At 60.6% G+C, this 49846-nt stretch carries 36 protein-coding genes and 2 tRNA genes; 19 read left to right on the forward strand and 19 right to left on the reverse strand.

The annotated features are described in order from the left end of the window. Positions 1-265 (forward strand): hypothetical protein (locus CUJ86_RS11900; RefSeq protein WP_207231418.1); only part of this gene is annotated, 265 nt, incomplete at its 5' end. A 49-nt stretch (positions 266-314) separates the two neighbouring features. Here the strand turns inward: CUJ86_RS11900 and CUJ86_RS11210 are convergent. Further along, a complete protein-coding gene (locus CUJ86_RS11210) occupies positions 315-1028 on the reverse strand; it encodes a TIGR00266 family protein (protein ID WP_130647672.1) in 714 nt (237 codons plus the stop codon). Positions 1029-1267: 239 nt separating this feature from the next. Between CUJ86_RS11210 and CUJ86_RS11215 the strand changes: the two genes are divergently transcribed. Together CUJ86_RS11215 and CUJ86_RS11220 are read left to right on the forward strand one after the other, a co-directional pair. Further along, entirely contained in the window at positions 1268-5815 is a 4548-nt protein-coding gene (locus tag CUJ86_RS11215) for a NosD domain-containing protein (protein ID WP_165394898.1), read from the forward strand. 255 nt (positions 5816-6070) lie between these two features. Beyond that, a complete protein-coding gene (locus CUJ86_RS11220) occupies positions 6071-7468 on the forward strand; it encodes a PKD domain-containing protein (RefSeq protein WP_235855673.1) in 1398 nt (465 codons plus the stop codon). Between the two features lie 12 nt (positions 7469-7480). Here the strand turns inward: CUJ86_RS11220 and CUJ86_RS11225 are convergent, their stop codons facing one another. The 5 genes from CUJ86_RS11225 to CUJ86_RS11250 all read right to left on the reverse strand — a co-directional run bounded on the left by CUJ86_RS11225 (position 7481) and on the right by CUJ86_RS11250 (position 11524). Further along, on the reverse strand, positions 7481-8890 hold the full coding sequence (locus CUJ86_RS11225; RefSeq protein ID WP_130647675.1) for an MFS transporter: 1410 nt from the start codon (positions 8888-8890) through the stop codon (positions 7481-7483). A gap of 157 nt (positions 8891-9047) precedes the next feature. Beyond that, positions 9048-9119: transfer RNA gene (locus CUJ86_RS11230), tRNA-Ala, on the reverse strand. Positions 9120-9259: 140 nt separating this feature from the next. Next, positions 9260-10270, reverse strand: coding sequence for a transcription initiation factor IIB (locus CUJ86_RS11235; protein WP_130647676.1), 1011 nt, complete (start codon positions 10268-10270; stop codon positions 9260-9262). A gap of 328 nt (positions 10271-10598) precedes the next feature. Next, positions 10599-11255, reverse strand: coding sequence for a histidinol phosphate phosphatase domain-containing protein (locus CUJ86_RS11245; protein ID WP_130647677.1), 657 nt, complete (start codon positions 11253-11255; stop codon positions 10599-10601). Then, positions 11252-11524 (reverse strand): signal recognition particle subunit SRP19/SEC65 family protein, encoded by a 273-nt coding sequence (locus CUJ86_RS11250; RefSeq protein WP_130647678.1) that lies wholly within the window; start codon positions 11522-11524, stop codon positions 11252-11254. Before CUJ86_RS11250 ends, CUJ86_RS11245 begins: the two co-directional genes overlap by 4 nt. A 53-nt stretch (positions 11525-11577) precedes the next feature. Between CUJ86_RS11250 and hypB the strand changes: the two genes are divergently transcribed. Together hypB and CUJ86_RS11260 are read left to right on the forward strand one after the other, a co-directional pair. Then, positions 11578-12225, forward strand: coding sequence for a hydrogenase nickel incorporation protein HypB (gene hypB / locus CUJ86_RS11255; protein ID WP_130647679.1), 648 nt, complete (start codon positions 11578-11580; stop codon positions 12223-12225). Positions 12226-12311: 86 nt separating this feature from the next. Then, complete coding sequence (locus tag CUJ86_RS11260; protein ID WP_130647680.1) at positions 12312-12689, forward strand: 30S ribosomal protein S8e; 378 nt, start codon at positions 12312-12314, stop codon at positions 12687-12689. A gap of 7 nt (positions 12690-12696) precedes the next feature. Here CUJ86_RS11260 and CUJ86_RS11265 read toward each other — a convergent pair whose 3' ends face one another. Beyond that, a complete protein-coding gene (locus CUJ86_RS11265) occupies positions 12697-13035 on the reverse strand; it encodes a DsrE family protein (protein ID WP_130647681.1) in 339 nt (112 codons plus the stop codon). 89 nt (positions 13036-13124) lie between these two features. Between CUJ86_RS11265 and CUJ86_RS11270 the strand changes: the two genes are divergently transcribed. Both CUJ86_RS11270 and CUJ86_RS11275 read left to right on the forward strand, forming a co-directional pair. Continuing rightward, complete coding sequence (locus CUJ86_RS11270; protein ID WP_130647682.1) at positions 13125-13550, forward strand: hypothetical protein; 426 nt, start codon at positions 13125-13127, stop codon at positions 13548-13550. Next, the gene (locus tag CUJ86_RS11275; protein ID WP_130647683.1) at positions 13547-14011 is read left to right on the forward strand and encodes a DUF2240 family protein; all 465 of its coding nucleotides are present in this window, start codon (positions 13547-13549) and stop codon (positions 14009-14011) included. The genes CUJ86_RS11270 and CUJ86_RS11275 overlap by 4 nt, the downstream gene beginning before the upstream one ends. A 134-nt stretch (positions 14012-14145) precedes the next feature. On the opposite strand, the gene CUJ86_RS11280 is transcribed toward CUJ86_RS11275, so the two are convergent. Next, entirely contained in the window at positions 14146-14550 is a 405-nt protein-coding gene (locus CUJ86_RS11280) for a 30S ribosomal protein S6e (protein WP_130647684.1), read from the reverse strand. Positions 14551-14620: 70 nt separating this feature from the next. Beyond that, the gene (gene infB / locus CUJ86_RS11285) at positions 14621-16429 is read right to left on the reverse strand and encodes a translation initiation factor IF-2 (RefSeq protein ID WP_130647685.1); all 1809 of its coding nucleotides are present in this window, start codon (positions 16427-16429) and stop codon (positions 14621-14623) included. A 201-nt stretch (positions 16430-16630) separates the two neighbouring features. Between infB and CUJ86_RS11290 the strand changes: the two genes are divergently transcribed. Further along, positions 16631-16703, forward strand: a tRNA-His gene (locus tag CUJ86_RS11290). A gap of 40 nt (positions 16704-16743) precedes the next feature. Here the strand turns inward: CUJ86_RS11290 and CUJ86_RS11295 are convergent. From CUJ86_RS11295 to CUJ86_RS11305, 3 genes are all read right to left on the reverse strand, one after another. After that, the gene (locus CUJ86_RS11295; RefSeq protein ID WP_130647686.1) at positions 16744-17943 is read right to left on the reverse strand and encodes an MFS transporter; all 1200 of its coding nucleotides are present in this window, start codon (positions 17941-17943) and stop codon (positions 16744-16746) included. A 69-nt stretch (positions 17944-18012) separates the two neighbouring features. Further along, positions 18013-20322, reverse strand: a complete 2310-nt coding sequence (locus CUJ86_RS11300; RefSeq protein WP_130647687.1) for an efflux RND transporter permease subunit — start codon at positions 20320-20322, stop codon at positions 18013-18015. A 103-nt stretch (positions 20323-20425) separates the two neighbouring features. Beyond that, entirely contained in the window at positions 20426-20797 is a 372-nt protein-coding gene (locus CUJ86_RS11305; protein WP_130647688.1) for a hypothetical protein, read from the reverse strand. Between the two features lie 318 nt (positions 20798-21115). On the opposite strand from CUJ86_RS11305, the gene CUJ86_RS11310 reads away from it, so the two are divergent. Further along, positions 21116-21982 carry a TrmB family transcriptional regulator gene (locus CUJ86_RS11310; RefSeq protein ID WP_235855672.1) on the forward strand — a complete coding sequence of 289 codons (867 nt, stop codon included), beginning with the start codon at positions 21116-21118 and terminating at the stop codon, positions 21980-21982. 68 nt (positions 21983-22050) lie between these two features. Next, positions 22051-22716 carry a nitrite/sulfite reductase domain-containing protein gene (locus CUJ86_RS11315; protein WP_130647689.1) on the forward strand — a complete coding sequence of 222 codons (666 nt, stop codon included), beginning with the start codon at positions 22051-22053 and terminating at the stop codon, positions 22714-22716. A gap of 16 nt (positions 22717-22732) precedes the next feature. On the opposite strand, the gene CUJ86_RS11320 is transcribed toward CUJ86_RS11315, so the two are convergent. Further along, positions 22733-24154 (reverse strand): PAS domain S-box protein, encoded by a 1422-nt coding sequence (locus CUJ86_RS11320; RefSeq protein ID WP_130647690.1) that lies wholly within the window; start codon positions 24152-24154, stop codon positions 22733-22735. A gap of 109 nt (positions 24155-24263) precedes the next feature. On the opposite strand from CUJ86_RS11320, the gene acs reads away from it, so the two are divergent. Together acs and CUJ86_RS11330 are read left to right on the forward strand one after the other, a co-directional pair. After that, entirely contained in the window at positions 24264-26156 is a 1893-nt protein-coding gene (gene acs / locus CUJ86_RS11325) for an acetate--CoA ligase (RefSeq protein WP_130647691.1), read from the forward strand. Between the two features lie 58 nt (positions 26157-26214). Continuing rightward, positions 26215-27639 carry an aldehyde dehydrogenase family protein gene (locus CUJ86_RS11330; RefSeq protein ID WP_130647692.1) on the forward strand — a complete coding sequence of 475 codons (1425 nt, stop codon included), beginning with the start codon at positions 26215-26217 and terminating at the stop codon, positions 27637-27639. 9 nt (positions 27640-27648) lie between these two features. Here the strand turns inward: CUJ86_RS11330 and CUJ86_RS11335 are convergent, their stop codons facing one another. Both CUJ86_RS11335 and CUJ86_RS11340 read right to left on the reverse strand, forming a co-directional pair. Beyond that, on the reverse strand, positions 27649-30621 hold the full coding sequence (locus CUJ86_RS11335) for a PAS domain S-box protein (protein ID WP_130647693.1): 2973 nt from the start codon (positions 30619-30621) through the stop codon (positions 27649-27651). Positions 30622-31099: 478 nt separating this feature from the next. Continuing rightward, positions 31100-31783, reverse strand: coding sequence for a hypothetical protein (locus CUJ86_RS11340; protein WP_130647694.1), 684 nt, complete (start codon positions 31781-31783; stop codon positions 31100-31102). A gap of 99 nt (positions 31784-31882) precedes the next feature. Here CUJ86_RS11340 and CUJ86_RS11345 point away from each other — a divergent pair, with 99 nt between their 5' ends. After that, positions 31883-32680, forward strand: a complete 798-nt coding sequence (locus tag CUJ86_RS11345) for an alpha/beta fold hydrolase (RefSeq protein ID WP_130647695.1) — start codon at positions 31883-31885, stop codon at positions 32678-32680. A gap of 105 nt (positions 32681-32785) precedes the next feature. Further along, positions 32786-34129 carry an MFS transporter gene (locus CUJ86_RS11350; protein WP_207231419.1) on the forward strand — a complete coding sequence of 448 codons (1344 nt, stop codon included), beginning with the start codon at positions 32786-32788 and terminating at the stop codon, positions 34127-34129. A gap of 15 nt (positions 34130-34144) precedes the next feature. On the opposite strand, the gene CUJ86_RS11905 is transcribed toward CUJ86_RS11350, so the two are convergent. After that, on the reverse strand, positions 34145-34381 hold the full coding sequence (locus tag CUJ86_RS11905; protein WP_165394900.1) for a DUF3795 domain-containing protein: 237 nt from the start codon (positions 34379-34381) through the stop codon (positions 34145-34147). A 193-nt stretch (positions 34382-34574) separates the two neighbouring features. Between CUJ86_RS11905 and CUJ86_RS11360 the strand changes: the two genes are divergently transcribed. Together CUJ86_RS11360 and CUJ86_RS11365 are read left to right on the forward strand one after the other, a co-directional pair. Beyond that, a complete protein-coding gene (locus tag CUJ86_RS11360) occupies positions 34575-35702 on the forward strand; it encodes an aldo/keto reductase (protein ID WP_130647697.1) in 1128 nt (375 codons plus the stop codon). Between the two features lie 50 nt (positions 35703-35752). After that, positions 35753-36328 carry a flavodoxin family protein gene (locus tag CUJ86_RS11365; protein WP_130647698.1) on the forward strand — a complete coding sequence of 192 codons (576 nt, stop codon included), beginning with the start codon at positions 35753-35755 and terminating at the stop codon, positions 36326-36328. Positions 36329-36420: 92 nt separating this feature from the next. Here the strand turns inward: CUJ86_RS11365 and CUJ86_RS11910 are convergent, their stop codons facing one another. Together CUJ86_RS11910 and CUJ86_RS11370 are read right to left on the reverse strand one after the other, a co-directional pair. After that, positions 36421-36597, reverse strand: a complete 177-nt coding sequence (locus CUJ86_RS11910; RefSeq protein WP_165394901.1) for a MerR family transcriptional regulator — start codon at positions 36595-36597, stop codon at positions 36421-36423. Between the two features lie 234 nt (positions 36598-36831). After that, on the reverse strand, positions 36832-37020 hold the full coding sequence (locus CUJ86_RS11370; RefSeq protein WP_130647699.1) for a hypothetical protein: 189 nt from the start codon (positions 37018-37020) through the stop codon (positions 36832-36834). A 70-nt stretch (positions 37021-37090) separates the two neighbouring features. Between CUJ86_RS11370 and nudC the strand changes: the two genes are divergently transcribed. From nudC to CUJ86_RS11385, 3 genes are all read left to right on the forward strand, one after another. Continuing rightward, entirely contained in the window at positions 37091-37930 is an 840-nt protein-coding gene (nudC, locus tag CUJ86_RS11375) for an NAD(+) diphosphatase (RefSeq protein ID WP_130647700.1), read from the forward strand. 72 nt (positions 37931-38002) lie between these two features. Next, positions 38003-40174: an adenosylcobalamin-dependent ribonucleoside-diphosphate reductase gene (locus tag CUJ86_RS11380; protein ID WP_130647701.1), complete on the forward strand. Its 2172-nt coding sequence runs from the start codon at positions 38003-38005 to the stop codon at positions 40172-40174. Positions 40175-40345: 171 nt separating this feature from the next. Continuing rightward, positions 40346-40618: a hypothetical protein gene (locus tag CUJ86_RS11385; RefSeq protein ID WP_130647702.1), complete on the forward strand. Its 273-nt coding sequence runs from the start codon at positions 40346-40348 to the stop codon at positions 40616-40618. A 232-nt stretch (positions 40619-40850) separates the two neighbouring features. Here the strand turns inward: CUJ86_RS11385 and CUJ86_RS11390 are convergent, their stop codons facing one another. Then, positions 40851-49793: a PEGA domain-containing protein gene (locus tag CUJ86_RS11390; RefSeq protein ID WP_328590980.1), complete on the reverse strand. Its 8943-nt coding sequence runs from the start codon at positions 49791-49793 to the stop codon at positions 40851-40853. Between the last annotated feature and the right edge of the window lie 53 nt (positions 49794-49846).

The following is a 49846-nucleotide window of genomic DNA, read 5'->3' on the forward strand; positions in this document are numbered from 1 at the left end:
GGAGCGCCTCAAAGTGGAAGTGACCGGCGAGAGCGGTGACGCCTTTACCTTCCGGGCCGAAACACCGGGCTTCTCGTATTTCGCCATCACCGCCCTGCCGGAGAAGGCCCCGGTCGTAGCAGAGAATATGACACCCTCAGCGACGCTGACGCCTGCAGAACCGGTGGAGACGGCAGAAACCCTGCCCCCGGCGACACAGAAGAGCCCGCTTGTCTTTGCTCCCGTTGCAGCGCTCGGGGCCCTGCTGCTGATCAGGCGGAGATAACTCCTTTTTTTTAGGTGTCAGGCTGCCCGTAAAAAGAGAAAAAAGGGATTCAGATCTTGATATTGATCCCGCCGGCCCCGCCTCCCGAGGTGTCGTGGGGGAGGAAGGGGATGAGGGACGATGCAAGTTTTGCGACGTCCATCGACTGGAGGATCACCTTTCCGGGACCGGTGAGGGTGGTCAGGAAGAGACCTTCGCCGCCGAAGAAGACGGTCTTCACGCCGCCTGCCAGCTGGATGGAGTAGTCCACCCCTGCCTCAAACCCGACCACAAGCCCGGTCTCCACCCGCACCACTTCGCCGGGCGCAAGGTCCATCTCGATGATGTCGCCGCAGCAGTGGAGGAAGGTGGTCCCTGAACCCGACAACCGCTGGAGAATGAAGCCTTCGCCGCCGAAAAAGCCCGAACGGATCTTCTTGGTGAAGGCAATGTCGAGATGCACGCCCTCCTCAGAACAGAGATAGGCATCCTTCTGGGCGATGAACTCGCCCTTTGTGACATCCACAGGAAAGATCCGGCCAGGGACGTTCCCGGCGAAGGAGACAAAGCCGCTGCCCCCCTGCGGGGTGAACTCGGTCAGGAACAGGCTTTCGCTGGTGAGCACCCGCTTCAGGCCGCCGAGAAGTCCGCCCTTCATATGGGAGTCCATCTGCATGTTCCCGCTCATGTTCACCATTGCGCCGGCCTCGGCATTGATCCGCTCCCCCTGGTCCAGGGAGAGTTTTACCATCTGCAGGTTGTCACCGATGATCTCGTGTTTCATCGTCAGTCCTCTGAGAGAGTCGCACCGGCGATTATATCACCCTTTTCCTTTTTTCACCCCTCTGAGAGCACGTCCTGATCGCCCTGATTGAATATTCCGGTCATTAGGGTGCCTTTTCCCTTTATTTCTGTATGGAATTCCAGGAAAAACAAAAATTTCGGTTTATGGGCGTGTACATATTCGATTGCCATATATGGAATGGCATACCATCACTCCACATCGTTCATGCGGTGATCGTGATGAAATCCCCCACACCCTTCCTGATATTCTGTGCTTTTACCCTCCTCCTCGCCGTGCAGGGGGCATCAGCCGTCCAGTTTGAATGTGCGCCCCTCAATCCGGCCTTTGTCTCCTATGGTGAGGGTGGCGGTGCGGTCGCTTCCGACGCTCTCTGCAGTCGCATGGCCGGTTCCCTGACGGAACAATCGCCCTATCCACTGACCGGTCTTGTTCCTGCTCCTGCTCTGCTGGTCTGGCCCGAACATTCGGTTGTCTCTGCGGAGCCCGAACCGCTCCCTGCCGCCTTCGACCTCAGGGATGAGGGGCGGGTCACCCCGGTGCGGGACCAGGGGCGGTGCGGGAGCTGCTGGGCCTTTGCAACCTATGCCTCCCTTGAATCGACCCTGCTCACCGACACCGGGATCGCATGGGACTTCTCAGAGAACAACATGAAGAACCTCTGCTCGAACCTCTATCCTGAGGGCTTCGATGTCGGCCCATGCGGCGGCGGTCAGGCGTTTGTGTCCACTGCCTACCTTGCCCGCTGGAGTGGTCCGGTGAATGAGTCCGACGACCCCTATCTCCTGCCGGTGCCCTCTCCTGACTCGCCCACCGACTGTGCGCCGGTGGTCCATGTCGGGGATGTCACCTTCCTCCCGCCGAGAGACGGCCCGCTCGGCAACGATCCGGTCAAGCGGGCTATCAGGGACGAAGGTGCTCTCTGGGTGGGATTTAACGTGAACTGGTCTTGTTTTACCGACAATTGCCTCACCTATTACCGTCCAGCCGACGGAAGGTATGAAAGCGATGGCGGACACGCCGTGGCCCTGGTGGGCTGGGACGACGCCTATCCTGCATCGAACTTCACGGTCTCCCCTCCCGGTGATGGAGCCTTCATTGCAAAGAACTCCTGGGGTGAGGGTGTCGGCGACCGGGGCTACTTCTACATCTCATACTATGAGCCCGAACTCGGGAATTTCTGGGATGAGAACTCCACGTTCGTTGGCGATGACCTGGATTTCACGTCGGTGCTCTTCACCGGCGAGCCCGTTGGTGCCCTGGATCATGTCTATGGGTATGACCCCCTCGGCTGGACGACGAGCATCGGCACCGGTGATGCAACGACGCTCTATGGTGCGAACCTCTTTACATCCGACGGCTACGAGGACCTGCGGTCGGTGGGCTTCTACACCCGCGAACCCGGCACCGACTATGTCGTCGCCGTCTTCCGTGACATCGACACCCCGCCGGGCAATGCCTCGGGCCCTGTGGCATGGACCCCGGGCACCGCCACCCTGCCCGGTTACCACACCGTCAACCTGCCCGCGGCGGTCCCCCTCTCGCCGGGCCAGACCTTCTCGGTGGTGCTGAAGATCGCCGCCCCCACCGATACCCGCTCCCTCGTGGTGGAGAAGCCGATCGAGGGGTATTCGAGCAATGCCACCGCTGCACCCGGTCAGAGTTATGTGAGCGTCGACGGCGACGATTGGGAGGATCTGACCGACATAATGCCTGACACCAACCTCTGCATCAAGGCGTTCACCACCGATGCCCTTCTGGTGCCGCAGGACTATCCGACCATCCAGGCGGCGGTCGATACCGCCGCGGCCGGTGAGACGGTCTGGGTGGAGAGCGGCACCTATGAAGAGAGCGTCGTCGTGAACACCACGATCACCCTGCTGGGGATCGACACCGGCGAGGGTCTGCCGGTGATCGATGCCGGCGGGAACGGCAGTGCTCTCTCGGTCCTTGCCGACGGCGTGAATGTCGAGGGCTTTGTGCTGAGCGGCGGGGGCGATGAATACGGGGATGCCGGACTGATGGTCCGGGCGAACGCTGCCGGGATCGTCGGGTGCATCGCCACAGAGAATGCCGGGATGGGTTTCTCTCTCTGGAAATCAGAGAACAGCACGCTCATCTGCTGTGAGGCGAACACCAACGCCGACGATGGCATGTATATCTCGGAATGTTCAGGGACCACTCTCAGGGATTGCGGTGCCGATGACAATGGGGGGAACGGGATCATGGTGTATTCCTGCAGCGGCACCGCCACCGCCATGAACAGTCGGGCCAGTATCTCCAGCGGGTATGACGGGACTCATGGTCATACGGCACACGACATTGCACCGCTGTTTGATGATTTCTGTGTCGGTGCACCTGCCGTGACTGCGCAGGAGGACCTCTGTGAGGTCCGCGCCTCAGATGGGGGCGATTCTGGCGGCTGCATCGGCCTCATCGGATGCGATGCCGGGAACAATACGGGTTCGGGCATCTATGTTTCCGGTTCTTCATCCGTCCTCCTTGACGGATGCACGGCAACCGAAAACGAGGACGGCATCAACATCCGGTATTCAGAGAACTGCACCCTCACGAACAACTCGATGGCGTCGAACTGCTACAACTTCGGCCTCTACGGGGGCAGTGATGCCGATTATGTCCATGAAATCGACCTGAGCAACACGGTCGACGGAAAACCCGTCTATTATCTCCGCGGCGCCACCGGTAACCCTGCAGGGGACTTTGCCGATGCCGGGACGATCTATGCGATCGATTCTGTGGGGCTGGAGATCCGTGGCCTCACCCTCTCGGACAACCGGTATGGCGTCTTCTTCTGGAACACCACCGCCTCCACCCTTGAGGGCGTGACGGCACGGGAGAACTGTTATGGCATCCGGATTGCCGGGTCGTCGGCGGTCGGGCTGGACGGATGTGAGGCCGCGGAAAATACGGATATGGGCATGTATATCCATGGTTGTTCTGCCGTGGAGGTCGCCGGATGCAGGGCGACGGAGAACGAGTATGATGGTATATTCATCTCCGGTTCAGAGGGGTGCAGGCTGAGCGGGAACGTGATGGACGGCAACCATTACAACTTCGGGCTCGACGGCTGGAATGACACCCACTTTATCCATGAGATCGATCTGAGCAACACGGTCGACGGAAAACCCGTCTATTATCTCCTCAACGCCACCGGCAATCCTGCAGGGGACTTTGCCGATGCCGGGACGATCTATGCGGTCAACTGCACCGGGCTGGAGATCCATGACCTGATACTCTCCAACAGTTATGCCGGTGTCTATCTCTGGAAGAGCACGGGCGTCACCATGGACAGCATCCTGGTAACCGATGATTATTATGGAATCACTCTCGGGGGGTGCTCTGCGATCGCCATCCAGAACTGCACCGCCGTGGGAACGGATACGGGGATAGATGTGTATCATTCAGCAGACTGCCAGATCTCGGAGTGCATTGCGACATCCAATAATTACTATGGGATCGCACTCTGGGACGCGGAGGGGTGCGATATCGACGGGTGTAGCGTGCAGGACAATGGCGAATTTGGCATGATTCTCGATGAGGTCGGCAACTGCAGCATCAACGGCTGTCTGGCGCAGGGCAACGACTACCTGGGCATGTTTCTTATGAATGCCGAACACTGCTCTCTCCAGGAGTGCAGTGTCTCCGGCGGTTTGTATGGGATTGCACTCTGGGGATTGGAGGATTGCCAGGTCGCTTCGTGCACGGTGCAGGAGAATGATCTCATGGGAATCCTGCTTGGTGAAGCCATAACCACTGTCATTACGGGCTGCACCATGTCCGATACCCTGTTTGGATGCGGGATCTCGGACTCTGTGGACTGTCAGGTCTATCTCAACTCGTTCTGCAACGCGAGTGCAGCTGAGTATGATTCCCTGGACATCCTCTGGGCCTCCCCCGGAACCCTCACCTACCATTATGGCGGGCGCACCTGGACCTCACCGATGGGCAACCACTGGGGAAAAGCCTACAACGGCACCGATCAGAACGGCGACGGCATCGGTGACGTGCCCTATGCCGGCGATGGTTTCACCGATGCGTATCCGCTCATGGAGACCCCTGACCGATATTTCTTCGGCGATGATGGGGGTGACGACGATTCCGGTGACATCGCCGCCGCCGGCAACCTGAACCCCGGTGACACGGCGACGATGCACTTTTCGGGTTCGGCGGTAACCGGGATCACCCTCAGGGCAGCAGAACGGATCGACGGTGTGATGATCGGAATCGATCCGGTGACGGACGGGCCCGATGGTCTGGACGGTCCGGTCTACCAGTATCTCGCCGCCGACCTCACCTACACAACCGACGCTGCGATCGCCGAGGCGGTCTTCACCTTCGATGTGCCGGCGGCATGGCTGGAGGAGCAGGGGCTGACACCGGAGGGCATCACCCTCTGGCGCTATCATGAGGGGGCATGGTTGGCGCTCCCGACGGTGTTGATTGGTGAGGAAGGGGGCCGTTATGTCTATCGTGCGACCTCGCCGGGCTTCTCCTACTTCGCCGTGGCGGCAGGAGAGGCGGCCGAAGTGGCGGCGAGCGTTCCGCCTGTGGAGGCTGAGATTCAGGTGATAACTCCGCCTGGTGCGGAGGCAGAGGCCAATATGCCGGCGACGGCGGTTCCCATCACCGCGACGGCGACCCCGCCCACCGCGAACCCGACCGACACCCCTGCGCACCAGACGCCCGTCTGGTGGGGGATCGCCCTCACCGCCATTGCGGCATTATCCCTCTTCAGGCGGGAAGCGTGATCGGCGGCGGTGCCGTCTCATCCCCTCTCTTTTTTGTCGTGATCCGGTTTCGGCACCCCCTCCCCCGTGCGAATGATAGGGATCTTGAAATATGCAGAAATATAACAGGAAAGTGTGCCGATACCTGAATAGTGGCACGATGCCTCTTATCTGGTCCTTCAAGATGTGGTGAATGCGATGAATCGAAAAATGCCCGGAATTCATGCTCCCAGAGATGCCGTACAGAGATTGGGCCGGCACGCCTGCTCTGTGGCGATGCTGTTTCTCCTGATCTGTCTCCTCGCCGCCCCTGCCGCTGCCGCCCTCACCACCACGGAGGTGACGATCACAAAACTCGCCTCCGACGATGAGACGGTCCTCTGCAGGGCGACGGTGGACTGGGTCTGGATGATGGAGAACCTGCCCGTTCTCGGAGACGGTCAGACGGTCTATTATACGCAGGGCCCGGTCTTTGAAGGGGCATGGGAGGATACACATCCAGGCGAGACCTACGACCCCTGGAATCCTGACGAGGACGTGAACATCCTCTATAAGGACCACGGCGAGTTCATGGGCACCGATGTGGCAGCGCTCCTCGACCTTGTCGGCGGGGCAGACCCGGCGGACCTGGTGGCGTTCAGGGCGGCGGACGGTCTGACGAAGCGCTGGCCCGCGGCGTACATCGACACTCCCGACCCCGGGCAGGGCCCCTTCGGGCTCATCTGGTATCACGGGGATGATCTCGGGTACGTGAACGAGAGTTTTGATCACGGCATGCGGCTGTATTTTTTCGGGGAGACGACGAATGCGGCCGGAATGCATGTCTGGGGGAACTGGGACATGCACGAGTCCTGGAATGAGACCTTCTGGTACTACTACAACGGCCACTACCCCTCGGCCAGCGGCACCTCCGTGATGTATGTCAGGAACATCACGATCCACAGTGCCATCTCGCCATATGCGCCGGTGGCAGGGTTCTCCGCCGATCCCCTCAGCGGCGATGCGCCGCTTTCGGTGCAGTTCACCGACACCTCGATGAATGCGCCGACCGCCTGGTGGTGGAAGTTCGGGGACGGCGCCACCTCTGACGAGCAGCACCCGGTCCACGTCTATCGGGCCGAAGGGAACTATACGGTGACGCTCGCCGTCTCGAATGCGTGGGGGAACGATTCCCTGACGCAGGAAGATTGTATCCGTGTGGACCGCCCGCCCATGACCGTCAACTTCAGCGCCGCACCCCTGGAGGGTTTCGTCCCCCTGAGTGTCCAATTCACCGGTCTGACGGAGGGTTCACCCTCGTCATGGAACTGGTCGTTCGGGGACGGCGCCACCTCCGGAGAACCAAATCCGGTGCATCCCTATACCGTCCCCGGCACCTATGACGTCTCCCTCTCGGTGGACGGCGGTGCCGGGTCCTGTGTGAAACCGGAGTATATCCGTGTCCTCCCCTGTCTCCCCGGCGATGCGAATGGCGACGGTGCGGTGAATCAGGCCGACACCCTCCGCGTGCTGAAGGAAGTCGTCGGTCTTGTGGCGAAACCGGAGGCCGGAACCGAACGCTTCCATGCCACCGACGTGCACCGGAACGGCGTCATCGAGACCGGCGACGCCCTCTATATTGCGCAGTGCAACGTGGGGCTGAGGGACCGCTGGTTTGAGGTGGTGGAGGGATGATCCTGCCGCCCTTCAGGGATCTCGCGTACTGAACGAGCAGAGGGTGGCAAGTCCTGCCACGACCGCACCCGCAAGGAAGGTCGTCTGAAACCCCCCGACGAGTGCCGCCGGATCGACCGACGCTGGTATGGCGCCGGTGACCACCGCGGCGGCAAAGAGCGCCTCGAAGACCGCCACGCCGACGACCGCCCCTCCGTCCCGGATCGCCATCATCACGCTTGAGGCCATGCCCTGCCGGTCGGCAGGGCTGCACCGCAGGATCAGGCTTGAACTCGGCGGGATGAAGAGTCCGGTGGCGGTCCCCATCAGGGCGAGGGAGAGCAGCATGAAGGGGACTGGTGTGGCCCCGTCAAGCCCCGAGAACAGCAGAAAGGAGATGCAGAGGATCGCCGTCGCAACCGTGCAGATCCCCCGTGAACCAAAACGGTCGGAGAGTCGTCCGGCGATCGGTCCGGCGATGAGCATCATCACCGACGGCACCATCAGGACCAGTCCGGAGATGTCCGGCGTATAGCCCCGGACCAGCTCCAGATAGAAGGGGAAGAGGAAGATCGCTCCTGTATACACAAGCATCAGGAGAAGGGCGGCGGCATTTGCAAAGGAGAAACTCCGATTCGAAAACAGGTGCAGGTCGATGACCGGTTCAGGGTGGCGTCGCTCCTGCACGAAAAATGCAATGGAAAGTATGAGCGCCGCCGCATATGCCGCACAGATGGGTGTGGAGGTCCAGCCGAGGTTCTGCCCCATGTTCAGGGCGAAGATGCCGCTCCCGAGTGCCCCGAAGATCAGTGCCGCCCCGCCAAGATCGAACGGCGTCTCGGGCCGCGACACCGGCAGGGAGGGGATCACCCGCACCGCCAGCAGCAGGGCGACAAGACCGACCGGGATATTGATAAAAAAGATCCAGCGCCAGGTGAGATAGGCGGTCAGAAACCCGCCGACCGCTGGACCAGCGGCGATGCCCAGGGAGGCAAAGGAGGTGGTGATCCCGAGTCCGGTTCCCCGCACGGCGGCGGGCAGCAGGGTCGAGACCATCGCCGGACCGATGGCAGTGAGCATCGCTGCTCCGATCGCCTGCAGCACGCGGAAGGCGATCAGGGGGAGTATGTCGGTTGCCAGTCCACACAGGAGCGATCCGGCCAGAAATATCGTGAACCCTGAGAGAAAAACGGGCCTGAACCCGATCCGGTCGCCGATCTTCCCGAATGCCGGCAGAAAACTGGAGAGGACGAGGAGGTAGGCGATCGAGACCCATGAGACCGGACCGGTTCCGATGCCGAAGGATGCGGCAATCGTCGGCAGGGAGATATTGACGATGCTCACGTCGAGCGATCCCATAAAGGCCGCGAGGGCGATGACAAAGATGATTGCGCGTTGTGTGCCCCTCTTCTCCTTTTCTGCCCCGGATGCGGCATTCATCATTTGAAGGTGCCATGTGCACCTTTTTGTTCTTTCCGTTTTTTCTCGGACGAATTATCGGCGCACAGCATGGGTGTCGCCTACAGGTGGAGACGGATCGATTGTCCGGGTTTGGTTTATGGGGCAGAAAATGGCGATGACAGAATAACAAAAAATGGTATGGACCCGGCGGGAATTGAACCCGCGGCCTCATCGTTGCGAACGATGCGATCTTCCCCTGATCTACGAGCCCGCATGCTGGATCACGCTCTGATCCTGCCTAATAGTATTGCCGCCGTCACCTTATATCTGTTCCTGATGGGCACATGCCGACGGCAGATGAAAGAGTGAACGATACGGCGGAGGCCGCGCAAGGTGCGTCCAAAAAAAAGATCAGAGGATGATCTCGATATCCAGTTTCTCTGCCAGTTCCTTGTAGCGGTTGCGGATTGTCACCTCGGTGACACCCGCCACCTCTGCCACCTCGCGCTGGGTCCTCCGTTCCCCGGAGAGGATCGAGGAGATGTAGATGGCGGCGGCGGCGACGCCGGTCGGTCCCCTGCCGCTCGTCAGTTCACGCTCGCCTGCCTGTCTGAGGATCTCGACGGCGCGGCTCTGCACCTCGCCCTTCAGGGTGAGGCCGGAGCAGAAGCGGGGCACATAGTCGATCGGGGAGGTCGGGAGGAGTTTTAAGCCCAGTTCGCGGGAGATGAACCGGTATGTGCGCCCGATCTCCTTGCGGGATACCCTGGACACCTCGGCGATCTCATCGAGCGTCCTCGGGACCGAGCACTGCCGGCATGCGGCATACAGGGCGGCGGCAGCGACGCCTTCAATCGATCTGCCCCTGATCAGGTTCTTGTCCACGGCGTCACGGTAGATCACGGCGGCGGTCTCCCGCACGTTCCTCGGCAGACCGAGGGCCGACGCCATCCGGTCGAGTTCGGAGAGGGCGAAGGCAAGGTTCCGCTCTGTGGCGTTCGAGACACGGATACGCCGCTGCCACTTCCGCAGGCGGTAGAGCTGCGCCCGGTTCTTCGACGAGATGGCGCGCCCATAGCTGTCCCGGTTGCGCCAGTCGATCATCGTCGAGAGACCCTTGTCGTGGATGGTGAAGGTCATCGGGGCACCGACACGGGAGCGCTTCACCCGCTGGTCATGGTCGAAGGCACGCCATTCCGGACCGCGGTCGATGAACTCCTCGTCGATCACGAGGCCACAGTTCTTGCAGACCAGTTCTGCACGTTCATAATCGTGGACGAGCTGACGGCTGCCGCACTCCGGGCAGACGTTCTCGGTTGCCTCCTCGCGCTTTCTCTCCTGCTCCTTGACGGTGGTGCGCACTCTCTTCTTGAGAGCCTCGCGCTCACTCTGGAGCATCTTCAATTTCTCGATTTCTGCCATTTCCCGTCACCTTTTGTATAGAGTTTCTCGCCTGTCCGTATCGTGCAGTTCTGTCGGCACCTGACTGCAGCGAAGGGCGAGGCCACATTTCCAAAGATATCCACAATTTTTCCTGCCGGCCTGAGGCGTCTATCGAACACCTCTCCATAGAGGCGGGGCAGTTGGGCGGCATCACACCTCAGGATAAGGGTGTGAGAACCGCAAATTTTAATAATCGGCCCCACTAGTTTCAATAGGATTACCTCGTCAAGACCCCTCCGAAGAAGGGATAGCATATATAAATGCATTCCAACAATATTTAAAAGTATCGATAAAGTATAAATATCGATTAAATGCCGAGTAAATCCGAAAGAATATTTAAGGATGCTGATCTGCCGCTTTCTTCCTCTGTTAGCCCTGCACCGCGTGCCACCGCCATTTTTTCCTCTGCCGTCAGGAGGTCGGAGGGCGCATGGGCATCAGAGTTCACCACGAGCATGCACCCCGCCTCCCGGGCGATCCCGGCCACATACCCGTTTGTGCGATTGTGCCCACCGCGTGAGGTGATCTCCAGGGCAACGCCGTTTCTGGACGCCAGTCGTGCATCCTCCGGTGTGATAAAACCCGGATGGGCGAGGACGTCCACATCTTTCGAGGCGCAGGCGGCGTGATTGGTGCCAGCTGCCACAGGTTCCACCGTCGTCTCACCGTGCACCACGACCACATCGGCCCCTTCGTCTCTGGCCCGTTCTGCAAGCCCGGCGATCTCCTCGGGCGGCACATGGGTGATCTCCACCCCTGCCAGCAGTCGCACGCCGTAGCGGGCCGCACTCGATTTCAGGCAGGTGGCGGCGTCGATCACCTGCGTGATATTCGTGCAGTCGACATGGTCGGCGATGGCGACGACCTCGTAGCCGAGGACAGCGAGGCGGCGGACGAGTTCGATGGGGAGCAGTTCGCCGTCGCTCATCAGGGTATGGGTGTGGAGGTCGTAGAGACCGCTCATCGCTTCACCTCAAGGGCGCCGGCGACCTTTCTGATCACCGAACCCTTTGGCTCCTCACTGGAAACCACGGCACGCCCCTCCCGGCGATGCCAGTGGGCGGGGTGGTGCTTCTCCTCTGTCCGATAGGTGTATCCGCATTTCTTGAGGGCGGCCTCGAGATCGGCGAGGCTCGGATTTTTTGCGGCAGCAGCCCTCGGGACCCGTCTCCCTTCGGCCCGCTTCAGTCCGGCATGAAAATAGCAGGGATAGAGGATGCACTCATGTTCCATTGCTTATGAGATTACTGATGAACCTATATAGGGGTCGCGTTCATAGATCTTGTATGCATCATATCGACGTCTCCATTGAGAAGGATGTCTATGCAGCGAATGACCGCCTCGCTGCTGCGAATGCCGCTCACCTGAAGGAGCACGGTGTTCGGGCATTCGATCTCCTCGGTGCGATCGGTTCGGGGAAGACGGCGCTGATCGAACGGATGGTGCCCCTCCTCCGTGAACGCAACCTCCGTGCAGGCGCTATTGCCGGGGACGTCTATGGCGACGACGACTTCAGACGCATCGTGGCCCTTGGCATTCCTGCCGTCAATGCCAACACCGGCACCGAGTGCCACCTCGATGCCCATATCGTGGAGCACGCCATCGCGGACCTTCCCCTGGATGCGATCGATCTCCTCTTCATCGAGAATGTCGGCAACATGGTCTGTCCGACCGATTTCGCCCTCGGTGCGGAGAAAAGAATTGTGGTGGTCTCGACGACCGAAGGGGACGACGTTGTGAACAAGCATCCGATGATGTTTCGCGGTTCCTCGATTGCGGTGATCAACAAGACCGATCTCGCCCCGTTTGTTGGGTGCGACATGGACCGGATGGAGGCGGACATGCGCCGGTACAACCCGGAAATGAAAATTTTCCGGACGAATATGAAGAGCGGAGAGGGCGTTATGGCCGTCGTTGATGCAATACTGGAGTGATCACCCTTAAATACGGTGAGCCTGAATATATATAGCACTCTGGTAGGGATTAATCGGTCTCACAGAACAACACCTGAGGTGATACTATACAGTGGCAAGGAAGATCCGTCCGGCGCCAGACCGGCGGCAGGAACCACCCGGCCTGCGGGAAGAGGCGGTTTGAAATCGGCCGTGCAGCGGCAGAGACCCATGTTGGGGAGAACAGGAGCCGGCTCATGCGGGTCAGGGGCGGAAATGTGAAGGTCAGGGCGCTCCGCGCCGATATGGCCTCGGTCTCGAACCCTGCAACCGGCGAGACAAAGAAGGTCGGCATCCAGACAGTGGAGGCAAACCCGGCAAACATCAACTATGTCCGCCGGAACCTCCTGACGAAAGGTGCGATCATCAGGACCGAGATCGGGCGGGCGCGTATCGTCAGCCGCCCGGGACAGGACGGCGTCGTTAACGCCGTTCTGATCGAATAACTTTTTTTCAGGGTTTGAGGTAGGCATACCCCTCGGCCTGCCGGCGTACGATCTCCCCGACACCGGAGGGGACGATCGTTACGCATCGCGGGAGGTCGTCCTTTGTAAACCCGTGGCTCCTGAGGCTGTTGGAACAGGCCGCGAAACTGACGTTCTTTCCGGAGAGTGCCTTCACTTCGTCTGCATGTTTTCCGGTGATCAGGAACGTTTTCACCCCCTCTCCATTGCCGACCACTTCGATTGCAACATCATCGTCGAGATCGTCAAGCAGGTTCCTGATATTTGCGAATACGCCCGGAGCGCTCCTGTTGTCGTTCAGATGGAAGAGTGCCCTGTATGTGGTCATGATGGATCCCTCCTCCCTCCCATGCAGGTTAAAGGTTCTCCTCTCTCTCAGGACAGCAGAGATTATCTGGTCCACATGCGCATAGGTGTATGATGCGCAGAATATACTACCGCTTTCCGGCCCGTTTCGACCTAAATTTTACCCTGTCTTCACCTTTCCGCGGGGTGCTCGGGGGTGTCGCCGCCCTTCACCGCAGCCATACGACCCGTCGGAAGGACGGTGATCTCTTTAAGCATGATGTCCTCATCGATGTTGCCGATGACAGGACGCATTTTCTGCCGCTCGACATGCTCTCTGGTTCGCTCGGCGATGTGACAGAATCGGTCGATTTCAGGATGGCGATCCACGAGACCCTGCTGCGGGCCGAAGGGCGCCGCCCGATCTCTGAGAACCGCTTTTTGTTCCGGGTTGTGGACCGGGGCGACCGGACTGAGGTTTTCGTGGTCAAGGAGGGGACCGGTGGGGCGATGGATGCGATGCATGTGAAAGAAATGCTGAAGGGTGCCTGCGAGTGAGCCTGAAGATCACGGTAGCGGCCCCGTTCAAGCAGATGCACCGCGCTGAAATGGACCGTAACCAGTTTGTTTTTTTTCTGGCTCTCGACCGGAAGTGGATGAATGTGGACCAGGCGAACGCCGTTCTCCGTCTCGCCGCATCGTCCGGACTGGTGGAGATCGAGAATGGGAAGGTTTTTCCGGCATTTGATGTGGCATCGGTATCGATTCCGCTCGGCTTCAGGCCGGGGCCGGAGATCTTCGAGGCGCCTGATCCCTGTCATGACCTTGTGCGTCGCATTGCCGACGCCACCGGGAGGGAGGAGAACGCGGTGATCGCCGAGATGAACGGTGTGATCGACGGTGAATTTGACGGGCATCTCAGGGCCGGCGCCGCCGCCGTGCTTCTGGCCCGCCGCTACAACGTGACGTGGTCGGATCTCCTTCCTGCGATCCGTGAGGGTGTGCTCGAGGAGAGGTGAGGCTCCGGGCGGACCGGCAGACCTGATACTATTATTTTACGCCACGGCTGCTCTGCTGAGGGTGTGGCAGGAAAAAACAGAGTGCCGCCTGATTTCAAGGCGGCGATCGGTGTTGGGCGGGTGCGCCGGGCACCTTATTCTGCGGCTTCTGCCTCTTCGGTCTTGCCGAGGAGTGTGTCCACTGACTTCTCGCCGTATTTTGCGATGACGGCGTTGATCTGGACGAAGTCCGTTGTGATCTCGTTGCCGCGGATCGACTTCCTGCGGCGTTCGCCTGCATGGGTGGGGTGGAAACCGAAACCCTCGGAGAGGAGGATCTTCCTGCGTCCCGCGCCCGGAAGGTCCCGCCGTGCGGCAATGCCGGTCCGGTCAGACCCGCCGGTGATCGTGATGGTGTATCCGGTAAGCCCGAGGGGTCCGCCTTCAATCTCGTCCCCGATCTTCTTTCCGACAAACCCTGATGCGGCCGCCCCGCTAGCCTCGATATTGTAGGCGCGGCCCGCCTTCGTGTCAGATACGACAACTTTGAAATCGACCATTATTATGACTCCTTCTCGACCTGATGGTATCAGACGTGTCTATCATGTTGGGTACGCAGGGTATTAAATACTACTTGCCCCAGAAGGGGTGCTCCTTCCTGCGCATGGATGTGTATTCCTCGAGAACCTCTTTCATTCCCTGTTTGAGGGTTGGAAGCATCTCTTTTTCGAGCACTTTCACGTGGTGTTCCGGGATCTCGGCATAAAGTTCGTCCGTCTCATTGATCTGCCGTCCGATGGTCGGACCGTCGATGGAGATGGCCACTTCGGCACCTGCGTCGGCTTCTGAGACGTTTTCGCCCCGGATCTGGATCGTCTTCAACTGGCCGATCCGTTTGCCGTCCCGCCTGACGAGGTTGACGCCGTTGCGGAGTTTGCCGCCGAGGATCCGCACCCCCACCACCGCCGGGTTGCTCTGCCGGAAGGTACAGCCCTCCAGGATGGTGATCTTTGCGGGAAGGATGATGTGCTCGAAGCGTGCGGCCTCGATCCGCCGCTGCTGCTCCTCGACCCATTCGGTGTAGTCGTCGATGAGCTTGTAGATGATGTCGCCGGTGAAGACGGTGGCCCGGCATGTCGGGTCCTTCAGCATCTCCAGGGCGTCCGGGAGGATGGGGGTGTTGAAGGCGAGGAGGACGGCATTGAGTTTGTCCTTGATCGTCCCGACCTCGATGAGGTCGTGGCGGGAGACCGGACCGACCTCTGCCCGCATGATCCCGATCTCATGGTCCTGCAGCTCCTTTGCCAGTGCCTCCAGTGCGCCGATGGTGTCCGCCTTGATGAAGATCCCCTCTTCGGCGAGGTTGACATGGATCTCCTCGACCTCGCGCCGCACCTCCTCGTTGATCTCATCGCGGTCGGCCGGCGTGCGGACGACGCGGAGCGGCGATCCGGCGATGACCCCCTCCAGGTGCGGGGCGGAGACCTTGATCCCGGCGGCGGCGGTGACCGTCTTCACCCGTTCAAACCGTTCCTCGACGAGGATCTCCGACATCGGACGGGGTTTGAGGAGGGACCTGACCTTCTGGTTGATGACGCCGTCGGCGGTGGCGACGGCAATCTCCTCGCCGACCGAGATGGTGCCGTCGTAGAGGATGACGTCCAGGGTCATGCCGAGACCGCGCTCCTCCTTCACCTCGAGCACCGTGCCGGCGCCCGGACCGTCCACCGAGACGGCGAGGGCCTCGGTCATATAGCGCTGGGCAAGACCGATGAGCATCATCAGCAGGTCGGGCACCCCCTCGCCGGTGACCCCGGAGACCGGGACGATGGCGACGTTCCGGGCGAAGTCGCTCACGCGGTCGAAGCGCTCGCAGGCGAAATCCATCTCAGAGAGTTTTCCGATCAGCTCGTAGGTCTTGTTCTCGAAGATCTGTTTGGCGCGGTCACCCTGCGTCTCGAAGGTCTTCTTGAAGGGGGCGTTTTTGTTCACCCGCCACCCATGGATCCGGTCGATCTTTGTGGCGGCGACGACGAAGGGGGTGCGGTAGGTGCGGAGGATCTCAAGCGCCTCAATCGTCTGGGGCTGGAACCCCTCATTGATATCGACGACCAGGATCGCCATGTCGGCAAGCGCCCCGCCCCGTGCGCGGAGTGTGGTGAAGGCATGGTGGCCCGGTGTGTCGATGAAGAGGAGGCCGGGAACGTTGATCTGGAGGTTCTGGAGCGCACCGCTCATCCGTCCGATGGCGTCGAACGGGACGAGGGTCGCCCCGATATGCTGGGTGATCGCCCCTGCCTCGCCGGAAACCACGGACGATCCCCGGATCCAGTCGAGGAGAGATGTTTTGCCGTGATCGACGTGTCCAAGGACACAGACGATGGGTGTCCTGATATTTGAGCCCTCGCTCTCCTTTCCTGCCTTCTTCTTCTTTGCCATCTCCCGCGCCCCCACATTTCCGGCCCCTTTTCGGGGAAATCCGGATTATTGCTATGTATTAGGGCATCTCCCCCTATTAATTCTCTCCCGTGCCGGCGCTTTGAGGTTCGGGGGGAGTGTACAGGGTCAGAATCGGCCTTCCCGGCGCCCGGCCTGCCGATAGGTTAATCAATGGTATCATCTAACATTGTAGAGTATTTTGCCGGGGTGGGGTAGTTGGTCATCCTAGGGGACTGTGGATCCCCCGACCCGGGTTCGAGTCTCGGCCCCGGCCCTCTTTCATTTAGTGAGTTGCATTTTCGTATTCTGAGCATTCAGGTTCCTGAAGCTCGTCCCGTCTCCATCCTCCGTTTTGCATGGAAGAATACGGGCAGCGCCAGCATCTGCATCCCGGCGGCGAAGCCGATGGCCAGGGGTATCGAGATCCCGTAGACCCATCCGATTACGGCGCTGCCCGCAAACCATCCTGCCCCATATATGGTGTTGAAGATGCCGTAGGCCCGTCCGCGCTTTGAGAGGTGGGTGTAATCAGCGACTGCGGCGCGCAATACGGTCTCCTGAATGCCCATCGCCGCTCCCCAGAGGGCCGCGGCTGCAAGCGCCATGGACGGGGATGACGTGAAGGCGAGGAAGGGTACGGCGATGCCGATGATGGGTGCGGCAGCGAGCACCGAAAGGCCGATGCGGTCGTAGAGGCGCCCTGCGATGAGGGCGACCGCGGCGTCGACGCCCATGGCGACGGCATAATACAGGGGGATCTCCGCCTCTGAGAGTGTGGCGGTGGCGGTGAGGTGATAGGCGATGAGTGGAAAGGCGACGAAACCGGCCATGGTGAGGGCGGTGAAGATGGCGTAGGGGACAAGGGTGCTGGTGGGCGGTGCCTGCTGCGCCGGTCCGCCCGCCCTCTCGAGTGCCGCCGGCGCCGGGGCCCGACTCCGGGTGACGACGAGTGAGAGCATCATCAGGGCGAAGGGGATGAGCAGCAGGGCAAATCCGGCCCGGTAATTGCCGTGCAGGAGGAATGCGGCGGAAAAGATGATCGGCCCGATGATCGCACCGATCTGGTCGAGCGCCTCATGGATCCCGAACCCCCATCCCCGTCCGACGCTTGAAGTCACATTCGAGAGGATGGCGTCCTTGGCCGGTGCCCGGATCCCCTTCCCCATCCGTTCAACGATGAAGAGCAGGGCGGCCATCTCCCATGACCCGGCGAGGGCGAGCAGGGGGACGGCGATCAGCATGCCGTAGCCAAGGAAGGTGAGCGTCCAGTAACGGTGCGTGGCGTCGGCGAGGTGCCCGGAGAGGAGGCGAAGGGCATAGCCGAGGAACTCTCCCAGTCCTGCCACGACCCCGACGACGAGGGCCGAACCCCCGAGGGCAAACAGATAGGGTCCGGTGACGCTCCTCGCCCCCTCATAGATGACGTCACCAAAGAGGCTGACGATGCCGAAGAGCAGGATGATCAGATATGCTGCCCTCCGATCAAGGGGTGTGGACGGAGCGGGGTCGGGCATGGTGATTGTGACTCCGACGCTCCGGCGTATAGGTCTGCCGATGAACGAGGCGCCGCTGGAAAAAAAGGGTTATACCGAAGGCTGCGCCGCCGGTTGTGCGCCGTTACGGTTGGAATAGCGGTACATCAGTGAGAGCACCGCCGGCATCGCCAGGATGCCGCCGATAAGCGAGAAACCGACGGTGATCACGGTCACAAGGCCGAAGTTCGAGATGATGTTGAACTCCGAGAGGATGAGGGCGGAGAACCCGAAGACTGTTGTCATGCCGGAGACGGTGATCGCCATCCCGATCTTCTGGACGGCGGTCTGGATGGCCGTGTAGATGTCGAGGCCGCGTGCGAGTTCCTCCTCGCAACGCTCCATGATCAGGATGGTGTACTCCGAGGCCACGCCGATGGTCATCGACCCCAGGGTGGCGGTCATCGGGCTGTAGTCCAGCCCGAAGAGGTACATGATCGCCCCGTTCCACCCCACGATCATCACGATCGGGATGAGGGGGGTGATGGCGCTGGAGCGCCGGTAGACCAGCAGCAGAAATCCAAAGATGAGCACAAAACCGGCGATGACCATCGTCGTCTTTGACCTGGCGATATCGTCCATCAGGTTGGTGAACATGTCCAGCGTCCCGGTCACCATCACCGTGGTGCCCGGGGGCGCCTGATAAAAGGCGGCCTCCTTCTCCAGGTTCTTGATCATCGACCGGGCGATGTCCATTTCCATGTCTACGGTGGAGAACTCGATGACGGCCTCCATGTTGCCGTTGAGATAGCGTTTTCTGGTGTCCTCGGGGATCGTCCCGACGACGTCTCTGACCTGACTCTCATATACCGGCAGCACGCCGTTGTTGTATTGCCGGATCAGGGTGACGATGCTCGTGGCGCCGATGATCTTGTCGTTTCGCTCCAGTTCATACGTGGTGAACCCGTCGATCCACTGGAGGGTTTCGATGGAGAGGACGTCCTCGCCGGTCACGACCACCGGTACGGTGGAGGTGGAGCCCATCGTCCTGGTCACCTTCTCCATGTCCAGAAGCGCCGGCATGTCCGAGGGCACGAAGGTGTCCTGGTCGGCGTTGATCGGCACCTCCTCGTCCATCTGGTAACCGACGACGGCGACCAGGGCGAAGATCAGCAGGATGGGGACCGGGTTCTTTGCGATCGTGTAGGCGACCTTGCCGAGCAGGTGGTTGTAGTGCTCGGTGAAGGACCCCCGTGTGCCCTGTTCATGGGTCGGTTCCGTCTCGCAGCCCTTCCAGTCGAGTTCGCAGGCCTCCACGTCATCGAGTCTTCCCTGCCGCACCTTCGGACGATATTTCGAGATGATGCCGAAGACGGGGACGATGATCAGGGCGGAGAGATAGCAGGAGACTACCCCGATGGTGCAGGTCACCCCGAAATCGGCGACCATCGGGACCGGGGAGATGAACATGGCGATGAAGCCGAGTGATGTCGCCACCATGGCGATGAGGACGGCGGGACCGGAGTTGCCGACGGTCGCCCTCACTGCCTGCGGGATGGTGCCCCGCTGCATCTCCTCGTCAAAGCGCGTATGGAACTGGATCGCATAGTCGATCCCGATCCCGATGAGCACCGGGAATGCGCCGATGACGGTCATCGAGATGGGGATGCCGAAGAGTCCCATCATCCCGAAGGTCAGGATCACGCCGGTCGCCACGATGAAGACCGGCAGCAGGCGGTAGCGGACGTGGGAGAAGAGGAAGGTCACGGCCAGAACCATCAGGAGCATCGCCGCGAGGATGAGGGTCCCCATCGATGACCCCATCTCCTGCTGCATCTCCTGTTCGAAGGCCGGATTGCCCGAGACCGTGACCGTCAGGCCGGGAGGGGGATCGGAGATGGCGATGACCGTGCGGATGCTGTTGAGCACCTGCTGCTGAACGGATTCAGATACGCCAGGATCGAGGGTGATGCCGGTGATGGTCATCATCACGGACGGGAGATAGCGCTCCAGTGTCTCCGGGGGGATGCCCTGCATGATGGCGCTCACCTCGCCGCTGGAGGTCGGCACCCTGCCGCCGTTCACCTGTTTCATCATATCTACGATGCCTGAGACCGAGTCCACATACTGCTCGTTTCTGATGTCGGCCTCGAGGTTGTCGATGTACTGCAGAATAGTTGGATCGGTGACGTCATCGCACTCGAAAATGAGCATGATGGCGTCTGATCCATAGGTGTCAGAGTAATGGGCGAGCATTGCCCCGGTGGGTGTGTTCTTATCGATGTAGGTGTCGTCCCCCGTCTCCATCGTCACCATCGTAAGACCGCCGATGGCAAGCAGAAAGATGGCAGCGGCGACACCGAGCACGATATAGGTGTGTGCATTGATGACGTCTGCAAGACGTTCATAGGGTGTATTCATGAAGTGGTCTCCGGATAGAGTAGGGATCGCCGTCGGTCACGATCGTATATAGGTGCGCAGGTTCGGAATATAGTGTTTGACGCCATCCCCGGGAAAACCGGGGTCATGGCGGGATCGCCCGCCGGTAGTCGGCAACGATCTCACGTGTGATCTCCATCGCCGCTTCATCCGGGGTTTTTCCGGCGAGGGTGATGCCGTATTCGGATGCGGTGCCGAATACCCGCAGGGGGTCGGTGACGGTGATGCCGTCGTCTCCGTCACCGGTGGTATGGAGGAGGTGTTCTGCCTGCCTGACCAGGGCATCGACCTCATCCGGGTCCGCACCCCCGACCATGAAGAGGCGGTGGAGCAGTTCGACGGTGGCGCAACAGGCGGGAGAGGGGAAAAAGCCGGTCTCTTCCCAGATGGCGTCTGTTTCTGCCCCGTATCTGGTGTGCGAGTCCCGGTAGGCTATCCTGTTTGCCGGGTGTTCCATCCGATCTCCGTGTGGTGCCGGTATGCCGGTGTGCGTCATGGTCGTACCTGGCGGGAGCGTTTGGGCCGGATGGCACATCAAGGTGATGGAACGAAAAGGGGTTGCATTTATGGGTGGGGGTGGTTCCGGTTGTATGCCCTGGTCCGGGGAGGGGAATGGTTTTCCCCGCCTGCCCCGGTTTTCCGGTCTTTCTGGTTGGAGGTGGTGTTGTGAATTCTGGCAGAAAGGGTTCGAATACCCCCTTGTGGGGTGATGCCCGTGTGAAGAGTGGTGATCTCGTATGGCGTGCAGATGGCGTCTGCGAACCCTTTGCTGCAGATGATCGGTTGGGGCGACGACATCAAATATCTGGTGAAACTCATCGGGGTTTCAACCGTCACCTTTACCCGCCCGGCGGTCGCACCGGATCGCATGCCAGACGATCTGCTCCCCCTCCTCCGGAACCTTGGACTCAACGACTACGAGGGGCGTGTCTACTCCACCCTGCTCTCGCTCAGGAAGGCGACCGCCCGCGACATCCACGAACTGAGCGGGGTGCCGAGGGGGAGGATTTACGATATCCTCCATGATCTGGCCAGACGGGGCTTCATCGGGATCGAAGAGGGATCGCCGACCTGTTACTATCTGCTCGACCCGGACGATGTGATCGACCACATCAAGGAGGAGTATCTCTCCTCGCTCGAGCAGACCAGAAAGGCGATCCGGAACCTTTCGGTGGCGCACCTCCGACCGCCGCCGTCGTTTTATATGCTCAGGAGCGACTGGGCGATCGCCAACCACCTGACCTCGATGTTTAAGAGGGTGCGGAACCGGATGGTGATCCTGTGCAATGATCCCTCGTTTTTGCGGTCATATATGGACGAACTGAGGGCGGTGTCGAAGAGGGCCGACCTCTACATCGTCGTCAGGGATGCAGAGGCGTTCGCGGCGGTAGATCTCCCGGTCTATGAGGGGAGCGGCGCCCTCTCCGAATTGCTCTCCCTGCATAAAGGTCCGGATAGAAAATCGTTCGGCACCGCCATATTCATGGATGACGGCGATTTCTTCGCACTTTCGGTGCCGGGTTCGGACGGCGGGGCCTTCACCGGGTCCGATGCACCGATGATGCGCTTCCTGCTGCAGTCCATCATCATGCACCTGGAGGCGGAGTACGATCTGCCGCCCGGCGGGATTTCCCCCTCCTGACCCCGGTCTGCCGGTATCTTTATTATTTGCCAGTGCATGATGAGGCGTGTTCAGGGGGGGACTGAAGAATGCAAGAGGGACCGAGAGGTGCGATACTCCAGCGCGACAAGCAGACGTATGCGATCGTCCCGCGCACGCCTGCAGGGATCGTGACGCCTGAAGTGCTGGAGACGATCGCCAAGGTGGCACGCCGCTATGAGATCCCGGTGATCAAGATCACCTCGGGACAGCGGATGGCGCTCGTCGGGATCAAGCCAGAGGACGTGGACCCGATCTGGAACGAACTCGGGATGACGGTCGGGGAGGCGACGGCGCCGTGCGTCCACTATGTGCAGGCATGCCCGGGAACGGCGGTCTGCAAATATGGTGTGCAGGACTCGCTTGGCTTTGGCCTGCGGATCGAGGAGGACTATCAGGCGATGAATCTCCCGGCAAAACTGAAGATGGGGGTTTCCGGGTGCCCTCGCTGTTGCGGCGAGAGTTATATGCGGGATGTCGGGGTGATCGGGACGGCGAAGGGATGGACGGTCACATTCGGGGGAAATTCCGGTGGGAGACCGCGGATCGGGGATGTGATCGGGCGGGACCTCACGACCGAAGACGCCCTCTCGCTGGTGCGCCTCCTCCTCGAATTTTACCGGGACTCAGGGAAACCCGGCGAACGCACGCCGCGTATGGTCGAACGCCTCGGGATCGAGGCGGTGAAGGAAGCGATCGGTGGAAAAGGGCCCTGAGGGGGTTGACCCCGGTTCACTGCTCCCCTTCTCCGGGCTTGTTCTGGATCTCGCGAGCGATGGAGCAGAAGTAGGTCCGGTCGGCAAATCGGACGAAGGTCCGGGAGACCTCGACATCGAAGACGGTGCCGTTTTTTCTGCGGTGGACCGAGCGGATCTGTTCACGCCGTCCGGGTCGGGCGTCGGTCCACATCCGTTTCCACCTGCCAGGCGTGATGGAGGGGTTGATCCCGAAGGCGGTGGCCTCCAGGATCTCTGCGGGGGAGTAGCCGAGGAGGTCGCATGCCGTTTTGTTTGCCTGATACACCGTTCCTCCCTCATCGAAGAGGAGGATCGAGTCCGAGGCATGGTCGAACGCAAACCTGGTGAACAGGAGCTCCTGCTCCACCTCCTCCTTCTCGGCGATCACCGCCAGCAGGGTGCGGTTCGCCTCCGCCATCTCTGCAGTCCGCCGGGTGATCAGGCTTTCCATATTGGTGTGGTAGTCGTGCAGACGTTCTTCGCAGTGTTTTTCTGCCGTAATGTCGCGGCCGGTGAGGTGGTAACCATCCGGAGTGCCGTCATTGTCGAAGAGGGCCCGGAATGTCCAGCGTTCATGGTTCATGCTCCCGTCTCTCCCCACCGTTCTGAGGTCGAGTGTTCTGGCGGGTGAATCGGGTGTCAGGGCGGCAAGCGCCTGTGCCGCTCGTTCTCTTTCCGCCGGTGGAAAGAGCGGGAGGAAACGGTGACCTATGAGGTGATCCCGTTGTTTTCCGGCATGGCGACAGAATGCCTCGTTCGCCAGGGTGATGGTGAGGTCGTCGGCGGTGGCGAGCACAAACTCGGTGCCGTCCGCCGTGAGGGCCTCATGCCGCCGCCGCCAGGTCTCCCGTTCGGCTGCCGCCCTTCGTTCGCCGCTCTCGTCGATGAGGACAATGGCGGCGCCCTCCCTGCCGGTGTCGAAGACGACCGGGATGAGGTGAAGACTGAGGTCATGGCGGGCACCCGAGAAGGTGGTCGTCACCGGGACGACCGCCTGCACGCCCGCCACTGCCTCCCGGCACCGTTCGATGACGGAAGAGTCGGTAAACATGGGAAAGGGGAGATTTCCCAGTCGTTCGCCATAGATCACCTCGAGAGTGCATCCGAGCAGTTCCAGCGCCTGCCCCCCGGCGATCTCCACTTCAAGGCGGGCATTGACCACGATGGTCGGGTGGCGGGCGATGTGGAGGAGAGCGGATACGGGCACCCGTCTGGCCAGAAAATAGTTGCGGGCGGTGCCGATCTGTTTCCGGTCCACATCTCCCTTGAGGGCGAGCATCTCCAGATATTTTGCGGCGGTGTTCCGGTGGAGGCCCGTCGCCGCGGCGATCTCCGAGATCGAGAGGCCCTTCGGGTGGTTCCTGAGCAGTTCCCTGATGGCGATGGCATCCTTGATGCCGCTGGTGGTCCGGCCCATATGCACTGCATATGTGTGGTGCATACCGAGGATTTATCATTATCTATCATGATCTATCTGATCATATGCACGGCATAATCGCCCGGCAGGGAACTGGAGGTGCAGACTGATGGACGGCAACGTTGATGTGAAACGTGGCGAACGCGTGGTCCGCCCGCCACCCTCTCCGGGGGAGGGATCCCGCCTCGGAGACTGGGAAACGGCATACGCACGCTATCGGGAGGACCCGGAGGGATTCTGGGCGGCGGTGGCAGGTGAGCTTGAGTGGTTCAGGCCCTGGGACCGGGTGCGCGAGTGGCGCCACCCCTATGCCCGCTGGTTTGTGAACGGTGCACTGAACATCACCCACAACTGCCTCGACCGTCATGCCTCGGGCGACCACCGGAACAAGGTCGCCCTGATCTGGCGGGGGGAGGAGGAGGGTGACGAGCAGGTGCTCACCTACCGGCAGCTCCACCGGGAAGTGATGCGGTTTGCAAACGCCCTCAAGAACCTCGGCGTCGGCAAGGGGGATACGGTCTGCATCTACATGCCGCTTGTGCCCGAACAGATCGTGGCCATGCTCGCATGCGCCCGCATCGGTGCGGTGCACAGCATCGTCTTCGGCGGTTTCGGTGCATCCGCTCTCCACGCCCGGATCCGTGATGCAAAGGCGAAGATCATCGTCACCGCCGATGTCGGTTACCGGCGGGGCAAACGGGTCGCCCTCAAGACCATTGTGGACGAGGCGGTCGTCAACGCCCCTTCGGTCGAACGGATCATCGTGCTGCGCCGGACACGGCCGGAACTCGAACTCTATTCCGAGCTGGAGGTCGATTACGAGGAGTGCATGGCGGCGGCCGATGCGTTCTGCCCGCCGGAGGTGATGGACGCCGAGGACCCCCTCTTCATCCTCTACACCAGCGGCACGACCGGGACGCCCAAGGGGATCGTCCACACCTGCGGCGGATACATGGTCGGCGCCTACTACACCTCGCAGTATGTCTTCGATATGCGCGAGAACGACGTCTACTGGTGCACGGCCGACCCGGGCTGGATCACCGGGCACTCCTATATCGTCTACGGGCCGCTGGCGGCGGGGGCGACGGTGCTGATCACCGAGACCGTTCCCGACCACCCCGACCCCGGCGTCTGGTGGCGGATCATCGAAGATTTCGGCGTGACGATCTTCTATACCGCTCCGACGGCGATCCGCATGTTCATGAAATTCGGGGAGGAGTGGCCGAAACGCTCCTCGCTCGACTCCCTCCGCCTCATCGGATCGGTCGGCGAACCCCTCAACCCCGAGGCCTTCGAGTGGTATTACCGGGTGATCGGCGGGTCGGCCTGCCCGGTGCTGGACACCTGGTGGCAGACCGAGACCGGGATGCACATGATCACCACGCTGGCCGGCGAACCGATGAAGCCCGGGTTTGCCGGGAGGCCGATCCCGGGTGTGGCCGCCGATGTGGTCGACCGGGAGGGCAATCCGGTCCAGCCCGGTGTCGGGGGGCTGCTCGTGATCACCGAACCATGGCCGGCGATGATGCGGGCGGTCCACAACAACGACGAACGCTACCGGCAGTACTGGACGACGGTGAACGGCTACTACACGGCCGGAGACCTGGCGGTCAAGGACGAGGACGGGTATATCATGGTGCTCGGCAGGGCGGATGACATCATCATCGTGGCCGGTCACAACCTGGGGACGGCGGAGGTGGAGTCGGCCCTTGTCTCGCATGAGGCGGTGGCTGAAGCGGCGGTGATCGGTATTCCCGATGCCCTGAAGGGGCAGGCGGTGAAGGCCTTCGTGATCCTGCGGCTCGGGCATGCCCCCTCTGAGAAGCTGAAGTCAGATCTCGTCTACCACGTCCGCATGAGCATCGGGCCGATCGCCATGCCCTCGGCGATCGAGTTCGTCGAGAGTCTTCCAAAGACCCGGAGCGGCAAGATCATGCGTCGCGTGCTGAAGGCGCAGGAGATGGGGATCGATCCCGGCGACATCTCGACGCTGGAGGAGTGAGGGGGGTGTTCGAACCCCCGTCGATCCTTACATATGGGCGTTCATCCCTCTCTCATCCATGACAGCACCACGCCCCTTCCTCGTCGGCGGGGAATGGCGAACGAACGATTCGGTCCTGGAGGTGACATTCCCCCATGACGGAACGACGACGGCGCGTGTCTGCCGCGCCGCCGCGGACGACTGCGAGGATGCCGTCCGGGCGGCCGTACGGGGCTTCGCCCTGAGCCGGAGGCTCCCGCTTCATGAACGTATTTCCGTTCTCCGGCGGCTTGCCGCCCTCATCGAGGCGCGAAAAGATGAGATCGCAGAGGTGATCACCATGGAGGCCGGAAAAACCGCCACTCTTGCCGCCATCGAGGTGGAGCGGGCGCGGGATACGATCCTCCTCTCGGCCGAGGAGGCGGGACGGGTCTATGGGGAGATCCTGCCCCTCGACCTGACACCCGCCGCCGCCGGGCGGACCGCCTATCTCCGCCGGGTGCCGCTCGGCATCGTGCTGGCGATCACACCCTTCAACTTTCCCTTCAATCTCGCCTGCCATAAGGTGGGGCCGGCAGTGGCGGCTGGAAACGCCGTCATCCTCCGCCCCTCCTCACAGACTCCGGTCTCCGGACTGATCCTGGGTGAACTCCTGCTCGAGGCGGGCTACCCGCCGGAGGCGGTCTCGGTCCTCCCCTGCAGCACCGACCTGGCTGAATGGATGGTGAGGGATGGACGGATCGCCTGTCTCTCCTTTACCGGCAGTCCGGCGGTGGGGTGGAGTCTGCGGGAGATCGCCGGCAGAAAACGGGTCGGTCTGGAACTCGGCGGCAATGCCGCGGTGATCGTCCACCGCGATGCCGATCTCCCGTATGCCGCTGAACGTATCGTGCAGGGTGGGTTCTCCAATGCCGGGCAGGTCTGCATCTCGGTCCAGCGGGTGTTCATCCATCGCGACGTCTACCGGAGCTGTGTCGAGATGATCCTGGAGGCGTCCGGGAGCCTTCGTACCGGCGACCCCCGCGATCCCGCAACCGACGTCGGACCGATGATCTCCGAGGGTGCGGCCGCTGCTGCCATGGAAAAGGTGGACGAGGCGGTGCAGGAGGGCGCCAGCGTCCTCTGCGGCGGGACACGCTCCGGCACCCTCTTTGCCCCCACCGTGCTCGCCGACACCACGGCCGGCATGCGGGTGAACGCCACCGAGATCTTTGCCCCGGTCATCACCGTGACGCCCTACAGCCGTTTTTCTGAGGCACTGGCGGCGGCGAACGATTCGGTCTTCGGCCTCCAGACCGGGATCTTCACCGATTCACTGGAACGGACCTTTGCCTCGTTCGATGAGGTCGAGGCCGGCACCCTCATTGTCAACGATATCCCGACCTTCCGGGCCGATGCCCAGCCCTATGGTGGTGTGAAGGCCTCGGGAATCGGGCGTGAGGGGCCCAGGTATGCGATCGAGGAGATGACCGGGATGCGGGTGATGGTGCTGAACCGCCGGTAAAAAAAGTATTCAGAACTGACGGGCACCCTGATCGGCGATCTCATGTGCTTCGGCAGGGGTCGTCCGCCACCCGTCCCTCTGCACGTGGATCTCAAAGCGCGCTCCTTCTCCCTCGGTCCCGGTCTCGATGATCTGCATGCCGGTGATCGAGCAGATCTCCCTGGAGAGGAAGAGACCGAGTCCGGTATGGTTGCCCACGCCCCGCTTGAAGATCTGTTCCTTCTGGGCGTCGGGAACGCCTCTGCCATCATCCTGCCAGATGATCCTGCCGTAGCCGTCGTCCTGATCCCAGGAGACCGTGATCTGTCTGACGGTGCCACCGTGGCGGATGGAGTTGTCGAGCAGGTTGTTGAAGACCTTCCCGAAGAGGGGATCGGCGTAGACCTCAATCCCCTCGATTGTGGAGGTGATGGTGACCCCCTCCGCCCTGAGGGGGATGATCGTCCTTTGTATGTCGATCCATTGTGGTTTTCCCACTCCGATATCCTGGTAATCTCTGGTGAACTCGATCTGCTCCCTGATATTCTCTGCCGCATTCTTCATCAGGCGCAGATAATCGGTGATGGGTCCTGCCTCCGCCTCCTCCTCTGCAATCTCAACATACCCGAGGAGGACGGTGAGTTGATTGAGAATGTCATGGCGGGTGATCGAACTCATGATCCGCAGTTTATCGTTGGTATGGGAGAGGGACTCGGAGAAGCGTTTGAGTTCGGCGGCGTGGTATTCGAGTTCCTTCTCCATGATCTGTCGTTCGGTGATATCGGTGAAGACCAGCAGAACGGCATCCCTGTTCTGGTAGATGATCGGCGCCGCCCTCATCATGACGGGCAGGGGCGAGTTTCCATATGCATACAGTATGATCTCGATGGTTTTTCCGGTGGCGCCGTCCTGTGCTCCTTTCACCTGTTCCTTGAATGATTCTACTGAAGAGGGGGCAACGAGGGCCGAAATCTGCATGCCAGTCAGATCACCGCCGTCCGGTGCGAGCGCTGACCCTGATGCCGGGTTGGCAAACACGATCTCGCCTTCTGTGGAGATGACAATGATATATTCGGGCAGTCCCTCGATCAGTTGCCGGTTCAGGAGGTCCTTCTCTGCTGCTTCTTCCTCCGCCTGTTTGCGCTGGGTGATGTCGCGGATGGAGACGACGATGATGCGATCGCCCCTGTAGAGGATTGTCCTGCCGATGGCCTCGACAACCCTTTCCTCCCCGGTTGTGGTGATAACAGAGTATTCGGCGAGGTAATTTTCTCTCCCGCCCCGGGCCTTCATCACGTCCCTGAAGACTTCCTGTGCTGATGTCGGGTGGACAAAATCGAGCACAGATCGTCCGATTGCCTCATCGACCGATTCGATGTCGGCGAGATCACAGGCAGCGTTATTTGCATAGAGGATGATCCCGTCCATGTCCAGTATGAGGGCGCCGTCGATGAGAGCGTCCATCAGGGTCGAAAAAAATTCTTCCCGCTCCCTCAGGGATTCTGCTGCTCTCCACTCCTGTGTAATGTCCCTGAAGCTCCATACCTGTCCGCCAGTGTCGTTTTCCCCGGCATGGAAACCTACCCGGTATTCTAAGACCCTCCTATCTTTAAGGGTGAGGATGCCCCGGCATTTTCCCCCGGGGTGCTTCCCGCGTGTCCCCACATAATCCTGGAATGCCCGGGGGTCGATCGCCAGATCTGCAATTTGCTCCCTGACTGCCTTTTCTGTGAGTTCATCTCCGGATAACCGCCACATTTCCCTGAACTTTCGGTTGCAGGTGACAACCTCCCCGTGGGCATCGATGGCGATGATGCCGTCGTGCACGGTTTCGAAGGTGGCGGCGAGGGTGGCCTCACTCTTCCTCAGGGCTCCTTCCGCCTGTTTTCTGTCGGTGATGTCCCGGAGGGTGCCCTCGATGTGCCCGCCTTCTCCATCTGCTTCTGGTACAAAGCGGGCATTGATGGAAAGCGTGATCAAACGCCCGCCCTTTGTTCTGAAGCACATTTCCCGGTCATGGACGCCTGAGGTTTCCAGCACCTCGGTGAGGATTTTCTGTGCCTCTTCTTCTGAGAAGAACAGGAACCCCGCATCTCTGCTGACGATCTCCTCAGGTTTCCATCCGAGGATCCGCTCACATGAGGGGGAGGCGACCTCCACCATCCCCATGGTGGTGATCCTGAAATAGACGTCGATAAGGGAGGAAAAAATCAGACGATAGTTTTCTTCACTGGATTTCAGCGCCTCTTTTGCCAGGAGGAGGTCGGTGATGTCGGTGGAGGTGACGATGACGGCTGGTTCGCCCTCAATAATGCAGGTGTCTGCGGAGATGTCGAGCGTCCGTTCGGCACCCTCCGCTGTTATCACCCGCATGAGCGAGCGGGACGGGGGCAGTTCGCCCCTGACCCGTCCCTGCGCATATGCCTTCATGGCGTTGCGGTCATCTGGATGGACGAGGTCCCACATGTCCATTGCGGCGAGCTGGTCGGTACTATAGCCGATCAGACGTTCTGCCGCGGGGTTTGCATACCTGATCCGGTCATTCTGGTGAATCCAGATCATCGCCGCCGTCGTCTCAGATATCGCCCTGAAGACCTCTTCTCGCTCCTTCAGGGCGTCCATAATGCGGTTGCGCTCTACCGCCACCCGTACCTTATGGGAGAGATCTGTCAGCCATGCCGCAGGATCCCCGCCTTTCTCGACATAGAAATCGGCGCCGCTGTTGAGTGCCTCAATGGCGACTTTTTCATGCCCCTTGCCGGTGAAGAGGATGAAGGGAATGGTGCTGCCCTGTGCGCGGATCTCCCTGAGGAGCAGAACGCCGGTGGATTCGGCCATGTCATAATCTGCGACGATGGCATCATATCTCCCCCCGGCAAGCATCTGCAACGCCCCGGCGACTGTCCCGGCGGTATCGATGGTGAATGCATCATCCTCTTCGAGGAGAAGGCGGATGATATTGAGCATTTCTGGCTCGTCATCGACACAGAGCAGGGAGATCATGAAGGTTCACCTATCCTGCCCCCGGGCAGGATCGATCTATTGATGAGTATGTGCTGTTCCCTTCTTTTAATCTGTCGAATGTTTTCTGTGAGGGAAAAACAGCATTAATGGATTTATTTGATTTAAAATCTCCTTATTTTTGTTTTTCACTGCCTGGAGGGTTTTTTCCAAATCTCCCTCCCGGTATACAGACGTGGGTCGTAGTGGTGCCGACTCTGTCTGCGGCACGCCCTGCCGATGTTCGGAGGTGAAAAGCAGATGTCCACGCCCTGATCGACCGGCAATTCCGCCCTGACGGTTATCATGTCGGGGTAATGTGGGGGTCGCCGCCAGGCAGGCGGTGATGCACCTGTATGTCATCTCATTCCGCGCTATGCCGCGGATTTTGCCGATCCGCGGGGCGGGGTGCGCGGTGTGGTCCCGGACCGTCGTATCTGCTGAATGGTCGTTCATCCGGGATAAAAAAAGATATGGGGGTTCAGGAGATGGAAATGCTCCAGTTCCCTCGTGAATTGATATTGAGCAGATAGTTGCCAGCTTCGGGGATGGTTGAGGTGGCGTTGCCGCTGAACGGGCAGTGCTCATAGTGGAAGGGCTGGACATAGGTGTTGGTCGGGTCCATGATGATCGCGCCGGAGGTGTTGTAGAGCCAGACCCAGAAGACCTCGCCGCCGTCGCAGGATGCCGAAAAGGTGACATTGCCCTCCGGGAGATCGATCCAGGTGCTCACCGAATCGCCCGCACCGCTGAATGTGAAGGGGATCTCCTGTGCCCTCTCCTGCGGCGGTTCTGCGATACTGATGGTCCAGTCGCCGTCGGCGGTGACATTCACCTGATAGGTGCCGTTCTCCTCGGTGCCCACTGCCTGGACGCCCGAATAGGGGGCGGTGGCGTGGACGACCTGGTCATAGATCGTCTGGCCTGAGATCTCGACCACAAACGGTCCGCTCCCGTCGGCGGTCATATCGAAGAGGAGGAGTTCACCGATGAGGTCGACTGAGCGCGTGGCGTTTCCGGTCCCGCTCAGCACGCTCTCCGCCGCTGCCGGTGTGGTGGGGGTGGGGGTGAGCGTTGGTGTCTCTGTCCCGGTGTCGGGCGTGCTCCCCAGACATCCTGCCCCAAGAAGAAGGACGGCGAGGATGAGGGCTGTGGCAATCAGCATGTGTCGCATGGAGAATGATGAGATCGTCAGACGGATAAGCATGCTCCTCCCCGGGCCATTTCGAAGTCTCTATCTGTTGGTCCTTCCATCTCAGGATGAATGCAGATGAAGAGCGTGCCTGTGGATGATATCGAGATCGCCTATCAGGAGATCGGTGAGGGCGATCCCCTGGTGATGATCACCGGATCCTCGGCGACGATGGATATGTGGTCGCCCGCCCTGCTGGATGCCCTTTCCCGTCAGCGCCGCCTGATCCTGTTTGATAACCGGGGGATGGGCTTCACCACCACCTCAGACAGGGAGTTTTCCATCCCCCTGTTTGCTGAGGATACCGTCGGATTGATGGACGCCCTCGGTATCGAGCGGGCGGACATATTCGGGTGGTCGATGGGAGGATATATCGCTCAGGAACTGGTGCTCCACCACCCGGAGAGGGTGAACCGGATGGTGCTCTATGCCGCCAGTCCAGGCGGGGAGGCAGAAGTCCCGCCGTCTGATGCGGTGATCGCGGCCCTCGGGGACACATCCGGATCCCCGGAGGAGCAGGGGATGCGCCTATTGTCCCTGCTCTTTCCCCGCGAATGGATGGAGCAGAACCCCGATCCCTCGGCATATTTTCCATTCGTCACTGAAACAATGCTTCCAGAGAGCATCATACGCCAGAACCGTGCGTGCGAAACCTGGGAGGGTACAGCATCCCGTCTCTTTACCATACCGTCCCCTGTGCTCCTCATCACCGGCACCGGGGACGTGATCGTCCCGCCGGAAAACTCCTATATTCTCGGTGAGGGGATCACCGACTCGTGGATCGTCAAGGTGCCGGGCGGCGGTCACGGGCTGATGTACCAGGAACCACAAAAAATGGCCGAGATTGTGCAGTTCTTCCTCAGTTGCTGAGGTCGTACCCCTTTTTTTGGCGTCCCCTCCCTGATCCTCACGATCCCGAGGTGACCGTCGAGGCAGACTGACCGCTCTGTTTTTGGTGTGTCGGGGATATCCGGGATGGGGCGAATGGGTGTGGAGGTGGGGGACGACGTGAGGGCAGAGGGCGCCGGCAGGCGGGTGCTCATCCCCCTGCTGATGGTGAACTTCATCAACACCCTGGGGTTCAGCATCGTCATCCCCTTCCTGATCTTTCTGGTGGAGGGATATGGCGGCAACCCCTTCATCTACGGTCTGCTCGGTTCCACCTATCCGGCATGCCAGCTCCTGGGCGCTCCTGTGCTCGGGCGCTGGTCTGACCTCTACGGGCGGCGGCGGATCCTGCTGCTCAGCCAGTTCGGCACCGCCCTCTCCTGGTGCCTGTTTCTGGCATCTTTTTTTGTCCCGTTCACTATGCTGCTTGCTGTCGACTCGCCGGTGGCGGGTGCGTTCCTGCTGACCCTCCCCCTCGTGGTCTTGTTTGCGGCGCGGGCGCTCGACGGGATCACCGGCGGCAACGTCTCGGTGGCGAACGCCTATCTCGCCGACATCACCCCGGAACGGGAGCGGAGCAGGAATTTCGGCCGGATGTCGATCTCGACGAACCTCGGGTTTATCGTTGGACCGGCACTCGCCGGTGTGCTGGCCGCCGGGGTCTATGGCGAGATGGCCCCGGTGCTCGGGGCGCTCTTCATCTCGGTCGCCGGTCTGGTCGTCATCCTCCTCTGGCTGCCAGAATCTGGAAGGTGCGCTATCAGGAAGGGGGAGGGGCGGGGCGGGATCATGCGGGTGCTGGGGATGGAACCGGCGAGATGCAATGGTCCGGCCGACCTGAAGAAAACCCGGATCCGGGCGATCCTGAGTCTGCGGCATATCCCTTTCCTGATGCTCCTCTATTTTGTCCTCTTTCTCGGGTTCAATATCTACTACACCTCATTTGTGGTGTTTGCGGCAGGAGATCTCTCCTGGACGGCAGCGGAGATCGGGCTCTATTTCTCGGTTCTGAGCGTATTGATGGTCATCGTCCAGGGGCCGGTGCTCTCGTGGGCGTCCGGGCGATGGGCGGAGAGCACCCTGATCGTCCTCGGGTGCTGGGTGCTCGGGCTGAACTTCCTCCTCCTCCTCACCGAACACCTCGCCCTGATCTACCTTGCCGTCGTCTTTTTTGCGCTCGGGAACGGGCTGATGTGGCCTTCGTTCCTCGCCCTCCTCTCAAAGATCGCCGGCCCCGTCCATCAGGGGGCGGTGCAGGGTGCTGGCGGCAGCGCCGGCGGTCTGGCGAGTATCGTCGGGCTTATCTCTGGCGGTCTGCTCTATGGGGCGATCGGAAGCCGTACCTTCCTGATCGCTGCCGCGATTGTATTTGCTGCAGGCGCCCTCTCCTTCAGGCTCGTCGGGATCGGGCGTGAGTTCGAGGCCGGTTGAGACCCCCTCCCCGGATCAGTCCAGTCCCCTGAGGTGCCGGCAGAACCCCTCCTTCACCGGCCCATCGGCGGTGAGGGCGCAGGGGAACTCGGGGCATGCAAAACAGTAGCGTATTCCCTTCCGGTGGGCGCAGGTGGCGATGGCGCAACAGGGGTTCTCCTGTGGGATGCATCCCACCCCCGGGCGGGGGCAGGTGCCGTCCGTCATCTTCGGGCAGACCTCACAGGCGATGCCGCAGACACCGATCTTCATGCTATCTCTTCTGCATGGCCGGCGATAAACCCGGCGATCTCTTCTGAGGGGGTTTTGCCCCAACAGGCGGGGAGCGGGAGGCCCAGATTGATGTATTCGATGCTCCGTCTGCTCAGGTATCACCATCGGCAGACGATCGAGACTGATCGATGGATGTAAACCGATCCCTGAGAAACATCGATCGAGACGGACCATGCACTACAGGAGCATACCACGCACCGGCGAATCGGTACCCGCCCTCGGGATGGGCGCCATGCGCCTGCCGCAGACCCCTGAGGGTTCTGTTGACGAACGGGCGGCGGTCGCCCTGATCCGGGCAGCGATCGACGGCGGTGCGTCCTATATCGATACGGCGGTGTCCTATCACCACGGCGAGAGCGAGGCGGTCGTCGGCCGCGCCCTCCAGGACGGATACCGGGAACAGGCATTTCTGGCCACAAAACTCCCGGTCAGGCGGGTGCACTCGAGGGAGGATATGGAGCGCTCCCTGGACGAATCCCTCCGGCGCCTTGGGACCGATCACCTCGATGCCTATCTCCTCCATTCCCTGACGCGCTCGGGATGGAACCGCCTCTGGGACGAGGAGGTCGATCTCTTCCTTGACGAGGCGAAGGCCGACGGGCGGATCCGCTATGCGGGTTTCTCATTTCATGACGCCTTCCCGGCATTCCGGGAGATCGTCGATGCCTATGCCTGGGACCTCTGCCAGATCCAGTACAGCTACCTGGACGGCACCTATCAGGCAGGCACCGCGGGACTCAGGTATGCCGCTGAACGGGACCTCGCCGTGGTGGTGATGGAACCGTTGCGGGGCGGGATGCTGACGTCGCCCCCTGATGAGATCCGGGCGATCTTCGATGAATCTGGAGTCTGCCGGACTCCCGCTGCATGGGGGCTTGCATGGGTGCTCGACCATCCGGAGGTGACGACTGTGCTTTCCGGAATGAACCGCCCCGAACACCTGGCAGAAAATCTGGAGACCGCCGCCCTGGCGACCCCGGGATCCCTCTCGGCGGAGGAGCGTGCGGTCGTCGCCCGCGTGAAAGGGCAGTGGCGGGAGCGCATCCGCGTCCCCTGCACTGCCTGCTGCTACTGCATGCCCTGCCCGGCCGGCGTGAACATCCCTGAATGCCTGGCCCGCCTGAACGAGATCGCCCTTTTTGGCGATGAGGAGCATGCCCGGTTCTTCTACCGCCACCAGCTCGGCGAGACCGGGTATGCCTCGCTCTGTGCGGAGTGCGGCGCTTGCGAGCAGATCTGTCCGCAGGAGATCCCGGTGATCGATCACCTCCGGGAGGTGGCCGCCCTCTTCGGGCGGTGAGGCAAGATATATGAACGCACTGTACGTATCAGGGCGCTGGAGATGATGAGATGAAGGTGGTCGCATTCAACGGGAGCCCCAGGAAGGACGGGAACACCGCCCGTCTCCTCAGGGCCGTGCTCGCAGAACTCGAAAAAGAAGGCATCGAGACTGAGATCGTCCATATTGGTGGGAGGAGCATCCACGGCTGCACCGCCTGCATGAAGTGTTTCGAGAACAAGGACAGAAAGTGCATCATCGATAAAGACATCGTGAATGAGTGCATCGGGAAGATGGCGGAGGCCGACGGCTTCGTCATCGGATCACCGACCTACTTTGCGGATGTCAACACCGAGACCAAGGCCCTCATCGACCGTGCCGGTTTTGTGGCCATCGCCAACGACGGGATGTTCGCCAGAAAGGCGGGCGCCGCCGTCGTCGCCGTCCGCCGCGCCGGTGCCGTCCACGCCTTCGACACTATCAACCACCTCTTCGGCATATCGAATATGTTCACGGTCGGGTCCTCCTACTGGAACCTCGGGCTCGGACTGGCGCCGGGCGATGTGGAGAAGGACGAGGAGGGACTGCAGACGATGCAGAACCTCGGACAGAACATGGCCTGGCTTTTGAAGCGGATCCGGGAATAACCGGAGGGGTCCGGAACCCGGCGTCGTCGGGACGCAATAAAAAGATGCAGGGGGCGGTCTTTACCCCTCGACCGGGTACTGGATCTCGGTCATCAGGTCCCCTGCTGTGGTCTCTGCCGGGTCGTTGAGGTAGACCTCGCGCTCAGGACCGCCGCCACCTCGTCCAGGGAGAACCCGAGGGTCGCAAGGCTTCGGATCCTGACGGCCCGGTCGATCTGTGCGATTGCATGGTAGCGGTAGCCGGAGCAGAGGTTTTTTGTTGCCGGCACAAGGAGACCCTTGCGGTCAATAGCAATGCAATGCCTTCTTTGACAACCGGGTCAGGTGCGAGAACGTCCCGATCGGGATCTGATCGACTGGCATGGTAGGATCAATGATGGAAGGCGGCGATACATAGTGCCTGGTTCTCTCCCCCCGGGGGTGAGTTCGGGGTGGTCGGAAAAATGTTCCGGGGAGGGGGATTGGCCGTATCTGTTCCGGTGATCACTGCCCGTGTGAAGCACCTAGAAGATTCCGAACCATGCCGAGTACGAGACGACGATCATCACGATGAGCAGTATGATCAGCCCTTTGTAGACGCATCCCGGACAGATGCCGATGCTGCTTCCCGTGCACTCGGGGCAGTAGGTTTTCTGGCAGACCCGGCAGGTTCCGGTGGATTTTTTCTCTGGATGGCGTGAGCAGTGGCTCATGAAAGAGAAATGAGGTTCGGGCGGTAATATACCTGCCTTTTTGATATTTCGGTGCCGCTCCTTCACAACCATGAAGAGATCAGGGAGAGCATATTCAACGATGACAGCATTCGTCCCGCACTATGCCACCGACCGTCTGGTTTTTCATGACCCTGACCCGACGGACGCCCCTCCCCTCTATGTGCATGTCGTTGATGCTGCTGTCGTCTGTGGACCGGGCGGTCGGGTGCTCCATGAGGCGCCGCCCGACGGGTGCGGGGACGCTTCGATCCCCCTCGGGAGCCTTGATGGGCGCCAGGTGTTCGCCCTCGGGTGCGAGGCGGTGCCGGAAGGGTTCAGGGCAGTCCCCCTCCGCGACCTCTTCGGGCTGGTGGATGACGAGACGCTTGGCATTGCCGGGCGGGCGGTGCAGTGCATGGAGTTCGACCGCACCCACCGCTACTGCGGGCGGTGCGGCACTGAAACCAGAATGAAGGAGGACGAGATCGCCCGTGTCTGCCCATCCTGCGGTCTGGTCGTCTATCCCGTCCTCTCGCCGGCTGTGATCGTCCGGGTGGTGCGGGGGGATCGGATCCTGCTTGCCCGCTCCCCCGGTTTTCCCCGGGGACGGTATTCGGTGATCGCCGGTTTCGTCGAACCCGGGGAGACACTCGAGCATGCCGTACAGAGGGAGGTGGCGGAGGAGACCGGCATTTCCGTTGCCAATCTCCGCTACTTCGGCAGCCAGCCCTGGCCCTTCCCCCACTCCCTGATGATCGGGTTTACCGCAGACTATGCCGGCGGCGAGGTCCGCCCGGATGGCGTGGAGGTGGAGGAGGCCGCGTGGTTCACGGCCGACTCCCTCCCTGATCTCCCGGGCAGGGCAAGCATTTCACGGGCGCTGATCGATGACTGGCTTGAAGAACAGTGAAACTGGTATAACGGATCACGCCAATCTGATGGTAGAGATCACTCCCCGATTCATGTTTTATGGTGCACCACAATGACTGATTCAGTAGTTGACAGCATCCTTGCGGCCCGGTACCTCCGCAAGGGCGAGAAAACGTTTGAAGATATCTGCCACCGCGTGGCTGTAGCGCTTGCGCGGAACGAGGGCGAGCGCCAGGAGTATTATGAGGCGATGCACTCCCTCCGCTTCCTCCCCAACTCCCCCACCCTGATGAATGCCGGCACCGAGATCGGGCAGCTCTCGGCCTGTTTCACCCTGTATGTCGGCGACTCGATCCCGGAGATCTTCCATGCCCTCGAATGGGGGGCGCTGATCCACAAGAGCGGGGGCGGCACCGGCTACAACTTCTCAAAGATCCGTCCTGAGGGCGCGCCCGTCCAGTCCACCGACGGCGTGGCATCCGGCCCGATCTCGTTCATGAAGGTCTTCAACGCCGCCACCGATGTGATCAAGCAGGGCGGGCGGCGGCGCGGGGCGAACATGGGCATCCTGAATGTCTGGCATCCCGACGTCCTCCGTTTCATCCATGCGAAGAATGTGGAGGGCGAACTCTCGAACTTCAACATCTCGGTGATGGTCAACGACCGCTTCATGGAGTTCGTGGAATCCGGCCAGATGGGCAAGGTGTGGATCACCCACCCCTACACGGACGAGGAGATCACGGTCGGCGCCATCTGGAACGGCATCATCGATGGCATCTGGCGGAACGGCGAGCCCGGTGTCCTCTTCTACGACGAGATCAACCGGAAGAACCCGACGCCGCAGCTGGGCGATATTGATACGACCAATCCTTGCGGCGAACAGCCGCTTCTCCCATTCGAGTCCTGCGTTCTGGGATCGATCAATCTTTCGAAGTTTGTTTCAGGATCTGCCATCGATGAAGAGAGTTTGAAGCGGACCGTCCGCATGGCGGTGCGTTTCCTGGACGCCGTCATCGACAACAACGTCTTCCCGATCCCGCAGATCGAGGAGGCGACCGGAAAGACCAGGAAGGTCGGTCTCGGGCTGATGGGTGTCCACGACGCCCTGCTGATGCTTGGTCTTCCCTACGACGCAGAGGAAGGGCGCCGCCTCTGCGAGCGGGTGATGGCCCTGGTAAACGATACGGCGGTCGAGGAGTCGCACGTCCTTGCCGGGGAGAGAGGCGTCTTTCCGGCATTTGAGGGGAGTGTCTGGGGTGAGTATGGGATGCGCAACGCCGCCCTCACCACCATCGCCCCGACCGGCACCATATCCCTGCTTGCCGGGTGTTCGAGCGGGGTCGAACCGGTCTTCTCCTATGCCTATACCCGGAAAAACACCGTCGGCAAGACCTTCGTGATGCTCCACCCGATCTTCGAGGCCGAACTCAGAAGAGTGGTCGGTGCGCTCGGACTCGGCAGCGATGAGGTCGAAGAGCGGGTGCAGGCGGTGATCGACCATGTCCACGAGACCGGGACGGTGCGGGACATCGGGTGGCTTCCGGTCTCCTTCAGGCGCCTCTTCCAGACCGCCCTCGATATCGACTGGCGCGACCATGTGCGCATGCAGGCAGTCTTCCAGCGTCATGTGCATGCCTCCATATCCAAGACGATCAACATGCCCAATGCCGCCACCCGCGAGGAGATCGGCGAGGCGGTGCTGATGGCATGGCGGAGCGGTCTCAAGGGGATGACCATCTACCGGACGGGCAGCCGCGAGGACGTGGTGCTCGCCCTGAAGGAGAAGAAACCGGCGGAAAAACCCGAAGAAAAACCGACCACCCGCCCGAAGGAGCTGGCAGGGCGGACCTATCTCTGCCAGTCGGGGTGCTGCCGCCTCTATATCACCGTCAACCTCCTCGGTGACCGCCCGTGGGAGGTGTTTATCAGGACCGTCGGGAGCGGGGGCTGCGAGGCGAACTCCAATGCCCTCGGCCGTGCGATCTCCACCGGTCTCCAGAACGGCGTTCCCTATCAGAAGTTTGTCAAGCAGTTCGCAAAGGTGAACTGCATATCGGCCCTGAAGAACCCCGCCTCTGAGGGCCTCTCCTGTGCCGATGTCGTCGGCAGGTGCATCGACCTTGCGGCGTCGAAGCAGACGATCACCACCCTGGACACCTGGGAGATCACCGACGTCACCGGCAAGAAGAAGAATCTCTGCCCTGAGTGCGGCGCCGAACTCGATTTCGGCGAGGGGTGCAACCAGGGCATCTGCAAGAATTGCGGTTGGAGCGGCTGCAGCTAGGTGCAGCGTGAGGGGGGAGGCACCCGCCACTCCCATCTCCATCATTTTTTGAGGGGTCTTTGCCGATAATGTCGTCTAAATTGAAATAAAAACCAATTTTTTAAATTTTCATTTTTTATATTTTGAGATGCTTATATGTCGCATTGCAGTATAATATCCCGCTGAACTGAGATGCCTTCCCTGTGCAGTGATGAGTGTGTTGTTGCGATGCGGTGCGACCGTGATGTAAAATACATTGTTATTGACCAGTATCTCTTTGAAGTCCTCTCCAAAATCTCATCCGTTGATGATCCTGCCCTTGAAAATGAGTTATGCCGACTCCTGAAACGCATGCCGGTGAATGAGGGCATCGTCCACGTAAACGATGAATATCTGGAACAGATCTTTCGTATCTGCTACGGCTATATAAAGAACAATTCTGTGTGCGCCGCCATGCCTGATTAATAACGAGGCGTTCGGGCTCTGATGTGGTTTTTCGGGGTTCTCAGGCTTTTTTACTTTTCCCGGTATCAGAATCCTCTGGAAATGGGGCGGGGTTCACACCGGTTCATCTGTGTGACCGATGATCGAATGGTGCACCTGTCAGGGGTGGTGTCCCTGTGCAGTGTCAGAACTCTGTCCTGGAGAATCGATACTAAAAATAGGGTGATTGCCGGTTTTCCCCTTCCGGGGATATTCATTCTTCATTTCTTCTTCTGAAGTACAGGACGCCGGCGACAATCAGAACGATGATGATCACCGCCCCGAACCAGAGCGACATCCCCTCTGATCTGTCTGGCGATGTCCCGGTGATCTCCGGTACCACGGTCAGATATGGCTGTTCGTCTCCGAAGAGTGCGTAGGTGCTGAAATGATCGATATGGACCGTGATTGTCCTCTGACTCTCATCGATCTCTCCGGCGATGCGCTCCCATTCGTTGCTTGAGGTGTTGAGCCACCCGACCTCTGCACTGGGTCCGAATTTCTTCCATTCGTCCTCTGAAAGAATGAATGTGAGGGCGATGTCCGGTGAGAAGGTCGTTCCATCAGGGGTACACTCATAGGCGGAGATTGCCTGCGGGTGCTCAACCGCCCCGATTCCAGCGGCAGCCGGGAGGTCGGTTGTGGGCACGGCGACGATACGGATCGCGTCAACCGGCCTGCCGGACGCATCGCGTGCCGTCACTCCGACCTCGATGGAGAGGCAGGCGGTATGGTCATCCGCCCACACAATCACCGGTCTCTCCACCTCGCCGCCGGTCCCGAGCGGCAGGTCTGCCGTCGTGATAAACTCCACTCCCTCCACAGATGTTGAGGCGGGGTGGGTCACCGTCGGTTCCGGCGTAGGTGCAGGTGTGGTCTGGACCGGTGTGGGTGTCGGCGTTATCGTCGGCGTTGGTGTCGGCATATCGCTGTCATCGTTATCGTTCGGATACGAGACAGTGATGAACCGCTGTTTTTCGGCAGTAATGGTGCCATATGCGTTCGTGGCCGTCAGGGAGACCGTGTATGGGCCCGAACCCTGGTAGATATGCACCGGGTTCTGTTCGGTTGAGGTCTGCCTGTCGCCGAAGTCCCAGAGCCATGAGGTCGGCGTGCCGGTGGTCCGGTCGGTGAACCTGACCATCAGCGGGGCAGAGCCGGAGAGCGGTGTTGCGGTGAAATCGACCGTCATCAGGTTGGTGACGGTGATGTAGTCCATCTCTTCTGCCGTGTCCTCTCCTGCCGGGTTCGTGATCGAGAGAGCGACGTCATAGGTGCCGACGGCCGTGTAGGTGTGGACCGGGTTCTGCTGGGTCGAGGTCTGCCCGTCGCCGAAGTCCCAGTGCCAGGTCTCGGGATGGCCGTCCGAGTAGTCATAGAACTGCACCATGAGCGGTGCGGACCCTGCGAGCGGGGTGGCGGAGAAGCGTGCCACCGGATCTTCGTAGACGGTGTACGCCACAAGCGCCTTGTAGGAGAAACCATCCGGCGAGAGGGCGGTGAAGGTGTAGATGCCGTCGGCATAGGTGTAGGTCGTCTCGAGGTGGGTGACCGTACCGTCGGCGGCGAGGCTGAGGATGGTGAAACTGTCCGCCCCGCCCCATGCATCCACATAGGCGGCGGAGGCGCTCATCACGATGATCGCATCGGAGACCGTGATGTTCCCGAACTTGGATTTGTTGATCTCCATCGTATAGGCCACTTCTTCGAGTTCCGCGCCTTCAGATTCGCTGACGGCGAGCTGGAAGAGTCGGCCCATCGTCTCGTTCACGGCACCACGGGTGATCGTGACATTGAGGCGGGTGTCCGGGTCGGTCAGGCCGGAGAGGGCGCCGGAGATGTTTGCACTGATGCCGGTCGTGACCGCGCCCACGTCGCCGCTGAGGTCAACGGCATTCGTGATATTGCCGATCGAGGCACCGGTGCACTCACCGGTCCATTCCGAGGAACGGTTCTCCAGGCCTGCGGTGCGGATGGTGATGTCGATGCCGGGGTTGCGGACACAGATGGTGGTGTTGTCGTCGGTGATGGTGGCGTTCCGGTTTGCGGTGAGGTTGATGGCGACCTCCTGCGTGGCATCGTCGAAGGTCATGTTCGAAACCGTGACGGGCCGGGTGTCATTGAGGGCGGTCGGCACCGGTGTGATGGTGATGTAACCGGGCCGCATGTCGTCGAACTGGTAGGTGGCATTCTCTCGAGTCCACTGTGGATTGATAAGCCGGAGCTGGCGTTCACAGGGCAGACCGTTCGAGTGCACCTGCAGGTCGATGAGGGAGACGACGTCCTCGCTCGTGATGGCGTCCGGGGCGGCTGCACTGACCTGGAGCCAGCCGTTTGCGTTCCTGATATCGGAGGAGACGTTGAGGCCCGGCATGGTGGCATTGGCCCGGATATCGGTCACCGTCATGACCGTGCGGTTGTACTCCATGATGAAGGAGAGGTCGGTGACCTCATTGAGCCCTGCTGCCGTGACGGTCAGGTATTTCGACGATTCGACCGGCAGTGCCCCCGAGGGTGCGTCCACGGCGGTTCGAGCCTCGACGGCGATGGCGCCGTTCTCACGGATGACCGGCGATTCGTGGTCGGCGGTGTGGGCGGTGGCGTCCGTGATGGCGAGAGTGGCGGTCTGCCGGAGGCCTTCGATTGCGGGTGCGGACCGGAAGGTGATGTTTGCAACCGCAGCAGTGCCTTCGGCGGTGATGCCGGAGCCGTCGGCGATGGCAATGGAGACACGGCCGTTGGTGTTGTCAATCGTGGCATCGAAGACCGCCGCCTCGGTGAGGGGGGTCGGAGCGGCGCTGTCCACGGTGATGAGTGCCGGGTCATAGCCGATGGTGAAGGCGAGGGCGGTCGTGGCATCGAGTCCTTCGGCGGTCACCGGGAATTCGCCGCTCTCGTTTGCCGGGAGTCTGCCGGTGGGAGCGGTGAGCGTAATGGCAGGTGTGCTGCTCACGACGATGTAGTCTTCCCTGGTGAGGGTGTCCTGTCCATAGCCGTTTGCAACGGTGAGGGAGACGGTGTAGGTCCCCTCCTCTGTGTAGGTGTGGAGCGGGTTCCTCTCATCAGAGACATTTCCGTCACCAAATGTCCAGTTCCAGGTCTCAGGGCCGTCGGTAGAGGTGTCGGTGAAGGTCACCTGCAACGGTGCGTCACCCGAGAGGGGTGTGGCGGTGAACGCGGCCACCGGTGCGGTTCCGACCGGGGTGAGGGTGAAAGAGACCTCTGCTGTCTCGTCTGTGGCGACCTCTATGGATCGGGCGGATGACGGGTTGTAGCCGGCTTTCTCGACGGTGAGCGTGTGACTGCCGACCGGGATGTCAGGGAGCGTGGTGTTCGTGAGGGCAGTGGTGTTGCAGCCGTCCAGCCAGATCCATGCTTCGTCTGGTGAGGAGGTGACATGGATCGAGCCGCTCTCCTGTGTGAGGGTAAAGAAGACCTCACTCTCCTCATCCGGCACGACCGTCACGCTCCGGTTTGTCGGGCGCAGGTAACCGGGTTTCTCGACGGTGACCGTGTGAGTGCCGGCGGCGATACCGGTGAGGGTGGTGTTCGTGAGCTGACCGGTGTTCTCGCCGTCCAGCCAGATGGTGGCGTTCGCCGGACTGGAACCGACGCGGATGGCACCGGGGTGTGATATGAGGGTGAAGTCCACCGTTTCAATGGTGCCGACGGTTACGGTCGCAATCCTGCTCTGGGCATCGTATCCCTCCTTTTCGACGGTGACATTGTAGGTTCCGACGGGCTGATCAGCGAAGGTGAAGTTTGTGATTTCACCGGTTTCGGTGCCGTTCAGTGAGATCCGGGCACCGGCTGGTGTGGAGTTCACCTGCAGTGTGCCTGTCTGGCCAACAAGGGTGAAGTCGACGAGTTCGGTTTCGTCCCTAGAGAGGGTTACAATCCTGCTCTGGGCGTCGTATCCCTCCTTTTCGACGGTGACATTGTAGGTTCCGACGGGCTGATCAGCGAAGGTGAAGTTCGTGCTTTCACCGGTTTCAGTGCCGTTCAGTGATATCCGGGCACCGGCTGGTGTGGAGTTCACCTGCAGTGTGCCCGTCTGGCCCACAAGGGTGAATGCGACGAGTTCGGTCTCGTCCTTCGAGAGGGTTACAATCCTGCTCTGGGCGTCGTATCCCTCCTTTTCGACGGTGACGTTGTAGGTTCCGACGGGCTGATCAGCGAAGGTGAAGTTCGTGCTTTCACCGGTTTCAGTGCCGTTCAGTGATATCCTGGCACCTGCTGGTGTGGAGTTCACCTGCAGTGTGCCCGTCTGGCCCACAAGGGTGAATGCGACGAGTTCGGTCTCGTCCTTCGAGAGGGTTACAATCCTGCTCTGGGCGTCGTATCCCTCCTTTTCGACGGTGACGTTGTAGGTTCCGACGGGCTGATCAGCGAAGGTGAAGTTCGTGCTTTCACCGGTTTCAGTGCCGTTCAGTGATATCCTGGCACCTGCTGGTGTGGAGTTCACCTGCAGTGTGCCCGTCTGGCCCACAAGGGTGAATGCGACGAGTTCGGTCTCGTCCTTCGAGAGGGTTACAATCCTGCTCTGGGCGTCGTATCCCTCCTTTTCGACGGTGACGTTGTAGGCTCCGACGGGCTGATCAGCGAAGGTGAAGTTCGTGATTTCGCCGGTTTCAGTGCCGTTCAGTGATATCCTGGCACCTGCTGGTGTGGAGTTCACCTGCAGTGTGCCCGTCTGGCCAACAAGGGTGAATGCGACGAGTTCGGTTTCGTCCTTCGAGAGGGTTACAATCCTGCTCTGGGCGTCGTATCCCTCCTTTTCGACGGTGACGTTGTAGGTCCCGACCGGTTTGTCTGCCAGGGTGGCGTTCGTGAGGTCTCCCGTATCAGTGCCGTTCAGGTAGACCGCTGCTCCTGCCGGGGTGGAGTTGATCTGGAGTGTCCCGAGCTGCTGGACGAGCGTAAAGGAGACATCCTCGGTCTCGTCCTTCGAGAGGGTGACGATCTCTGTCGCCGGATCGTATCCATTCAACTCGACGGTGACATTGTAGATCCCGACCGGTTTGTCTTCGAGGGTGGCGTTCGTGAGGTCGCCGGTTGCGGTGCCGTTCAGGTATACCGCTGCCCCCGAGGGAGTGGAGTTGATCTGCAATGTCCCGAGCTGCTGGACGAGGGTAAAGGAGACATCCTCGGTCTCGTCCTTCGTGAGGGTGACGACCTCTGTCGCCGGGTCGTATCCGTCCAGTTCAACCGTGACGTTGTAGGTCCCGACCGGTTTGTCTTCGAGGGTAGCGTTCGTGAGGTCTCCCGTGGCCGTTCCGTTCAGATATACCGCCGCTCCGGAGGGAGTAGAGTTGATCTGCAACGTCCCGAGCTGCTGCACGAGCGTAAAGGAGACATCCTCGGTCTCGTCCTTGGTGAGAGTGACGATCTCCGTTGCCGGATCGTATCCGTCCAGTTCAACCGTGACGTTGTAGGTCCCGACGGGTTTGTCTGCGAGGGTAGCGTTCGTGAGGTCGCCGGTTGCGGTGCCGTTCAGGTAAACCGCCGCTCCCGCCGGTGTGGAGTTGATCTGCAATGTCCCGAGCTGCTGCACGAGCGTAAAGGAGACCTCCTCGGTCTCGTCCTTGGTGAGAGTGACGACCTCTGTCGCCGGATCGTATCCGTCCAGCTCCACGGTGACATTGTAGGTCCCGACCGGTTTGTCTGCGAGGGTGGCGTTTGTGAGGTCTCCGGTTGCGGTTCCATTCAGGTAAACCGCTGCTCCCACCGGCGTGGAGTTGATCTGCAACGTCCCGAGCTGCTGGACGAGCGTAAAGGAGACATCCTCGGTCTCGTCCTTGGTGAGAGTGACGATCTCCGTTGCCGGGTCATACCCGTTCAGTTCAACCGTCACATTGTAGGTCCCGACCGGTTTGTCTTCGAGGGTGGCATTCGTGAGGTCTCCGGTTGCGGTGCCGTTCAGGTAAACCGCCGCTCCCGAGGGCGTGGAGTTGATCTGCAGTGTCCCGAGCTGCTGCACCAGGGTGAAACTCACGTCCTCGGTCTCGTCCTTGGTGAGGGTGACGACCTCTGTCGCCGGATCGTATCCGTCCTTCAGGACGGTGACATTGTAGGTCCCGACCGGTTTGTCTTCGAGGGTTGCGTTCGTGAGGTCCCCGGTTGCGGTGCCGTTCAGGTAGACCGCCGCTCCTGCCGGAGTGGAGTTGATCTGCAATGTTCCGAGCTGCTGCACGAGGGTGAATGCGACCTCCTCGGTCTCGTCCTTGGAGAGGGTGACGATCTCCGTTGCCGGGTCGTATCCGTCCAGTTCAACCGTGACGTTGTAGGTCCCGACCGGTTTGTCTTCGAGGGTAGCGTTCGTGAGGTCTCCCGTGGCCGTTCCGTTCAGATATACCGCCGCTCCGGAGGGAGTAGAGTTGATCTGCAACGTCCCGAGCTGCTGGACGAGCGTAAAGGAGACCTCCTCGGTCTCGTCCTTGGAGAGGGTGACGATCTCCGTTGCCGGGTCGTATCCGTCCAGTTCAACCGTTACATTGTAGGTGCCGACCGGTTTGTCTGCGAGGGTGGCATTCGTGAGGTCGCCTGTAGCAGTGCCGTTCAGGTAGACCGCCGCTCCGGAGGGAGTGGAGTTGATCTGCAATATCCCGAGCTGCTGCACCAGGGTGAAACTCACGTCCTCGGTCTCGTCCTTGGAGAGGGTGACGATCTCGGTCGCCGGGTCGTATCCCTCCTTTTCGACGGTGACGTTGTAGGCTCCGACCGGTTTGTCTGCGAAGGTGAAGTTTGTGATTTCGCCGGTTTCAGTGCCGTTCAGTGAGATCCGGGCGCCTGTTGGTGTGGAGTTCACCTGCAGTGTGCCTGTCTGGCCAACAAGGGTGAATGCGACGAGTTCGGTCTCGTCCTTCGAGAGGGTTACAATCCTGCTCTGGGCGTCGTAACCCTCCTTTTCGACGGTGACGTTGTAGGTCCCGACTGGTTTGTCTGCCAGGGTGACGTTCGTGAGGTCTCCCGTGGCCGTTCCGTTCAGATAGACGCTGGCTCCTGCCGGAGTGGAGTTGATCTGGAGTGTCCCGAGCTGCTGGACGAGCGTAAAGGAGACATCCTCGGTTTCGTCTTTCGTGAGGGTGACAATCTCTGTTGCCGGATCGTATCCCACCAGTTCAACGGTGACATTGTAGGTCCCGACCGGTTTGTCTGCCAGGGTTGCGTTCGTGAGGTCGCCCGTAACAGTGCCATTGAGATATACCGCTGCCCCCGAGGGAGTGGAGTTGATCTGCAATGTCCCGAGCTGCTGGACGAGCGTAAAGGAGACCTCTTCGGTCTCGTCCTTGGAGAGGGTGACGATCTCCGTTGCCGGATCGTATCCCTCCAGTTCAACGGTGACATTATACGTCCCGACCGGTTTGTCTGTGAGGGTGGCGTTCGTGAGGTCCCCGGTTGCGGTTCCGTTGAGATAGACCGCCGCTCCGGAGGGCGTGGAGTTGATCTGCAGTGTCCCGAGCTGCTGCACGAGGGTGAATGCAACCTCCTCGGTTTCGTCCTTGGAGAGGGTGACGACTTCCGTTGCCGGGTCGTATCCGTCCAGTTCAACCGTCACATTGTAGGTCCCGACCGGTTTGTCTGCGAGGGTGACGTTCGTGAGGTCACCGGTTGCAGTTCCGTTGAGATATACCGCCGCTCCGGAGGGAGTGGAGTTGATCTGCAATATCCCGAGCTGCTGCACCAGGGTGAAACTCACGTCCTCGGTCTCGTCCTTGGAGAGGGTGACGACCTCTGTCGCCGGATCGTATCCATTCAACTCGACGGTGACATTGTAGGTCCCGACCGGTTTGTCTGCGAGGGTGGCGTTCGTGAGGTCTCCCGTATCAGTGCCATTGAGATATACCGCTGCCCCCGAGGGAGTGGAGTTGATCTGCAATGTTCCGAGCTGCTGGACGAGCGTAAAGGAGACTTCCTCGGTCTCGTCCTTGGAGAGGGTGACGATCTCGGTTGCCGGGTCGTATCCCTCCAGTTCAACGGTGACGTTGTAGGTCCCGACCGGTTTGTCTGCGAGGGTGACGTTCGTGAGGTCGCCGGTCGCGGTGCCGTTGAGGTAGACCGCCGCTCCCCAGGGAGTGGAGTTGATCTGCAATATCCCGAGCTGCTGCACGAGGGTAAAGGAGACATCCTCGGTCTCGTCCTTGGAGAGGGTGACGATCTCTGTCGCCGGGTCGTATCCGTCCTTCAGGACGGTGACATTATAGGTCCCTACGGGTTTGTCTGCGAGGGTGGCATTCGTGAGGTCACCGGTTGCGGTTCCGTTGAGATAGACCGCCGCTCCGGAGGGCGTGGAGTTGATCTGCAGTGTCCCGAGCTGCTGCACGAGGGTGAATGCAACCTCCTCGGTTTCGTCCTTGGAGAGGGTGACAATCTCGGTTGCCGGGTCGTATCCGTCCAGTTCAACCGTCACATTGTAGGTCCCGACCGGTTTGTCTGCGAGGGTGACGTTCGTGAGGTCACCGGTTGCGGTGCCATTCAGGTAGACACTGGCTCCCGCCGGTGTGGAGTTGATCTGCAATGTCCCGAGCTGCTGCACCAGGGTGAAACTCACGTCCTCGGTCTCGTCCTTGGAGAGGGTGACGATTTCCGTTGCCGGGTCGTATCCGTCCAGTTCAACCGTGACATTGTAGGTCCCGACCGGTTTGTCTGTGAGGGTAGCGTTCGTGAGGTCTCCGGTTGCGGTGCCGTTCAGGTAGACCGCCGCTCCGGAAGGCACAGAGTTCACCTGCAGCGTTCCCACCTGCTGCATAAGCGTGAAACTCACATCTTCTGTCTCATCCTTTGTGAGGGTGACGATCTCCGTTGCCGGATCGTATCCGTCCAGTTCAACCGTCACATTGTAGGTCCCGACCGGTTTGTCTGTGAGGGTAGCGTTCGTGAGGTCTCCGGTTGCGGTGCCGTTCAGGTAGACCGCCGCTCCGGAAGGCACAGAGTTCACCTGCAGCGTTCCCACCTGCTGCATAAGCGTGAAACTCACATCTTCTGTCTCATCCTTTGTGAGGGTGACGATCTCCGTTGCCGGATCGTATCCGTCCAGTTCAACCGTCACATTGTAGGTCCCGACCGGTTTGTCTGCGAGGGTTGCGTTCGTGAGGTCACCGGTTGCGGTGCCGTTCAGGTATACCGCCGCTCCTGCCGGCGTGGAGTTGATCTGCAATGTTCCGAGCTGCTGGACGAGGGTGAACGCAACCTCCTCGGTCTCGTCCTTGG

The sequence above is a fragment of the Methanofollis fontis genome, from assembly GCF_004297185.1.
GTDB classification, from domain to species: domain Archaea; phylum Halobacteriota; class Methanomicrobia; order Methanomicrobiales; family Methanofollaceae; genus Methanofollis; species Methanofollis fontis.

What these genes read in the sequence shown, in the direction of transcription:
- CUJ86_RS11210 (WP_130647672.1), bottom strand. Translation starts at nt 1,028, where the DNA reads ATGAAACACGAGATCATCGGTGACAACCTGCAGATGGTAAAACTCTCC.
- CUJ86_RS11215 (WP_165394898.1), top strand. Translation starts at nt 1,268, where the DNA reads ATGAAATCCCCCACACCCTTCCTGATATTCTGTGCTTTTACCCTCCTC.
- CUJ86_RS11220 (WP_235855673.1), top strand. Translation starts at nt 6,071, where the DNA reads ATGCTGTTTCTCCTGATCTGTCTCCTCGCCGCCCCTGCCGCTGCCGCC.
- CUJ86_RS11225 (WP_130647675.1), bottom strand. Translation starts at nt 8,890, where the DNA reads ATGATGAATGCCGCATCCGGGGCAGAAAAGGAGAAGAGGGGCACACAA.
- CUJ86_RS11235 (WP_130647676.1), bottom strand. Translation starts at nt 10,270, where the DNA reads ATGGCAGAAATCGAGAAATTGAAGATGCTCCAGAGTGAGCGCGAGGCT.
- CUJ86_RS11245 (WP_130647677.1), bottom strand. Translation starts at nt 11,255, where the DNA reads ATGAGCGGTCTCTACGACCTCCACACCCATACCCTGATGAGCGACGGC.
- CUJ86_RS11250 (WP_130647678.1), bottom strand. Translation starts at nt 11,524, where the DNA reads ATGGAACATGAGTGCATCCTCTATCCCTGCTATTTTCATGCCGGACTG.
- hypB (WP_130647679.1), top strand. Translation starts at nt 11,578, where the DNA reads ATGCATCATATCGACGTCTCCATTGAGAAGGATGTCTATGCAGCGAAT.
- CUJ86_RS11265 (WP_130647681.1), bottom strand. Translation starts at nt 13,035, where the DNA reads ATGACCACATACAGGGCACTCTTCCATCTGAACGACAACAGGAGCGCT.
- CUJ86_RS11270 (WP_130647682.1), top strand. Translation starts at nt 13,125, where the DNA reads ATGATGCGCAGAATATACTACCGCTTTCCGGCCCGTTTCGACCTAAAT.
- CUJ86_RS11280 (WP_130647684.1), bottom strand. Translation starts at nt 14,550, where the DNA reads ATGGTCGATTTCAAAGTTGTCGTATCTGACACGAAGGCGGGCCGCGCC.
- infB (WP_130647685.1), bottom strand. Translation starts at nt 16,429, where the DNA reads ATGGCAAAGAAGAAGAAGGCAGGAAAGGAGAGCGAGGGCTCAAATATC.
- CUJ86_RS11295 (WP_130647686.1), bottom strand. Translation starts at nt 17,943, where the DNA reads ATGCCCGACCCCGCTCCGTCCACACCCCTTGATCGGAGGGCAGCATAT.
- CUJ86_RS11300 (WP_130647687.1), bottom strand. Translation starts at nt 20,322, where the DNA reads ATGAATACACCCTATGAACGTCTTGCAGACGTCATCAATGCACACACC.
- CUJ86_RS11305 (WP_130647688.1), bottom strand. Translation starts at nt 20,797, where the DNA reads ATGGAACACCCGGCAAACAGGATAGCCTACCGGGACTCGCACACCAGA.
- CUJ86_RS11310 (WP_235855672.1), top strand. Translation starts at nt 21,116, where the DNA reads ATGATCGGTTGGGGCGACGACATCAAATATCTGGTGAAACTCATCGGG.
- CUJ86_RS11315 (WP_130647689.1), top strand. Translation starts at nt 22,051, where the DNA reads ATGCAAGAGGGACCGAGAGGTGCGATACTCCAGCGCGACAAGCAGACG.
- CUJ86_RS11320 (WP_130647690.1), bottom strand. Translation starts at nt 24,154, where the DNA reads ATGGGCCGGACCACCAGCGGCATCAAGGATGCCATCGCCATCAGGGAA.
- acs (WP_130647691.1), top strand. Translation starts at nt 24,264, where the DNA reads ATGGACGGCAACGTTGATGTGAAACGTGGCGAACGCGTGGTCCGCCCG.
- CUJ86_RS11330 (WP_130647692.1), top strand. Translation starts at nt 26,215, where the DNA reads ATGACAGCACCACGCCCCTTCCTCGTCGGCGGGGAATGGCGAACGAAC.
- CUJ86_RS11335 (WP_130647693.1), bottom strand. Translation starts at nt 30,621, where the DNA reads ATGATCTCCCTGCTCTGTGTCGATGACGAGCCAGAAATGCTCAATATC.
- CUJ86_RS11340 (WP_130647694.1), bottom strand. Translation starts at nt 31,783, where the DNA reads ATGCTGATTGCCACAGCCCTCATCCTCGCCGTCCTTCTTCTTGGGGCA.
- CUJ86_RS11345 (WP_130647695.1), top strand. Translation starts at nt 31,883, where the DNA reads ATGCAGATGAAGAGCGTGCCTGTGGATGATATCGAGATCGCCTATCAG.
- CUJ86_RS11350 (WP_207231419.1), top strand. Translation starts at nt 32,786, where the DNA reads ATGGGGCGAATGGGTGTGGAGGTGGGGGACGACGTGAGGGCAGAGGGC.
- CUJ86_RS11905 (WP_165394900.1), bottom strand. Translation starts at nt 34,381, where the DNA reads ATGAAGATCGGTGTCTGCGGCATCGCCTGTGAGGTCTGCCCGAAGATG.
- CUJ86_RS11360 (WP_130647697.1), top strand. Translation starts at nt 34,575, where the DNA reads ATGCACTACAGGAGCATACCACGCACCGGCGAATCGGTACCCGCCCTC.
- CUJ86_RS11365 (WP_130647698.1), top strand. Translation starts at nt 35,753, where the DNA reads ATGAAGGTGGTCGCATTCAACGGGAGCCCCAGGAAGGACGGGAACACC.
- CUJ86_RS11370 (WP_130647699.1), bottom strand. Translation starts at nt 37,020, where the DNA reads ATGAGCCACTGCTCACGCCATCCAGAGAAAAAATCCACCGGAACCTGC.
- nudC (WP_130647700.1), top strand. Translation starts at nt 37,091, where the DNA reads ATGAAGAGATCAGGGAGAGCATATTCAACGATGACAGCATTCGTCCCG.
- CUJ86_RS11380 (WP_130647701.1), top strand. Translation starts at nt 38,003, where the DNA reads ATGACTGATTCAGTAGTTGACAGCATCCTTGCGGCCCGGTACCTCCGC.
- CUJ86_RS11385 (WP_130647702.1), top strand. Translation starts at nt 40,346, where the DNA reads ATGCCTTCCCTGTGCAGTGATGAGTGTGTTGTTGCGATGCGGTGCGAC.